At 62.4% G+C, this 57,671-nt stretch carries 50 protein-coding genes and 1 riboswitch (1 of these 51 running past the window's edge); of the genes, 20 read left to right on the top strand and 30 right to left on the bottom strand.

Annotated features, from left to right (window positions below):
- The 11 genes from VJR68_RS07230 to VJR68_RS07180 form a co-directional block, all read right to left on the bottom strand.
- A protein-coding gene (locus VJR68_RS07230; protein ID WP_324146983.1) for an aldo/keto reductase crosses the window boundary here: on the bottom strand, positions 1 to 142 show its beginning. Its footprint begins 827 nt before the window's first position; the window shows 142 of its 969 coding nt (coding positions 1-142); it begins with the start codon at positions 140 to 142; its stop codon lies beyond the left edge, outside the window.
- A gap of 34 nt (positions 143 to 176) precedes the next feature.
- On the bottom strand, positions 177 to 971 hold the full coding sequence (locus VJR68_RS07225; RefSeq protein ID WP_324146982.1) for a hypothetical protein: 795 nt from the start codon (positions 969 to 971) through the stop codon (positions 177 to 179).
- A 144-nt stretch (positions 972 to 1,115) separates the two neighbouring features.
- A complete protein-coding gene (locus tag VJR68_RS07220; RefSeq protein WP_324146981.1) occupies positions 1,116 to 1,613 on the bottom strand; it encodes a phosphatidylglycerophosphatase A in 498 nt (165 codons plus the stop codon).
- Complete coding sequence (gene thiL / locus VJR68_RS07215) at positions 1,610 to 2,572, bottom strand: thiamine-phosphate kinase (RefSeq protein ID WP_324146980.1); 963 nt, start codon at positions 2,570 to 2,572, stop codon at positions 1,610 to 1,612. The genes VJR68_RS07220 and thiL overlap by 4 nt, the downstream gene beginning before the upstream one ends.
- Before the next feature lie 119 nt (positions 2,573 to 2,691).
- A complete protein-coding gene (gene nusB, locus VJR68_RS07210) occupies positions 2,692 to 3,138 on the bottom strand; it encodes a transcription antitermination factor NusB (protein ID WP_324146979.1) in 447 nt (148 codons plus the stop codon).
- Positions 3,138 to 3,599 carry a 6,7-dimethyl-8-ribityllumazine synthase gene (ribE, locus tag VJR68_RS07205; RefSeq protein WP_324146978.1) on the bottom strand — a complete coding sequence of 154 codons (462 nt, stop codon included), beginning with the start codon at positions 3,597 to 3,599 and terminating at the stop codon, positions 3,138 to 3,140. Before ribE ends, nusB begins: the two co-directional genes overlap by 1 nt.
- A 147-nt stretch (positions 3,600 to 3,746) precedes the next feature.
- Positions 3,747 to 4,700, bottom strand: a complete 954-nt coding sequence (ldcA, locus tag VJR68_RS07200; protein ID WP_324146977.1) for a muramoyltetrapeptide carboxypeptidase — start codon at positions 4,698 to 4,700, stop codon at positions 3,747 to 3,749.
- Positions 4,701 to 4,918: 218 nt separating this feature from the next.
- Complete coding sequence (locus VJR68_RS07195; protein WP_324146976.1) at positions 4,919 to 7,141, bottom strand: beta-glucosidase family protein; 2,223 nt, start codon at positions 7,139 to 7,141, stop codon at positions 4,919 to 4,921.
- 198 nt (positions 7,142 to 7,339) lie between these two features.
- Positions 7,340 to 8,431 (bottom strand): bifunctional 3,4-dihydroxy-2-butanone-4-phosphate synthase/GTP cyclohydrolase II, encoded by a 1,092-nt coding sequence (gene ribBA / locus VJR68_RS07190; RefSeq protein ID WP_324146975.1) that lies wholly within the window; start codon positions 8,429 to 8,431, stop codon positions 7,340 to 7,342.
- A gap of 18 nt (positions 8,432 to 8,449) precedes the next feature.
- On the bottom strand, positions 8,450 to 9,091 hold the full coding sequence (locus VJR68_RS07185) for a riboflavin synthase (RefSeq protein WP_324146974.1): 642 nt from the start codon (positions 9,089 to 9,091) through the stop codon (positions 8,450 to 8,452).
- 128 nt (positions 9,092 to 9,219) lie between these two features.
- Positions 9,220 to 9,366, bottom strand: a riboswitch (FMN riboswitch).
- Positions 9,367 to 9,440: 74 nt separating this feature from the next.
- On the bottom strand, positions 9,441 to 10,355 hold the full coding sequence (locus tag VJR68_RS07180) for a LysR family transcriptional regulator (protein ID WP_324146973.1): 915 nt from the start codon (positions 10,353 to 10,355) through the stop codon (positions 9,441 to 9,443).
- 90 nt (positions 10,356 to 10,445) lie between these two features.
- Here VJR68_RS07180 and VJR68_RS07175 point away from each other — a divergent pair, with 90 nt between their 5' ends.
- A complete protein-coding gene (locus tag VJR68_RS07175; protein WP_324146972.1) occupies positions 10,446 to 11,456 on the top strand; it encodes an NAD(P)-dependent alcohol dehydrogenase in 1,011 nt (336 codons plus the stop codon).
- Positions 11,457 to 11,519: 63 nt separating this feature from the next.
- On the opposite strand, the gene VJR68_RS07170 is transcribed toward VJR68_RS07175, so the two are convergent.
- Positions 11,520 to 12,539, bottom strand: a complete 1,020-nt coding sequence (locus VJR68_RS07170) for a Gfo/Idh/MocA family oxidoreductase (RefSeq protein WP_324146971.1) — start codon at positions 12,537 to 12,539, stop codon at positions 11,520 to 11,522.
- Between the two features lie 31 nt (positions 12,540 to 12,570).
- The gene (gene ribD / locus VJR68_RS07165) at positions 12,571 to 13,647 is read right to left on the bottom strand and encodes a bifunctional diaminohydroxyphosphoribosylaminopyrimidine deaminase/5-amino-6-(5-phosphoribosylamino)uracil reductase RibD (RefSeq protein WP_324146992.1); all 1,077 of its coding nucleotides are present in this window, start codon (positions 13,645 to 13,647) and stop codon (positions 12,571 to 12,573) included.
- Positions 13,648 to 13,792: 145 nt separating this feature from the next.
- On the opposite strand from ribD, the gene cysK reads away from it, so the two are divergent.
- Positions 13,793 to 14,749 (top strand): cysteine synthase A, encoded by a 957-nt coding sequence (cysK, locus tag VJR68_RS07160; RefSeq protein WP_324146970.1) that lies wholly within the window; start codon positions 13,793 to 13,795, stop codon positions 14,747 to 14,749.
- An 86-nt stretch (positions 14,750 to 14,835) separates the two neighbouring features.
- Here the strand turns inward: cysK and nrdR are convergent, their stop codons facing one another.
- Genes nrdR through glyA form a run of 3 tightly spaced genes read right to left on the bottom strand, consistent with a single transcriptional unit; the run spans position 14,836 to position 17,341 of the window.
- Complete coding sequence (gene nrdR / locus VJR68_RS07155; RefSeq protein ID WP_324146969.1) at positions 14,836 to 15,369, bottom strand: transcriptional regulator NrdR; 534 nt, start codon at positions 15,367 to 15,369, stop codon at positions 14,836 to 14,838.
- On the bottom strand, positions 15,369 to 16,082 hold the full coding sequence (locus tag VJR68_RS07150) for a CTP synthase C-terminal region-related (seleno)protein (protein ID WP_324146968.1): 714 nt from the start codon (positions 16,080 to 16,082) through the stop codon (positions 15,369 to 15,371). Before VJR68_RS07150 ends, nrdR begins: the two co-directional genes overlap by 1 nt.
- Positions 16,083 to 16,087: 5 nt before the next feature.
- Positions 16,088 to 17,341, bottom strand: coding sequence for a serine hydroxymethyltransferase (gene glyA, locus VJR68_RS07145; RefSeq protein WP_324146967.1), 1,254 nt, complete (start codon positions 17,339 to 17,341; stop codon positions 16,088 to 16,090).
- A gap of 473 nt (positions 17,342 to 17,814) precedes the next feature.
- Here glyA and ettA point away from each other — a divergent pair, with 473 nt between their 5' ends.
- The 4 genes from ettA to VJR68_RS07125 all read left to right on the top strand — a co-directional run bounded on the left by ettA (position 17,815) and on the right by VJR68_RS07125 (position 23,887).
- Entirely contained in the window at positions 17,815 to 19,476 is a 1,662-nt protein-coding gene (ettA, locus tag VJR68_RS07140; protein ID WP_324146966.1) for an energy-dependent translational throttle protein EttA, read from the top strand.
- 145 nt (positions 19,477 to 19,621) lie between these two features.
- On the top strand, positions 19,622 to 20,440 hold the full coding sequence (pyrF, locus tag VJR68_RS07135; protein ID WP_324146965.1) for an orotidine-5'-phosphate decarboxylase: 819 nt from the start codon (positions 19,622 to 19,624) through the stop codon (positions 20,438 to 20,440).
- Between the two features lie 312 nt (positions 20,441 to 20,752).
- On the top strand, positions 20,753 to 22,714 hold the full coding sequence (locus tag VJR68_RS07130; RefSeq protein ID WP_324146964.1) for a S1 family peptidase: 1,962 nt from the start codon (positions 20,753 to 20,755) through the stop codon (positions 22,712 to 22,714).
- A 342-nt stretch (positions 22,715 to 23,056) separates the two neighbouring features.
- Positions 23,057 to 23,887 (top strand): undecaprenyl-diphosphate phosphatase, encoded by an 831-nt coding sequence (locus VJR68_RS07125; protein WP_324146963.1) that lies wholly within the window; start codon positions 23,057 to 23,059, stop codon positions 23,885 to 23,887.
- Positions 23,888 to 23,980: 93 nt separating this feature from the next.
- On the opposite strand, the gene def is transcribed toward VJR68_RS07125, so the two are convergent.
- The gene (def, locus tag VJR68_RS07120; protein WP_324146962.1) at positions 23,981 to 24,520 is read right to left on the bottom strand and encodes a peptide deformylase; all 540 of its coding nucleotides are present in this window, start codon (positions 24,518 to 24,520) and stop codon (positions 23,981 to 23,983) included.
- Positions 24,521 to 24,709: 189 nt separating this feature from the next.
- On the bottom strand, positions 24,710 to 27,967 hold the full coding sequence (locus VJR68_RS07115) for a YadA family autotransporter adhesin (protein WP_324146961.1): 3,258 nt from the start codon (positions 27,965 to 27,967) through the stop codon (positions 24,710 to 24,712).
- A 560-nt stretch (positions 27,968 to 28,527) separates the two neighbouring features.
- Here VJR68_RS07115 and VJR68_RS07110 point away from each other — a divergent pair.
- From VJR68_RS07110 to VJR68_RS07080, 7 genes are all read left to right on the top strand, one after another.
- Complete coding sequence (locus tag VJR68_RS07110) at positions 28,528 to 30,612, top strand: carbon starvation CstA family protein (protein WP_324146960.1); 2,085 nt, start codon at positions 28,528 to 28,530, stop codon at positions 30,610 to 30,612.
- Positions 30,613 to 30,615: 3 nt separating this feature from the next.
- Complete coding sequence (locus VJR68_RS07105; protein ID WP_324146959.1) at positions 30,616 to 30,804, top strand: YbdD/YjiX family protein; 189 nt, start codon at positions 30,616 to 30,618, stop codon at positions 30,802 to 30,804.
- A 111-nt stretch (positions 30,805 to 30,915) separates the two neighbouring features.
- Positions 30,916 to 31,401, top strand: coding sequence for a DUF2127 domain-containing protein (locus VJR68_RS07100; protein ID WP_324146958.1), 486 nt, complete (start codon positions 30,916 to 30,918; stop codon positions 31,399 to 31,401).
- Between the two features lie 133 nt (positions 31,402 to 31,534).
- Complete coding sequence (locus tag VJR68_RS07095) at positions 31,535 to 32,020, top strand: DUF2127 domain-containing protein (protein ID WP_324146957.1); 486 nt, start codon at positions 31,535 to 31,537, stop codon at positions 32,018 to 32,020.
- Positions 32,021 to 32,186: 166 nt separating this feature from the next.
- Positions 32,187 to 32,852 carry a hypothetical protein gene (locus VJR68_RS07090; protein ID WP_324146956.1) on the top strand — a complete coding sequence of 222 codons (666 nt, stop codon included), beginning with the start codon at positions 32,187 to 32,189 and terminating at the stop codon, positions 32,850 to 32,852.
- A 27-nt stretch (positions 32,853 to 32,879) separates the two neighbouring features.
- Positions 32,880 to 33,923, top strand: coding sequence for a lipase family protein (locus VJR68_RS07085; protein WP_324146955.1), 1,044 nt, complete (start codon positions 32,880 to 32,882; stop codon positions 33,921 to 33,923).
- Positions 33,924 to 33,949: 26 nt separating this feature from the next.
- A complete protein-coding gene (locus VJR68_RS07080; RefSeq protein WP_324146954.1) occupies positions 33,950 to 34,504 on the top strand; it encodes a hypothetical protein in 555 nt (184 codons plus the stop codon).
- A 13-nt stretch (positions 34,505 to 34,517) separates the two neighbouring features.
- Here the strand turns inward: VJR68_RS07080 and VJR68_RS07075 are convergent, their stop codons facing one another.
- The 7 genes from VJR68_RS07075 to xerD form a co-directional block, all read right to left on the bottom strand.
- Positions 34,518 to 35,414: a DMT family transporter gene (locus tag VJR68_RS07075; protein ID WP_324146953.1), complete on the bottom strand. Its 897-nt coding sequence runs from the start codon at positions 35,412 to 35,414 to the stop codon at positions 34,518 to 34,520.
- Positions 35,411 to 36,277: a glycosyltransferase family 2 protein gene (locus VJR68_RS07070; protein ID WP_324146951.1), complete on the bottom strand. Its 867-nt coding sequence runs from the start codon at positions 36,275 to 36,277 to the stop codon at positions 35,411 to 35,413. The genes VJR68_RS07075 and VJR68_RS07070 overlap by 4 nt, the downstream gene beginning before the upstream one ends.
- A gap of 292 nt (positions 36,278 to 36,569) precedes the next feature.
- Positions 36,570 to 37,358 carry a hypothetical protein gene (locus tag VJR68_RS07065; RefSeq protein WP_324146950.1) on the bottom strand — a complete coding sequence of 263 codons (789 nt, stop codon included), beginning with the start codon at positions 37,356 to 37,358 and terminating at the stop codon, positions 36,570 to 36,572.
- Complete coding sequence (gene purL / locus VJR68_RS07060; RefSeq protein WP_324146949.1) at positions 37,316 to 41,176, bottom strand: phosphoribosylformylglycinamidine synthase; 3,861 nt, start codon at positions 41,174 to 41,176, stop codon at positions 37,316 to 37,318. The genes VJR68_RS07065 and purL overlap by 43 nt, the downstream gene beginning before the upstream one ends.
- A gap of 161 nt (positions 41,177 to 41,337) precedes the next feature.
- Positions 41,338 to 42,204: a DNA ligase gene (locus VJR68_RS07055; protein ID WP_324146948.1), complete on the bottom strand. Its 867-nt coding sequence runs from the start codon at positions 42,202 to 42,204 to the stop codon at positions 41,338 to 41,340.
- 60 nt (positions 42,205 to 42,264) lie between these two features.
- Entirely contained in the window at positions 42,265 to 43,047 is a 783-nt protein-coding gene (locus VJR68_RS07050; RefSeq protein WP_324146947.1) for a disulfide isomerase DsbC N-terminal domain-containing protein, read from the bottom strand.
- A 167-nt stretch (positions 43,048 to 43,214) separates the two neighbouring features.
- Positions 43,215 to 44,138, bottom strand: a complete 924-nt coding sequence (gene xerD, locus VJR68_RS07045; protein WP_324146946.1) for a site-specific tyrosine recombinase XerD — start codon at positions 44,136 to 44,138, stop codon at positions 43,215 to 43,217.
- Positions 44,139 to 44,217: 79 nt separating this feature from the next.
- Between xerD and VJR68_RS07040 the strand changes: the two genes are divergently transcribed.
- Both VJR68_RS07040 and VJR68_RS07035 read left to right on the top strand, forming a co-directional pair.
- Positions 44,218 to 44,718: an RDD family protein gene (locus VJR68_RS07040; RefSeq protein WP_324146945.1), complete on the top strand. Its 501-nt coding sequence runs from the start codon at positions 44,218 to 44,220 to the stop codon at positions 44,716 to 44,718.
- 133 nt (positions 44,719 to 44,851) lie between these two features.
- Complete coding sequence (locus tag VJR68_RS07035; RefSeq protein WP_324146944.1) at positions 44,852 to 46,123, top strand: polyhydroxyalkanoate depolymerase; 1,272 nt, start codon at positions 44,852 to 44,854, stop codon at positions 46,121 to 46,123.
- A gap of 51 nt (positions 46,124 to 46,174) precedes the next feature.
- Here the strand turns inward: VJR68_RS07035 and ltaE are convergent, their stop codons facing one another.
- The 4 genes from ltaE to lptF all read right to left on the bottom strand — a co-directional run bounded on the left by ltaE (position 46,175) and on the right by lptF (position 49,976).
- On the bottom strand, positions 46,175 to 47,188 hold the full coding sequence (ltaE, locus tag VJR68_RS07030) for a low-specificity L-threonine aldolase (protein ID WP_324146943.1): 1,014 nt from the start codon (positions 47,186 to 47,188) through the stop codon (positions 46,175 to 46,177).
- Positions 47,189 to 47,324: 136 nt separating this feature from the next.
- Positions 47,325 to 47,777 carry a putative toxin-antitoxin system toxin component, PIN family gene (locus VJR68_RS07025; RefSeq protein ID WP_324146942.1) on the bottom strand — a complete coding sequence of 151 codons (453 nt, stop codon included), beginning with the start codon at positions 47,775 to 47,777 and terminating at the stop codon, positions 47,325 to 47,327.
- Positions 47,770 to 48,873: an LPS export ABC transporter permease LptG gene (gene lptG / locus VJR68_RS07020; RefSeq protein WP_324146941.1), complete on the bottom strand. Its 1,104-nt coding sequence runs from the start codon at positions 48,871 to 48,873 to the stop codon at positions 47,770 to 47,772. The genes VJR68_RS07025 and lptG overlap by 8 nt, the downstream gene beginning before the upstream one ends.
- On the bottom strand, positions 48,873 to 49,976 hold the full coding sequence (gene lptF / locus VJR68_RS07015; protein WP_324146940.1) for an LPS export ABC transporter permease LptF: 1,104 nt from the start codon (positions 49,974 to 49,976) through the stop codon (positions 48,873 to 48,875). Before lptF ends, lptG begins: the two co-directional genes overlap by 1 nt.
- A gap of 97 nt (positions 49,977 to 50,073) precedes the next feature.
- Between lptF and VJR68_RS07010 the strand changes: the two genes are divergently transcribed.
- A complete protein-coding gene (locus tag VJR68_RS07010) occupies positions 50,074 to 51,567 on the top strand; it encodes a leucyl aminopeptidase (RefSeq protein WP_324146939.1) in 1,494 nt (497 codons plus the stop codon).
- Positions 51,568 to 51,628: 61 nt separating this feature from the next.
- On the top strand, positions 51,629 to 52,051 hold the full coding sequence (locus VJR68_RS07005; RefSeq protein ID WP_324146938.1) for a DNA polymerase III subunit chi: 423 nt from the start codon (positions 51,629 to 51,631) through the stop codon (positions 52,049 to 52,051).
- Positions 52,052 to 52,270: 219 nt separating this feature from the next.
- Here VJR68_RS07005 and VJR68_RS07000 read toward each other — a convergent pair whose 3' ends face one another.
- The gene (locus tag VJR68_RS07000; RefSeq protein ID WP_324146937.1) at positions 52,271 to 55,912 is read right to left on the bottom strand and encodes an ATP-binding protein; all 3,642 of its coding nucleotides are present in this window, start codon (positions 55,910 to 55,912) and stop codon (positions 52,271 to 52,273) included.
- A 124-nt stretch (positions 55,913 to 56,036) separates the two neighbouring features.
- Here VJR68_RS07000 and VJR68_RS06995 point away from each other — a divergent pair, with 124 nt between their 5' ends.
- From VJR68_RS06995 to VJR68_RS06985, 3 genes are all read left to right on the top strand, one after another.
- Positions 56,037 to 56,651 carry a YceI family protein gene (locus VJR68_RS06995; RefSeq protein ID WP_324146935.1) on the top strand — a complete coding sequence of 205 codons (615 nt, stop codon included), beginning with the start codon at positions 56,037 to 56,039 and terminating at the stop codon, positions 56,649 to 56,651.
- On the top strand, positions 56,648 to 57,229 hold the full coding sequence (locus VJR68_RS06990) for a cytochrome b (RefSeq protein ID WP_324146934.1): 582 nt from the start codon (positions 56,648 to 56,650) through the stop codon (positions 57,227 to 57,229). The genes VJR68_RS06995 and VJR68_RS06990 overlap by 4 nt, the downstream gene beginning before the upstream one ends.
- The coding region (locus tag VJR68_RS06985) for a YceI family protein (protein WP_324146933.1) at positions 57,226 to 57,671 on the top strand (446 nt) is incomplete at its 3' end. The genes VJR68_RS06990 and VJR68_RS06985, both read left to right, overlap by 4 nt.

The raw sequence follows: 57,671 nt of genomic DNA, 5'->3' as shown, positions 1-57,671 counted from the left end.
AAAAGTTGACGCCATGATCCCAGGCCATGGCGAGCAAATCGCGCGCTTCCGCACGGCCTACCTGGCGGCCGAACGTAACCCATGCGCCGAACGACAGCGCGGACAGCTGCAAGCCGGTACGGCCAAGGCGACGGTATTGCATGGCATGACTCTCCGTTGCGCGTTATCGATGCATGTCAATGGACGTTGAAATCGACGACGGTGCTGTCCACCGTCCGTTGTGCATTATGCGAACGCAAGGTGACGGCAACGGCATATTTGTCGAGATAAGCGAGGGTGACCTTGTCCGTCTCGATGCCGTTGGTGTCGATCATGCGGCAGTTCAACTCGATGGCCTGCCCTTCGATGGATGGATTGAGCTGCGATGCGCTGTAGCTCTTGCCGCTGTCACACAGGAACTGTCCAGGATCCGGGAAGGTTTGTCCGCCCGTCATGCCATAGAGATAGACGAAGGCCAAGTGACCGTTGCTGCCGGTATCGAAACGCAGCACCTTGCGCACGGCCTGCACGGGCGGAATGGCGTTGGCTTGCGGCGGAATGCCCTGCGTCAGGAATGAGAAATAGCCGCGATAGGTCAGTTCCAACTGCGTCGCCACCGTATTGCCTTTGTCGTCCTGCACCGCTTCCACGCGACGCACCAAGCCATGGCCCGCATTTTCCAAGGTCATCGCCGTGCTGAACTTGGACGGTTGCGGATGATCGGGCGACGTGGCCGTATCACTGGTATGCAGGGTGATTTTGGTGAAAGGAACAGGTGCAAGATTCGCGCGCGCGATCGCGGCTTGCACGTCCGGCGCGAGTGCGTCGAAGCTGAAGTGCTGCGTGAGATAGGCCGATGCATCCGCAGCGGGCGCCTGAGGTTGTGCTGGTTGTGGCTGCGGCTGCGCATCTTGTGCGTGCGCGGCGCAGGCGGCTGCAAGCAGCGACACGATCGCCGCGACTGCCAGCCTTTTCGTCCATGCCATGCTCATGGCGACTCACCTTGGATACCTGGAAGAGGCGCCTACGATAACAAGGTCCGTGGAAGTAACCCAAGAACGTCGACGCGTAGGCTGGGATGACAATCCCAGCATCCGCAAACATGAAGCTGGGATTGTCATCCCAGCCTACGAGCTTCATGCGTAAGCGAGCACCAGCTTCAACACGATCGCGGCAAACACACCGGCGATGACATCATCCACCATCACGCCGAATCCACCTTTCAGGTGTTTGTCCAGGTAGCGGATCGGCCACGGCTTCCACACGTCGAACAGACGGAACAACGCAAAGCCGAGCACGACCGCCCACCACGGCGCCAGCAGCGCAGGCAACAAGGCGATCCATTGGCCGATGAATTCATCCCACACCAGGCTGCGGTGGTCATCCACGCCCAAGGCACGGCCGGCGACATCGCAAGCCCATACGCCGAGGGCAAAACCCACGACGATCACCAGCCCGTTAAGCGGCAACGAAAGCTGGCGCAACAACAGCCAGGGCAGGATCGCCGCGAGCGAACCGAAGGTGCCTTGCGCTACGGGTGCGAGTCCCGAACCGAAGCCGCATGCGAGCCAGCCGGCCGGCGTCGAGAGCAGCTCGCGGCGTTGGGCTGGCGTAAGAACTTTGCGTTCGCTCATGCGTTGAAGTGATCCCAGCCTTGCCGGCTCGATGCGAGTGGATGTCCGTCGCGATCGCGCACGATGATGCCCTCGCCTTCCACCACGCGGCCGATGCGCGTCGCGCCGCAACCGAGCTTGGCCAGATCGGCTTGCACGGCGGCAACCTGCTGTGCCGGCACGGTGAAGCACAATTCGTAATCGTCGCCGCCGCTGAGGGCGAAGTCGCGCGAGGTAGTTTCGTCGAACAGATCGAGCAGCGCCGATGAACGCGGCAACATCGCGGCATCGAGTTCGGCGCCAACATGGCTGGATGCGCAGATGTGGCCGAGATCGGCAAGCAGGCCATCGGAAACATCGATGCATGCGCTCGCGCGGTCGCGCAGGGCCAGGCCTGCGGCGACGCGTGGCGTGGGCCGGTTAAGGCGTTCGATCAGATAACGGGTTTGTGCATCATCGCTACGGCGATGCCGTTGTACGCACTGCAATCCGGCGGCGGCATCGCCTAACGTGCCGGTCACCAGCACGACGTCGCCCGCTTGCGCACCCGAGCGCGTGAGCGCCTTGCCGGGCGGCACGAAACCATGCACGGCCACGCTGATCGTCAATGCGCCACGCGTAGTATCGCCACCCACCAGCGCAAGCCGGTACGGTTGCGCGAGTTGCGCAAAACCCGCGGCAAAACCGTCGATAAAGGCGACATCGGCCTTCGGCAAGGTCAATGCCAACAACGCCCAGGCCGGCGTGGCACCCATCGCGGCAAGATCGGAAAGATTGACGGCCAGCGCTTTCCAGCCGATGTCGGCAGCCGCCGTGCCGACGGGGAAATGCACGCCTTCGACCATAGTGTCGATAGCGACTGCCAACTCCTGGCCGGGCGGCACGGCAAGCAGCGCCGCATCATCGCCGATGCCCAGGCGCACATCGTCACGAGCTTGTGCGGTGAGATCGCGGATGCGATCGATGAGGGAGAATTCCATGGAACTGCCTGCTCCCTTGCGTGATGCCTGATCTTGCGTTGACGCCGTAGGTTGGGGTGCGAACCCCAACGTCACGCTGCATGGAAAGGGCCATGTTGGGGTTCGCACCCCAACCTACGTCAGCCCCGTTTCTCCGCCCCGCGAACCTGCGCCGCCAACTTATCCAGCACGCCATTCACATAGCTGTGCCCGTGATCCGCCCCGAAGCGCTTGGTCACTTCGATCGCCTCGTTGATGATCACGCGATACGGCACGTCCAGCCGATGTGTCAGCTCGTACGCCGCCAATCGCAGCGCGGCGCGCTCGATCGGATCGATCTGCTCGACGTCACGATCGATGTACGGCTTGAGCGCTTCATCCAGCTCGGCAACGTGCTGCTCCACGCCACGCAGCAGATCTTCGAAGTACTCCAGGTCCGCCACTTCCATGTCCTGCTCGTGGCGGAACTGCTCGATCACCGATTTCATCGAGCTGCCGCTCATCTGCCAGGCGTACAGCGCCTGCAGGGCGCGGCGGCGGGCGCGCGAGCGCGCGGCGAGATCGATGCCTTCGGGACGCGGGTGCATTACAGCTTTCCGTACAGGTTGACCATCTCGAGCGCGGCGATCGCGGCATCGGCGCCCTTGTTGCCGGCCTTGGTGCCGGAGCGTTCGATGGCCTGCTCGATGGTGTCGGTGGTGAGCACGCCGAAGGACACCGGCACGCCCGAACCCAAAGCGGCCTGGGTCAGCGCCTTGGCGCATTCACCGGCGACGAAATCGAAATGCGGAGTGGAACCGCGGATCACCGCACCCAGCGCGATCACTGCGGCGTATTTGCCCGAGTGCGCCAGCTTGTGCGCGGCCAGGCCGATTTCCCATGCGCCCGGCACGCGGATCACATCGATGGCATCGTCACTCACGCCGTGGCGCACCAGTGCGTCGCGTGCACCTGCAACCAGCGGTTCGACGACAAAGCCGTTGAAGCGGCCGGCGACAATGGCAAAACGACCCTTGGGCGTGGCGAAATCGCCTTCGATGACTTTCATGCTGCGTGGATTCCTGTGATGGGCGGCCTGCCCATGGCGAGCGGGCTATTTTACGGGTTTTGGCGAGTACCACGTAGGCTGGGATGAAATCCCAGCTTTATTGCGGTTTCCGATGCTGGGATTTCATCCCAGCCTACTGAGTGCCCGTCAGGCCATGGAAGGTTCGTGAGACCGGCGCAGATGCGGGTAGCCATGGAAATCCAGGCTGGCCCGCCGCCCCACCACACGCAGCCGCGCCGGCACGCCGAACGGCAGCGTGAACTTGTCCGCCTCGTGGCCGAACGGCATGCCCGACAGCACCGGAATGCCGGCGATGCGCCGGATCTGGTCGAAACCGTCGGCCAGGTCGTAACCGTTGTCGTAAGGAGCCGGGCGGCAATGCGTGAAGTGGCCCAGGATCAGCGCTCGCTGCTGTTTCAGCACGCCGGACAAGTGCAGCTGATAAAGCAACCGCTCGATGCGGAACGGTGGCTCGCCGATGTCTTCCACGAACAGGATGCCACCCTCGATGCGCGGGAAGTACGGCGTCTGCAGCAGGCTGCACAGCATGGCCAGATTGCCGCCCCACAGCGGTCCCTCCACCGCCAGCTCCGTTTGCTCTCCGCAATCCCAGCTGGCATTGCCGTGGGGCGAACTGAGCGTGCGCCAGAAATGCCGCCAGGTCAGCGGGCTGAGCCGCTGCGCGCCGAAATCCGGGCCAAGCATGGGGCCACCGAACGTGATCAGGCCGCTCTTGGCGTACAGCGCCATTTGCAGTGCCGTGAAATCGCTGTGGCCGACCAAGGCGAAGGATTGTCCGGCGAGACGTTCGCGCAAGGCGTCGTAATGCAGATGTTCGAGCAAACGCGTGGCACCGTAGCCGCCGCGAATCGACATGGCGATATCCGGCAAGGCATCCAGCGCGGCGAGTTTGTTGATGTCAGCCGCACGTTGCACGTCGCTGCCGGCATAGCGCAGCTCGGTGCGATCGATCACGTCCACGCCTTCCACCAGGCAGCCGGCATCGCTCAGGCGCGTGATGCCGCGTGTCATGGCATCGCGGTCGTGCGGGTAGCCGGAGGGGGCGATCAGGCGGACATGGCAAGCGACGGGGGCCGACATGGAGAAGACTTGCCTCGACATTCCGTTGGGAAAAAGCACTCTATACCATCCCATGGTCAGACTAAGCCCGAACCATGGCGTGATTGAGCTGGATCACGGCCTATTGTCGGGACAGTTCAACACCAGCGCGTAGCACGTAGGCTGGGATGAAATCCCAGCTTTCTCGAACTCCCTGATGCTGGGATTTCATCCCAGCCTAAAAATCGCATTGCGAGATATCAGGGTGCCATCGTCGATGCGGCCACCGCCGCCGCGCCATTGAGCACGAAATCGCGCGACGAATGCCCGACCTGGATCGGATAACTACCTGCCGCAATCTTCCACTGATGCCCCGGCACATCGAACGTTGCCAGCAAGCGCGGGTCGATGGTGACGGACACGGTACGGCTCTGTCCCGGCTGCAGTGACACCTTCTCGAACCCTGCCAGCCGATGCGGCGCTTCGCCAAGACCGTCCGGCAAGCTCACGTAAACCTGCGGCACATCCTTGCCTTCGCGCTGACCGACATTGCTGACCTTGAAGCTCACCGTCACATGATCGCCTTGCGTGCTGACGTGCAGGTCGCTGTAGTCGAAGCGGCTGTACGAAAGACCGAAACCGAACGGGAACAGCGGCTGCAGGTTTTTCTTGTCGAACCACTTGTAGCCGACGGCGGCGCCTTCGATGTTGTAATTGACTTCCTGCTCTTGAGTGATCAGCACACGCGGCAGTTGCTGTTCGCCCTGCGGGAAGGTGACGGGCAAGTGGCCGGACGGATTGACCTTGCCGGTGAGCACGCCGGCAATCGCTTCACCACCGCGTGCGCCGGGGAACCAGGCTTCGACCACGGCATCGACCTTCGATAACCACGGCATCTTCACCGGACCGCCGTTTTCCAGCACCACCACGCTATGCGTGTTGGCGGCGGCAACGGCTTCGATCAAGGCATCCTGGTTGTCCGGCAATGCCAGATTCGGTTGGTCGATACCTTCGCAGGTCCACTGCGTGGCAAAGACGATGGCGACGTCGGAAGATTTCGCCAAGGCTGCTGCTTTTGCCGGATCACTGCCGTCGTCGTAGGCGATCTTCGCGTTCGGCAGCAGCTTCTGCAGCGATTTCATCGGCGATGAGGGGTCATAGACCTTCCACTGCCAATCCGGGCCTTTCACCGCCGGAATCGCCGGGCCACCAATCGGCCACACTTCCGCCGAGCCGCCACCGGAGAGCACGCCGGCATCGGCATGGCCGCCGATGATGGCGATGGTCTTGATGTCCTTGTGCAGCGGCAATTGATCGTGATCGTTCTTCAGCAGCACGATCCCTTCTTCCGCGGCGTGCTGTGACACGAGCGCATCGGCTTCGACATCCAACGGCTTTTTCTCCGGCGGATGCTCGAACAAACCCACTGCATACATGGAGCGCAGGATGCGATGCGTCATGTCTTCCAGGCGGCTTTTCGGAATATCGCCCTTCTGGATGGCCTGCAGCAGCGGTGCGCCGAAGCTGCTGTACGTCTGCCCCAGGCTGAAGCCGGTGGTGTGATCGATACCGGAGACCTGGTCGGTGCCGGCCATCGCATCCTGCACGCCGTGATCGGCACCCCAATCGGTCATCACCCAGCCCGGGTATTTCCAGTCGCCTTTGAGAATGTCGGTCAACAGATGCGTGTTGGAGCAATCCCACACGCCGTTGACCTTGTTGTAGCCGCACATCACCGAGCCGGGATGGCCGTCTTCGATCGCCAATTCGAACGCGAGCAGATCCGATTCGCGCATCGCGGCTTCGTCGATGTTGGCACTGACGGTCAGGCGGTTGGTTTCCTGATCGTTCAAGGCGTAATGCTTGATGGTGGAAATGACGTGCTGCGACTGGATGCCGCGGATTTCGCCACCGTCGATGCGCGATGCGAGCAACGGATCTTCGCCGAGATATTCAAAGGTGCGGCCATCGCGCGGCTCGCGCGTAAGGTTGATGCCGCCGGCCAGCAATACATTGATGCCTTGCCGGTGCGCCTCGCCACCGATCATGCGGCCGCCGGCGTAAGCCACCTGCGGATTCCAACTGGCGGCGATGCCCAGGGTGGAAGGCAGCGGCGTGGTGTTGCCCTCTTCGCCACGCACATGCTTGGGTTGCTTGCCCGGCCCCTGGTCGATGGGATAGTTATGCACGCCGATGCCGGCGTCGTTCTGCTGCATGGCGGGAATGCCGAGCTTCGGCAACGCTGGCACGTAGCCCGCCGCACCCATGCTGCCCGGCGGTTGCTGCAGGGTCATCATGTCGTTGTAGCTTTGCACCATGTGGTGCATGTCTTCGAGCGACATGCGCTTGAGCAGCTTGTCGGCGCGCTGGTCCGGAGAGGCACCCTGGTCGGCCAAGGCTGGTGTCAGGCAGGCCAGCGAAAGTGCGGTGAACAGGGCGGTACGGGCAAAAGCGGCGGTACGCGACAGGCGGGCGAGCTTCATCCTGATTCCTTCGGGCTGGTGTCAACCGGTCGAAGGATGCCACGAAGCGAGCTGGGCGGCAGTGATGAATATGGTCAGCCACGCTTACGATCCTTGAAGGCGAAGCTGGCAACGCAGGAAGAGCAAAGACACTGGGCCCCGGCGTTCGCCGGGGCGACGGGGAAGCCAGTGGCCTCCCACTGCGTTGCAGCCCTGCCCCTATTCGGCGTATTCGACAAACTCCAACCCATATCCGCCCAGCCCCACCAGCTTGCGCGGCGTACCCAGCACGCGCAGGCGATGCACACCCAGGTCGGTGAGGATCTGCGCACCGAGGCCAAGCTGCCGCCATTCCTGGTGCTGGTCGCTGGGCTCCTGCAACGCGGGCTGCCGGTTGAGTCGGCGCAACAGCGCTTCTGCCGTGTCCTCGCCGGACAGCACCAGCAACACGCCGCGATTTTCGTCGGCGATGCGGCGCAGGGCAGCGGTGACGGTGAGGCCGAGATCTTCGCGCTGCAGATGCAACACGTCGGACAAGGTGTTGCGCACGTGCACGCGGCTCAATACCGGCTGGCCGTCATCCACGGTACCGCGCACCAGGGCGAAGTGCAGGCCATGGCGGATTGCGTCGCGATACGCCAACAGGCGGAACGAGCCGAACTCGGTCTGCACGTCTTCCTCGTACACGCGCTGCACGGTTTTTTCCGTTTCCAGGCGATAGCGGATCAGGTCGGCGATGGAGCCGATCTTGAGCCCGTGCTTCTTCGCGAAAATTTCCAGTTCGGGGCGGCGTGCCATCGAGCCGTCTTCGTGCAGTACCTCGATCAATACGGATGACGGCTCCAGGCCAGCGAGCGCAGCAAGGTCACAACCGGCTTCGGTGTGGCCGGCACGCGTCAGTACGCCGCCGGGCTGTGCGGTCAGCGGAAACACGTGACCAGGCTGCGCGAGGTCCTGAGGTTTTGCATCCGACTTCACTGCCACCTGGATAGTGCGTGCGCGGTCATGCGCGGAGATGCCGGTGGTGACGCCTTCGGCCGCCTCGATCGAGACGGTGAAGTTGGTGTGATACGGCGAGGTGTTGTCGCTCACCATCGGGCGCAGGCCAAGCTGGCGCGTGCGCTGCTCAGTCAGCGTCAGGCACAACAGGCCGCGTGCTTCGCGCACCATGAAGTTGATGTCTTCGGGCCGCACCATTTGCGCGGCCATGATCAGATCGCCCTCGTTCTCGCGGTCTTCGTCGTCGACGATCACGACCATGCGGCCGGCGCGGATGTCTTCGAGGATTTCGGGGATGGTGTTGAATGCCATGGTTTGTTCCTCGGGGACTTATGCAAAACCGTGCTGCTTGAGAAACGTCTCGTCGATGCGCGACGCTTCTCCGCCACCGATCAAGCGCTCCACGTAACGCGCCACCACATCTACTTCGATATTTACCGCATCGCCCGCCTTCCGTGCATGGAAGACCGTGTGTTCCACCGTATGCGGAATAAGATTGACGCCGAAGCGATGGCCATTGACTTCGTTGACCGTGAGGCTGGTGCCATCGATGCACACGGAGCCTTTCGAGGCGATGTAGCGCGAAAGCGGTGCAGGCACTTCGAACGTCCAGCGCTGCGAACGGCCGTCCGGCGCAATCGAAACCACGTTGCCCAGGCCATCGACATGGCCGGACACCAGATGGCCGCCCAAACGGTCGGCAAGCCTGAGTGCCTTTTCCAGGTTTACCGGATCGCCAGGCTTGTGTTTGCCCAGCGTGGTGAGCGACAACGTCTCGTTGGACACGTCGGCAGCAAAGCCGCGCGACGCCAGCGCGATCACCGTCAGGCACGCCCCGGATACGGCAATGCTGTCGCCCAGTTGAACATCGGAAAGATCAAGATCGGCGGTATCGACATGCAACCGCACGTCACCGCCACGCGGCTCCAACCGCACAATGCGGCCGACGCTTTGAATGATGCCGGTAAACATCAGCGCACCTCCCTTAGGGAGATGGCTGGAACTTGGTTGTAATGCTTAGACATGAACGTTCTCCACGAAATACCTGTTGTGGGAACGCCCCAAGGCAAATGGCACACGCATCGCCATGCGATGCATGATGCCGTCTTCTTTCATCCGGACTGTGACCGTCGGCTCCGGCTTCTGACCGGATCTGCTGACCTTCCGGTAGACCGGAAGCGCTCGCGGGCTCGGGCGTTGCCGCCCCTACCGCCGGTGGGGAATTTCGCCCCGCCCTGAAGACGTTTGTGGTGTGAGTGCCGAAATCGGCCGGCGAAGTTTAGCACCGGACGATTTTCCAAAGTCGCCGGTGCGGCACGGCTTACTCCGCCCCCGCCAACGCATCCACCAGAAAGTCGATCAGGCTGCGCACCGCCGGTGCGCGATCCGCGCCGGGCAGCCAGAGCAGATGAATCGGCGAACTCGGCAGCGGCCAATCCGGCAGTACTTCCACCAGCCGGCCATCGGCCACCAGCGCGTCGGCCATGTAATCGCCCTGGATGCCCAGGCCCACGCCGGCCAGGATGGCATCGCGCACGGCCAGCGAATCGTTGCAGGTCAGCACCGGATCGATCCGTACCGAGCGCCGCCGCCGCTGCTGCGCGAAGTGCCACAAGGTGCCGGTACGCAAGCCGGTGAAAGCAATGCAGCGGTGCTGCCTGAGATCGGCGGGATCTTTCACCGGCGGGGCCGATGACAGGTAATCCGGCGCGGCGCAAAGGTAGCGGCGCATGCTGCCCACTCGCCGCGCCACCGCACGTGCATCGGCGAGTTTGCCGACGCGCAAGGCCAGATCCACCTTGGCCTCGACCAGATCGACGTACGCATCATCGTAGGTGGCTTCGATCCGCACTTGCGGATGACTGCGCATGAATTGGCCAAGCAGCGGCGCAACGCGAAACCTTCCGTAGGCGGCCGGCAAATGCACGCACAAGCGACCGGCCAGCTCGCCGCCGCTTGGCCGCAGGTTGACCGCGAGTTCAGCCATCACCGCTTCCAGCCGCTCGCAATAGGCAAGCAGTTGCTCGCCGCGCCGGGTGAGCGTCATGCGCCGGGTAGTGCGTAAAAACAGCGCATCGCCGACGGCTTTTTCCAGCGAGGCGATGCGCCGGCTGAGCACGGAAGGCGTGCAGCCGGCCACGCGTGCTGCCTGGGAAAAATTGAGCAGCCTGGCCGCCGCGGCAAAGCCGCGCAACTCGCGCAGGCGGCCGGGCGTCAACTCGAATGATTTGTTCATGCCATGAACAAAAGATATGTATTGGCTGGAGATTATCATCTTTGCCGGAAAGGCAGACGATGGCGCCCTCTCCCCGCAAGGAACACCGTCATGCGCAGCATCCAGCTCACCGCCTTCGGCCTCGATCACCTGAAACTCGCCGACCTTCCCACCCCTCGCCCCAAGCCGACCGAAGTGCTGGTGCGCATGGAAGCGGCTTCGCTCAATTACCGCGATTACCTGTTGATCAGCGGCAATCTGTATCGCGGCGTGAATCTGCCGATCGCTCCCATCTCCGACGGTGCCGGCACGGTAGTGGAAGTCGGTGAGGCGGTAACGCGCTTCAAACCCGGCGACCGCGTCACCACGTTCTACAAGTCGCGCTGGCTCGGCGGCGCCATGCGCCCGGAATGGGAGGGCGCTGACATCGGCGGCCCGGCCGAAGGCGTGATGCGCGAGTTCGCCAACTTCGACGCCTACTCGCTAGCACCTGCGCCATCGCACATGACAGCACTGCAGGCCGCGACGTTGCCGATTGCCGCGCTCACTGCGTGGCAAGTGCTGGAACAGGCGCGCGTCACAACGGGCCAAACCGTGCTGGTGCTGGGCACCGGCGGCGTATCGATCTTTGCGTTGCAACTGGCCAAGTTGCGCGGCGCGAAGGTGATCCTGCTTTCATCAAGCGATGAAAAAATCGCGCAAGGCAAGGCGCTTGGTGCGGATATCGGCATCAACTATCGCACCACGCCGCAATGGAGCCGTGCCGTGCGCGAAGCGACCGGTGGCGGGGGCGTAAACGCCGTGATCGAAACCGTCGGTGCTTCCACGTTTGCGCAATCGCTGGAAGCCGTAAGCATGCATGGTTTCGTCGGCGTGGTGGGTTTTCTGGGTGGTGGCGACCTGCAGGCCTCGCTGCTTCCGATCATTCTCAAGCGCGTGCACGTGCAAGGCATTTCGGTGGCCTCGCTGGAACAGCACGAACGCATGGTGGCAGCGCTGGAAGCGACGCGACTGCAGCCGGTGCTTGATAGCGTCTATGGGTTCGAGCAATTGCAGGCCGCAATGGGTCACCTGACGAGCGGCAAGCATTTTGGAAAAATCGGCATCGATTTTTCGCGATGACATCAAGCACGCAAGGATGCTGACGAAGCCACGTAGGCTGGGAATCCATCCCAACCTACGGTTTCATTCCAGCCCGCGTGACTGTCCCGTCCGCTGCCGGTAATCGCGCAACACCTGGTCCATCACCCAGCTGGTGCGGGCCGCTGATGCTGCCGTGGAGGGGCAAGCGCCTTTTTGCCCGCGCAGTTCCGCGACGATGGTTTCGATCAAGGGCTGCTGAATGTGCGCAGGGTTCGCGATGGTGTATTCCTGCATGCCTTGCGCATTCTCCACACGGATCGGGCCGTCGCCGAACGTGGCGAACACGATGCGCCCCGCATCGCCGATCACTTCCACCCGGTCTTCGTGTTTATAGCTGCCGAAATTCCACATGCCGGTGCCCAGCATGCCGGTGCCGAACGCAAAGGACATGGCGACATTATCTTCGGCGGGATAAGCGCCAAGCTGATTGCTGGCTTGTCCGCCGGCCGAGACGACAGGCCCGAACAGCCAATCGAGCAGATCCAAGGTATGGCACGCGAGGTCCATAAAGATACCGCCGCCTGAAAGCGCCGGTTGCACGCGCCAGGGCAAATGGGCCGGATCGTGATAGCGCGGATGGTGCGGCTCGTGCAGCACGACATTGACTATGCGCGGCGCACCGATCGCCGGTTGGTCGAACAGCAGTTCGCGCACTTTGCGGAAGCGCGGCAGGCAGCGACGGTAGTACGCGACGAATACCGGCACGCCCGCGCTTTGGCCGGCTAGAAGCATCGCCTGGCATTCGGCATGATCGCGCGCCATCGGCTTTTCCACGTAGACCGGCTTGCCGGCTGCAATCGCCATCAATGCATATGATTGGTGCGTGGAAGGCGGCGTGGCGACATAGACCGCGTCGACGTCGGGATCAGCGATCAAGGCTGCGGCATCGTCATACCAGCGCGGTACGCCATGTCGTTGCGCATAGTCGCGCGCCTTGCCGCTGTCGCGACGCATAACGGCCATCAGCATTGAACCTTCGACGCGATTGAAGGCCGGACCGCTTTTGATTTCGGTGACGTCACCGCAACCGATGATGCCCCAGCGAATGGTTGCCGTGGTCATGTCGTCATCACTCCGATGCGTTGCCATGGTTTCAAGCAGCAGGCCGTAAGCGCAGGCGCAAATCCTGGCCGATAGCGCGGGTATCCAATATGTTGAGCTTCCAGCGCGCAGCCATATCGGCCAGCGGTGGCAAGGTCAACAAAGGTTTTGCCGTATCGCCCAGCAACAGCGGCGCCATGTAGATCAGCAGTTCGTCGGCCAGGCCCGCAGCAAACAAGGCGCCGCACAAGGTGGGCCCGGCTTCGACATGCAATTCGCTGCAGCCGCGGCCAGCCAGCAGGGCCAGTACGGCATGCAGGTCGAGCGCCTGGTTTTGTTCGGCGAGGGCGATGCGCTCCACTCGCGCGAAACGGTCGTCCGTCATGCTTGCCGATGTTGAGTGCAGAACCAGCGTGGGCGTTTGGCCGTCCAAAACGTGGCTGCCTGCGGGCGTGCGCAGATGGCGGTCAAGGACGACTCGCCAGGGCGAATAGCTGGGATTGGATGATTCGCCTTCTGCGGGCAACCGCACGGTGAGCTGCGGATTGTCGGCAAGCACCGTCCCGACGCCGGTAAGGATCGCCGAACTGCGCGCACGCCAACGGTGCACATCCTCGCGTGCGGCCTCGCCGGTAATCCATTTCGATTCGCCGTTCGCCAACGCGGTACGGCCATCCAGGCTCATCGCCAATTTCACGCGCACCCAGGGACGATGGCGTTCGATCCGGCTGAAGAAACCGATGTTGATCTCGCGCGCAGCTTCCCGCATCAAGCCGCTTTCCACAGTGATGCCCGCGGCGCGCAGCTTGGCGATGCCCTGCCCGGCCACCTGCGGAAACGGGTCTTCGGCGGCGATGACCACCCGGCCGACACCGGCGGTGATCAAGGCATCGGCGCAGGGGGGCGTGCGGCCATGATGCGCACAGGGTTCCAGCGTGACATACGCGGTGGCCCCGCGAGCTTCCGCGCCCGCCTCGCGCAAGGCATATACCTCGGCATGCGGTTCGCCAGCGCGTACGTGCCAGCCCTGCCCCACTACCCGTTCGCCGTGGGCAATCACGCAGCCCACGCGCGGATTGGGCTGCGTGGTGTAGAGACCGCGTTCGGCCAGGCGCAGCGCCTGGGCCATGTGCATAGCATCGACCACGGAAACTGTCATGGAAGCGTCTGAATATGGATATGCAAGATCGTCAGTGTGAGTGATCGCCAGGCATTTGTCGCGCTGGCGAGATCGGGAGTAGCCTAGAAATCTTACTTGTGAAAGGGCCAGGGTCATGATCTACGAGAACATCCTCGACACCATCGGCAACACGCCTATCGTTCGCCTGCACCGCGTGGCGCCTTCGCACGTGACGTTGTACACGAAGGTGGAAGCCTTCAATCCTGGTGGCTCGGTCAAAGACCGCCTGGCTATCGCGATCATTCTCGATGCGGAAAAACAGGGCCTGCTCAAGCCCGGCGATACGGTGGTGGAAGCTACCTCCGGCAATACCGGTGTTGCCTTGGCGATGGTGTGCGCCTCTCGCGGCTACAAATTCGTGGCGGTCATGACGGAGACCTTCTCGATCGAGCGGCGCAAGTTGATGCGCGCTTACGGCGCGAGGGTCATCCTGACACCCGCCGCCGAACGCGGTACCGGGATGGTGCGGCGGGCGGAGGAACTGGCGAAAAAGCATGGCTGGTTCCTGGCGCGGCAATTCCAGAACCAGGCCAACCCGGCTTACCACCGCAACACGACCGCCGCGGAAATCCTGCGCGATTTTGCCGGCAAGCGGCTGGATGCGTTCGTCACCGGTTGGGGCACCGGCGGCACGCTCACCGGTGTGGGCGAGGTGCTGAAGGTTGCCCGGCCGGAGGTGAAGATCGTGGTCTCCGAACCGGCCGGCGCATCGATGCTGCAGGAGAAGCCATGGCAACCGCACAAGATCCAGGGCTGGACACCCGACTTCGTGCCCGAGGTGCTCAATCGCAAGGTGTTCGATATCGACCTGCCGGTCGACGAGGTCGTCGCTCGCGATACGTCGCGTCGACTGGCGAAGGAAGAAGGGATTTTCGTCGGCATTTCTGCCGGCGCCACCGTGGCCGCGGCGCTGCAATATGCAGAGAAGGCCGAGAAAGGCAGCGTGATTCTGGCAATGCTGCCGGATACGGGGGAGCGGTATTTGTCGACCTTCTTGTTTGAGGGTGTCGCCGAAGGATCGGATGACGAATGGCTGGAAAGCCTTGGCTAACGCTAACGGGTAGGTTGGGGTGCGAACCCCAACATCGCCATGCGTGCATGAATCGGAATGTTGGGGTTCGCACCCCAACCTACGGCTCAGCCTTTTCGGTGGCCGCGCTTTGCGGCGGCGGCACCGGCCTCTCCAAGCAGGGAAAGCTGCAGGCTTTCAAGCCCTGGAAGATCGCGCTCCAGCTTCTCGATTTCTTCGCGGAACGCATGCACGTCTTCGAACTTGCGATAGACCGACGCAAAGCGCACGTACGCGACTTGATCGAGTTTCTTCAACTCGCGCATCACCAACTCACCCACGTAACGCGACGGCACTTCGCGCTCGCCGCTTTTGCGCAGATCATCGATCACCGCACGCACGGCGGCATCCACGTCATGGCTGGCAACTGGGCGCTTCTGCAAAGCGCGTTCAAAACTGGTGCGCAGTTTGCGTTCGTCAAAGCTCTCGCGCCGCTCGCCGCTTTTCACGATCGCCGGCAGTTTCAGCTCCGCCGTTTCGAAAGTATTGAAGCGTTCACCGCACTGCGGGCATTCGCGGCGGCGACGCACCGTGGCACCATCGTCGGCGAGGCGTGAGTCGATCACGCGGGTGTCTTCGTGCTGGCAGAAGGGGCAATGCATCAGGCCGCTTTCCCGATACGTTGCTCGCTTGCTGCCCTGACGAACGCCTTCACCAGTGGCGGGCAAACGCCCTGCAGGGCGGCACGTTCGTGCTGGAACAGTGTGGCGATGAAGAACGGATGGCCGTCCAATTCCAAGGCACGCACGTCGTTCTGTTCGTCGACAGCGGCGACGCGTAGCGGCCGGCCGGCAATCGCTTCGCGGAAACCACTGCCCAACCCGTAGCGACAGTGATAGCCCTCTTCGATCTCGTCAGCTTGATAAATGGCTGCGATGTGCGAGCCTGGTAGCAGCTTCACCGTGTCGCGCACTTCGACCAGTCCGCAGCTCAGTGGCACGATCACCGGGCGTGCGGCATCCGGTGCGGTTTCCGCATGTTCGGCATCGGCCCAGCCAAGCACATGGCGTGCATATTCCACCACGGCGTGCTGAAAGCCGCCGCAGGTTCCCAGGAACGGCACCTGCGCTTCACGTGCATGGCGGATGGCCGTCAGGGCGCCATCCATGCTGCGGTACGGACTGGCCGGCACGCACCACAGCGCATCGAATGCTTCGAGCGCACGGCCATCGCCCACCGTCCCGGTGCCGATCCATTGCACTTGCACCGACACACCGGTCGCATCGGCCGCCATCGCCAGCGCGACGGGGATCGCGCGATGCGCTGTCACGCCATCGTCGCGATCGCCGATCAAACCGATGTGCACGGTGTCCATCATGCTTATCCGTAAACGGGAAATTTCTTGCACTGTGCCGAGACTTTCTCGCGCACGGCTTTAATCACGCTTTCGTCGGCCGGTGCATCCAGCACGTCGCAGATCCATTGCGTGAGTTCGACCACGTCCGCTTCCTTGTAGCCACGCGTGGTGATGGCGGGCGTGCCGACGCGCAGGCCGGAGGTGACGAACGGCGAGCGCGGATCGTTCGGCACGGCGTTCTTGTTGACGGTGATGTGCGCCTTGCCGAGCGCCGCTTCTGCATCCTTGCCGGTGACGTCGCGGCCGATCAGGTCGATCAGCATCAGGTGGTTTTCGGTACCGCCGGAGACGACCTTGTAGCCGCGCTCGATCAGGGTCTTGGCCATCGCTTTGGCGTTCTTCACCACCTGCGCCTGGTAATCCTTGAAGGCCGGTTCCAGCGCTTCTTTGAACGCAACCGCCTTGGCAGCGATCACGTGCATCAACGGACCGCCCTGGATACCCGGGAACACGATGGACTGCAGCTTCTTTTCCAGTTCTTCGCTCGCGTCCTTGGCGATCACGAAACCGCCGCGCGGGCCGCGCAGGGTCTTGTGCGTGGTGGACGTCACCACGTGCGCATGCGGCAGCGGGCTGGGGTAGACGCCGGCGGCAATCAGGCCGGCGACGTGTGCCATGTCGACGAACAGGTAAGCACCGACCTTGTCGGCAATGGCGCGGAAGCGCGCCCAGTCCATCACCTGCGAGTACGCGCTGAAGCCGGCCACGATCATTTTCGGCTTATGCTCGAGCGCGAGGCGTTCGACTTCGTCGTAATCGACCAGGCCTTGCTCGTTCACGCCGTACTGCACCGCGTTGAGCAGCTTGCCGGAGATGTTGACCTTGGCGCCATGGGTCAGGTGGCCGCCGTGCGCCAGGCTCATGCCGAGAATGGTGTCGCCCGGGTTGAGCAGCGCGAAGTACACCGCCTGGTTGGCCTGCGAACCGGAATGCGGCTGCACATTGGCGTAGGTGGCGCCGAACAGCTGCTTCAGGCGTTCGATGGCCAGGCGCTCGGCCACGTCCACGTATTCGCAGCCGCCGTAGTAGCGCTTGCCCGGGTAGCCTTCGGCATACTTGTTGGTGAGTACGGAGCCCTGGGCTTCCAGCACGCGCGGGCTGGCATAGTTCTCCGAAGCGATCAGCTCGACGTGGTCCTCCTGGCGGCGGGCTTCGTCGGCAATGGCCTTGGCCAGCTCGTCGTCATAGCCGGCAATGGTTTGCTGCTTCGGGAACATTCGGGCCTCGTGGGGTGGCATGGCGGGGTGAGACTTAAAAGTGTAATGGGCGGGGGGAATGCCGGCCACCTCCGGACTTATGGCATTCGCTTGATAGGGCTTGCCGCACTCGATGCCCTGCGCATGGTGGGCCAAAGATTGGCCGCAAATCAAAAAGATGTGGACGTAGGCTGGGGTGCGAACCCCAACATTTGAGTCGTCCAGGCATGGCGATGTTGGGGTTCGCACCCCAACCTACGTGGCAGCCCGCGGTTTTGCGACGGCACTCACCGTCACGTCGCGATAAACGTGCCGATGTTTTCCGGTCATGAAACGTGGCGAACGCGTGGCCATCGGCTCGCAATCGGCCGGCGCTGCTGTCACCAGGCCTTGCACATAAGCCGCTATACTAGCCGGCTCAACATCTACGCCTACCACGCCTTGCGCGTCGCCTGTCCCAGCGGGCAGGTCTCGCGCATGCCCACGGAGCCAGCATGCAATACATCTACACCATGAACGGGGTCAGCAAGATCGTTCCCCCGAAGCGCCAGATCATCAAGGACATTTCGCTGAGCTTCTTCCCGGGCGCCAAGATCGGCCTGCTCGGCTTGAACGGCGCGGGCAAGTCCACGGTGCTGCGCATCATGGCCGGCGTCGACAAGGACTTCCAGGGCGAAGCCCGTCCGCAGCCGGGCATCAAGGTCGGCTACCTGGCGCAGGAGCCGGAGCTGGATCCGGAAAAGACCGTCCGCCAGGCCGTGGAAGAAGGCGTGTCGGTGATCTTCGACGCGCAGAAGCGCCTGGAAGAGGTCTATGCTGCCTATGGCGAAGAAGGCGCGGATTTCGACAAGCTCGCCGCCGAACAGCAGCAGCTGGAAAACATCCTTGCGGTGAACGACGCGCATGCGCTGGAACGCCAGCTCGAAGTGGCCGCCGACGCGCTGCGCCTGCCGCCGTGGGATGCCAAGATCGGCCCGCTCTCCGGTGGTGAAAAGCGCCGCGTGGCACTGTGCCGCCTGCTGCTGTCCAAGCCGGACATGCTGTTGCTGGACGAACCCACCAACCACTTGGACGCCGAGTCGGTGGACTGGCTGGAGCAGTTCCTGCAGAACTACCCGGGTACCGTCGTGGCGGTGACCCATGATCGCTACTTCCTCGACAACGCCGCCGAGTGGATTCTGGAACTTGACCGCGGCCGCGGCATTCCGTGGAAGGGCAACTACACCGAGTGGCTGGAACAGAAAGACCAGCGCCTGAAGCAGGAAGCGCAGCAGGAAAAGTCGCGCCAGAAGGCGATCGAAAAGGAACTGGAGTGGGTGCGTTCTGCGGCCAAGGGTCGCCAGTCCAAGGGCAAGGCGCGCTTGAACCGCTTCGAAGAACTGAATGCAGTCGAATACCAGCGCCGCAACGAAACCAACGAAATCTTCATTCCGCCGGGCGAGCGCCTGGGCCAGGAAGTGATCGAGTTCAAGAACGTCAGCAAGTCGTTCGGCGATCGCCTGTTGATCGACGATTTGTCGTTCAAGGTGCCGCCGGGTGCCATCGTCGGCGTGATCGGTCCGAACGGCGCGGGCAAGTCCACGCTGATGAAACTGATCACCGGCGTCGAGAAGCCGGACAACGGCGAAGTGAAGATCGGCCATACCGTCAAGCTCGCCTACGTCGACCAGTCGCGCGGCGCGCTCGATCCGAAGAACAACGTATGGCAGGAAGTCTCCGGTGGTGCGGACATCCTCACCATCGGCAACTTCGAGATCCAGTCGCGCGCCTATATCGGCCGCTTCAACTTCAAGGGCACCGATCAGCAGAAAATCGTCGGCAATCTGTCCGGCGGTGAACGCGGCCGCCTGCACATGGCCAAGACGCTGCTACAGGGCGGCAACGTGCTGCTGCTGGACGAACCGTCGAACGACCTGGATATCGAAACCTTGCGCGCATTGGAAGACGCGCTGCTGGAATTCCCGGGCTGTGCGATGGTGATCTCGCATGACCGCTGGTTCCTCGACCGCATCGCCACGCACATCATCGCGTTCGAAGGCGACTCGCACGTGGAATTCTTCCCGGGCAACTACAACGAGTATGAGGCGGACAAGAAGCGTCGCCTGGGTGACGAAGCGGCGAAGCCGCATCGCGTGAAGTACAAGAAGCTGGCGTAATACGCCGCTTTGTTCGCGTAGGCTGGGATGCCAATCCCAGCATCCGTGAAGTTACGAAAAAGTGCCATGAGCCGTCATTCCCGCTTTCGCGGGAATGACGGCGGTAAGGCACATCGGATAGCCCAAGCGATAAGAAGGTATCCCCATGCATTTCATGCAGAGCCTGCAATCGGCATGGACCCGCAACAACTCCCTTGTCTGCGTCGGCCTCGACCCCGAACCCGCCAAATTCCCCGCGCATCTCAAAGATCGCCCCGACGCCGTATTCGACTTCTGCGCCGCCATCGTCGATGCCACCGCCGACCTGGCCTGCAGCTACAAGCCGCAAATCGCGCACTTCGCAGCATTGCGCGCGGAAGACACGCTGGAACGCCTGATCGCGCACATCCACGCTGAGCACCCTGGCGTGCCGGTGATCCTCGATGCCAAGCGCGGCGATATCGGCAGTACTGCGCAGCACTACGTCACCGAAGCGTTTGAACGTTTCAAGGCCGATGCGGTGACGCTTAATCCCTATCTAGGTCGGGACTCTGCACAACCGTTCCTCGATCGCGCCGATAAAGGCGTGATCCTGCTTTGCCACACCTCCAACCCCGGCGCGGCCGATCTGCAGGATCTGGACGTCGGCGGCAAGCCGCTGTACCAGCACGTCGCCCGCCTGATCGCGCAGGAATGGAACACCAACGGCAACTGCGCCCTGGTGACCGGCGCCACCTATCCGCAACAGCTTGCCGAAGTACGCGCGCTGATCGGCGACGTTCCGCTGCTGGTGCCGGGCATCGGCGCACAGGGCGGCGACGTGCAAGCGGTCGTCCGCAACGGCCGCACGGCAGCCGGCACCGGCCTGATGATCAACTCCTCCCGCGCGATTCTTTACGCCGGCCATGGCGAAGATTTCGCCGACGCGGCACGCAAGGCAACGCTCGACCTGCGCGACAGCATCAATCACTACCGGCAAGGTTGATTCTGCCGAGGCTTCTCCTTTTGAGGAGCGCGCATGACCTCAAAGCGCTGGCTGCAGGCCATACGTAGGCGGGGACGGAATCCCAGCATGAAGGACCAGCAAGCTGGGATTTCATCCCAGCCTACGCGGCAGTCCCAGCCGCTTCGCTGCACGAGCTTCCCGCCCTCCCCCGCCCATCGGCACTGTGTCAGTATCACGCGCGGACATCGGCGATGTGCCGATCGGGGAATCCTCAAGAGGGAACGTATGCGGACGTTGAATGGGCGGGTTCGGGAAGCGGTCTCAAATTCTTGCGTTTTTTTGAGTCGGGCGATGTTGACGGTAGGGTTGGCCGTGCTTGCATTGGGTTCGGTGGAGCGCGCTTACGCCGCCAGTCCTGATCCCTCGCTGGTAGCGAAAATCAATGCAGCCACCTTCGAGGTCGTGATCCCGCGCGCGGTGGACGATCCACTCACCTACGAAAAACCGCTGCCGCTCGATCTGCTGCCGTATGAAGAGCGCACCGACAAATATTTCTCGGTCGGCACGGCGTTCGCCATCGGGCACAACCATTACGTTACCGCCGGCCACGTGCTGATGGCCGCCATCGGCGATCTCACCGGCGCGCCCGCGCTGCGCGATGCCAGTGGCCATGTCTATGCCATCGACAAGATCGAGAAATTTTCCCTGCAGCAGGACTTTGTCATGTTCTCGCTGAAGGAGCAGCCCAAAGGCAACGCGTCATTGGCCACCAACACCAAGGCAGGGTTGAACAGCGTGGTCTATGCGGTAGGCAACGCGCTGGGCACAGGCGTGGTGATTCGCGACGGCCTGTACACCTCCGACACGCCGGAAGACGAAAACGGCCGCTGGAAATGGATGCGCTTTTCCGCAGCGGCATCGCCCGGCAACAGCGGCGGTCCGCTGCTCGATCAGAACGGCAAAGTCATCGGCGTGGTGCTGATGAAATCACCCAACGAGAACCTCAACTATGCGCTGCCGATCGGCGAGGTGCTCAACGCTTCGGACAGCCAGGCGGTAATGGACAAGCGCATGACCTACCAGCTCGACGTGGTGGAAGACACGTTGACCGGTACGTTCAAGGCGCAATTCCCCTTGCCGGTGAGCTACGAGGACTTCAGCGCCACGTATCTCAAGCTCTTCTACGCCCAGGGCGACAAGGAGCTGAAAGAGCTGCTGCAACAACAGGGCAACGATCTGTTCCCGCACGGCGCCGGCTCCAACCATATCCTGCACGAGACACCGGAACTGAGCGTGTTTCCCGAGCTGATCGTGCGCAACCGCAGCGGTCAATGGACCTACACCGGGCACGAACTCAACCGTGTACCGCTGAGCGGTAACGGCTACGTCGCCGGCGGTTACGTGGGCCACAACTTCCTGATCCATCTGCGCCGCCCTGACGACATGAAGGCGGCCACGTTCTACAACGATCCCAAGCAGATGATGGATCTCATCCTCAAGACCGGCTTCTGGACGCGCGAAGTCGGCCCGGAAAAGATCAAGGTCACCTCGCTCGGCAATCCAGCCAGCAACACGACCTACACGGACAACTGGCAACGCCATTGGAAAGTGCTGGTATGGTCGCTGCCATATATCAACGCGCAAATGGCGGTGTTCGCTCTGCCGGTGCCAGATGGCTACGCCATCATGATGCGCATGACGCCATCCATGAGCACGCATGACAGCCTGGCCGACATGACTGCGCTCACTGACTTCTTCAATGTAGATTACGGCGCCACCCTGGCGCAGTGGAAGGAATTCCTGGCCGATCCGTCGCTGCTGCCGGACGTGCTGAAAGACGCACACATCAGCTTCGACTACGGCAAGCAGTTCAGCTACGACTCCAGCAGCATCAGCTTCAGTTATCCATCCACGCTGCAGCCGATTGCAGCGGACAACGTGCTTTCGGTGGGTGTCGGCTATTACCAGGATCACGGCAAGTTTGCGCTGCAGACGGGCGTGATCCAGATTCGCAAGAACATCACTGATCCCGATCGCATCAGCATCAAGCGGCACATCGCGCCCAGCTCGGATCTGGACGACAACTTCAAGGAAGCGTGGGGCAAGCTGCAGCACAAGCAGCATCCGTTCGATGGCGTGCCGTACACCGACGGCGATGAGATGGATGTCGCAGCGGTGATTCCTGCGCCCGATGGCGATGCGGCATCCGAGTTGTACACCGCGTTCTACGCCACGCAGGGAACGCACAAGCCCGAAGCGATGAAGGCGAAGCTGAAACTGCTGACGCAGCAGTTCAAGGTGAAATCGCACTGATACCGATCCGTCGCTTGGACACTGCAAAAAACCGGGAATCGTCGTCCCGGCGAAAGCCGGGATCCAGCGACTTTTGGGACCCGCAAAGTCACTAGGCCCCGGCTTCCGCCGGCGCGACGATATGTGGTGAGCCGCACAGTTTGGGTTTGCGCAGCGTAGCCAACATTTCCGCGCGACTTGTTGGGTTACGCTGCGCTGACCCAACTACGATCCCGAATTAGAACAGACGCTGTCGTCAGCCTTTCGTCGCTGGCTGCGTTCGCACTTCTATCATCTTCGTCGCCGATAATGACGAGCCGGTTCGCTTGGCCGGCGTTTCCATGTCCCCATAAGGATCGACGCGTGAGTTTGTGGTTTCTGATTTTCCTGAGCGTGCTGCAGGGCGTTACCGAACTTTTTCCGGTCAGCAGTCTTGGGCACACCTTGTTGGTGCCGGCGCTGTTCGGCATGCACATCGACAAACACGCGCCACAGTTGATTCCCTTTCTGGTGGCCTTGCATCTCGGTACGGCGTTGGCCTTGCTGGGGTATTTCCGCCATCGCTGGGTCGCGTTGATCCGCGGCTTCTTCGCATCGTTGGCCGGGCGTCACAACGATGAAGGGCACATGATGCGGGCACTGATCATCGGCACGATTCCCGCGTGCGTGGTCGGATTGCTGCTGGAAAAACGCCTGGAACTCGTGTTCAAGGATTTGCGCATCGTGGCGGTCGCGTTGATCGTCAACGGCGTGCTGCTGTGGCTGGGTGATCGCCTCGAGCGCACGCGCCCGCACAAGGCGCCGGAGAAGCTTAAGTTCAGACAAGCATTCCTGGTTGGCTTGGCGCAGGTCGGTGCCTTGATCCCGGGCTTCTCGCGCAGCGGCCTCACCATGATTGCCGGTTCCGCCACGGGCCTGGACAAGGAAAAGGCTGCCGAATTTTCCTTCCTGCTCGGCACGCCGATCATCCTCGCCGCCGGCGTGCTGGAGATCCCGAAACTGTTCAAGGCACCGGAGCAACTAGGCAGCGCCTTGCTCGGCGGTGTGCTGACGGCGATCGCAGCGTGGCTGAGCTTGCGCTTTCTGATGAGCTATTTCGAAGGCCGCGGGCGCCTGACATCGTTCGGTACGTATTGCGTGATCGCAGGCGCGGTATGTCTCGGCTGGTTCTTGCTGCACCCACAGCCTTTGTAGGTGGGGGTGAGGCAAAGCCGAACCCCAACACCGCATGCGGGTACAGAGCGTTGGGGTTTGCGTTCCGCTCACCCCAACCTGCGCGGCGCTCCGTTAATCGTCCGCTGCCGGATCTATCCCAGGAAACAGCACTTCGGTAAACCCGAACTTAGTGAAGTCTGTAATGCGCGAGGGATACAAGCGACCGATCAAGTGATCACACTCGTGCTGCACCACGCGCGCATGAAAACCTTCTGCCGTGCGATCGATACGCTCGCCTTTCGGATCGATGCCTTCATAGCGAATCAGCGAATAGCGATTCACGGCGCCGCGCAAGCCTGGCACGGAAAGACAGCCTTCCCAGCCTTCTTCCATGTCTTGCGACAGCGGCGTGATGACAGGGTTGAGCAGAATAGTCTGCGGTACCGGCGGCGCGTCGGGATAACGCTCGGAGCTGTCGAAACCGAAAATCACCAGTTGCAGATCCACGCCGATCTGCGGCGCGGCCAGTCCAACGCCACCGGCCGCATGCATGGTTTCGAACATGTCGTCGATCAATGCATCGAGCTCGGCGCTGCCGATCATGCTTTCAGGAACCGGCGGCGCAACGCGCAGCAAGCGCGGATCGCCCATCTTGAGAATCTCACGGATCATGCCAACCTCACGCCACCAAGCTTAGGGATGCGGTGATTAATTCTACGTAGGCACCCAGTGTGAGGCATGAGCGCGGCATGAATCCATCGCGATAAGGCATGGCATGCCAGGATTGTGACGCCGCAAAAAAAAACCGGGCGCTTGCGCCCGGTATCTGATGACAGCCATCAGGAAAAAGAAGACGCGGCGTTACCACACCATCGCGGCGCCCGCGCCGACACCCATATCGCCTTGGGAAGTACTGCTGAGGCTCGCTTTCAGCACCCAGCGGCCGCCGGGCGTCACTGTCGACATGCCCACGGCGATGGCCGCCTGGCCGCGGAAACTGCCCACGCCGGCACCCAGTGAACTTTGATCGGGCGCATACGCCTGCGGAATATGGGTCATCGCTATGGCGGCTGCCGCGCCCGCGTCCGCGCGCCGCCCCAGTCGGCTTATGCGCTCGTTCAAGGCCTGGGTCTGCTGGTCCACATAGCCTTGTGCCCAGCTTTGCGCGGCCTGCAATTGGGAAACGTTGACGGCGTCCGTTGCGTCCACGCCCGGCGCTACGTTCGTAATGGTGCGCTCGTTGCCTGCCGAACCTACCGACACGGAATTCGCCTGTGTGGCGACCGAGCCCGCACCGATCGCCACGGCGTTGCTGGCGGCCGCCGTGACCGTGGCGCCCTCGCCCACCGCCGTACCTGCGATTGCAGCGACGTTGGCATGGGCACCCACGGCCACGCCTCCGTCGCTCGCCGCCACGGCGTTACCACCCAAAGCGGTGCCGTGATAGCTCGCCGCGTACGCATCGCTTCCGATCGCCGTACCGTGCACGCCTGCGGCCTGCGCGTTGTTGCCGATCGCCGCTGCACTGCCATCGCCCGTCGCGGTGTTGCTACCCACGGTCACGCCGCCGGAATAATCGGGATTCGTGCCGGGATTTTCCGCAGCCGGTAACGGTGAAACGCTGCCGCCACTTTCGAGCGTCGATACACGCTGGTCGAGTGCGCCGATCTGCGTACCGACGTTGGCGATCTGGCCTTGCAGCGCGCGCTGCAAGCCGGCCAGCTGACCATAATTGACGGCGTCGTAAGCACTCACGCCATCCGCCACGTTGTGCACGGCCACCGGCGCGCTGGCTGATTTGCCGCCGAACGTCACCGACAGCTGGTTAGCATCGTCGTACGTCACGTCGAGCGCGGCCACATCGCCCAGCTGGTTTTGCAAGGATTTCAGCTGGCCGACGTTGGCTGCGTCATTGTTCTGCGTGCCGTCGGCGATACCGGTTATCCGGCGATCGCCATCCGTGCCCGACACATCCACCACGCTACCGCCCGACGTCGCAGCCACGGTGATCGGCGCGGATATCCCCGCCTGCTGCACCAATCCGCTCGTGCCGCCCAATAATCCGTTGATGGCGTTTTCGTTGGCGCTGACGCGTACGCCCAGGCCGCCGATATCGGCGGCGTTGGTCGTCACGCCATCGTCCAGCACCTTCAACGCGGATCCGACGTCTTGCACGGAAAGGTTTTGCACGCTGTACGCAGGCGCGCTCAGTGTGCCGTCCGCATTCACCGTGGCATGGCCGCCAAGTGCGCCGGCCGTGCTTTGCGCAGTGCCGATCAGTTGCCCAAAGTTCGCCGCATCGTTGGCTTGTTGACCATTGGCCACGTTATGCAACATCACCGCCGCTCCAGCACCCACGCCACCCAAGGTGATGGCACTTTTGCCGGCATCGTCGTATTGCACGGCCAGGGCGCCGACGTCGCCGATCTGGCTCTGCAGCGCCTGCAGTTGCTGCAGGTTGACGGCATCGTTGGATTGCATCGCATCGGCCACGCCCGTGACGCGTCGATCGCCTGCTGTACCGGACACATCCACCACGCCGCCCCCTGAGCTTGCGGCGACGGTAATCGGCGCAGACGTGCCGGCTTGCTGCACCAGCCCGCTGGTGCCACCCACCAAACCGCTGATGGCGCTTTCGTTGGCGCCGATGCGGACGCCCAAACCACTGACGCTCGCCGCGTTGGCGGTCACGCCATCGTCCAGTACTTTCAATGCCGATGCGACGTCTGGCACCGGCGTGCTCTGCACCGTATAGGTCGGCGCACTGACACTGCCATCGACATGCAACGTTGCACCGAGTGCATCGAGGGCCGGCGTGAGCTGACTGACGTTCACGGCATCTGTGCGTTGTGTACCCGCAGCAACATAGGTGAGCTGGCGTTGCGAGGAAGCGCTGCCAATGGACACCACGTTGGCACGATCCGCCACGGCATTCACACCCAGGGCGATTGCGTCGTTCTGCTGGGCATTGGCACCATTGCCGATGGCCAATGCGTTGGTCGCGTTGGTGGTTGCTGCGTAGCCAATGGCGGTGGCGCCCACACCCATTGCGTGGGCGTTGCGGCCGATGGCCACCGCGTTGTTGCCGTCGGTTGCAGCCAGGTAGCCGACCGCCGTTGCACCCGTTCCTATGGCGTTGGCGCTGGCACCGAGGGCAAAGCTCTCGGTGTTGCGAGCTGCCGCGTTTTGCCCGAGCGCCATGGAAGCATTGCCATAGGCAGAGGAAGAGTCGCCGATCGCCATGGCACCTGTGGTCGTGGTGGAGCCCAGCGCGGTAGTTACCTGGGCATGGTTGCCGATCACCACGGCGTTACCGGTCGCCGCCGACGCCGTGCCGTCTTTGGCGCCGTTACCGATCACGACCGATCCGACGCCCTGCGCATTGGCGTGCGGACCGATGGCCGTGGCATTCACGCCAATGGCGCGTGCGCTATCGGTGCCGTTGCCGATGCCGTTGCTGGCGAAATAATCGCCGACGGCTTGCACCTTCGTGCCGAGTCGGTCGATCGCGTTGGTGTTCGCATGGATGCCTGTATCGAGCGCGGACAACGCCGTTCCCACGTCGTGCGCGGTCACGCTTTGCACTGCATAAGCCGGTGCGCTGATGGTGCCGTCCACGCTGACGGCGGCGCCGCCGCCAAGAATGGTCGCGCTCGCCCTGGCACTGGCGCTGAGCTGTCCCAGGTTGACGGCATCGGTCGTACTGACGCCCGCGGCAAGATTGTTGAGCGTGTGATTGTTGAGATCGAGCGCGCCATTCACATGCAGATTGCCGATCAGGAATGCGCCGTTCGTGTTGAGTGCCAGCGTGCCGTTGGCCGCGCCTGCCGAGATCAAGCTGGAAAGGCTGCTCGTGTTGCATGCCGCGTTGGTGATGATGGTGATCGGAATCTGGATGCCGAATAATCCCGAACCCAGCATCTGCGAGCAGTTGCCGCTGTTGCCGTCGTTGACGTAGAGGCTGGCCGACACGGTTTCCACCGGCGCAAACAGCAACGCCAGCAACGCCCACAGCGATTTGGACCCGGTTGTTTTCCTGCTGGTTTCGAGCGTGCTGTCCGACACCGCCGAATACGCGCTCGCCAATGTCTGTTTGTTCGTGGAGTAAGGCTTGGTCACGCAGATTCCCTTTTTGTCGCTGTGATAGTCGCGCGCATGCCGACAACCCGGCCGCTCATGGTGCGAGCCGGGTTTTCAGATGCGGGGCGTGGCGTGCACGGCCATTCGTACACGTGCGAGACGATGCTAGGTAACGATGATCGCGCGCCGTATCAGTTAATTCCCACGCGATGGCTAGGAAATTACCTAATTCATGTCATCCGATTTGCTGACACGACAAGGCGATCAACACGTCATGATGGGTGCGCTGACATCCATCCATCGCATGCGCGCATCGGCATGCATTCGCCTTCGATCGAAGCACGGCTGCGTGCCATCCTGTTCTGACGGCCAGATATGACTGGTTTCACAGAGACTGTGGCGCTCGCCTTGCTGCTCGCCATGACTCAACGTCAGCGACAAGATCCTCGGCGCATCAGCTATTGACCCACAGCGCTGACAGGACGAACCTAAGCGGCAACTGAGCGCCCGCGCGGGTCGGACAGTACTGTTTGCCGCAGCCATGTTGCGCTGCCGGAACCCTCTGCGTGGTGGCATGAAGTCCTAACGGGAGAACGTTCATGGCAACCCTCGCAGTGAGGCCCACCGGTATCGTCGGCAAGATCATCTGGGCGCTGGTCGCCGCCATCGGTGCCGCCTGCCTGGCCGTAATTGCCTTGCGCCGCGGCGAACCGGTCAACGCCATCTGGCTGGTCGCCGCCGCGGTGGCGATCTTCCTGATCGGCTACCGCTTCTACGGCAAATTCATCGAGCATCGCGTGCTGCAGATGGATCCCAGCCGTGCGCCACCCTCGGTGCTGCACAACGACGGACTGGACTACGTGCCGACCGACAAGTGGGTGGTGTTCGGCCATCACTTCGCCGCGATTGCCGGCGCCGGTCCGCTGGTGGGGCCGGTACTGGCAGCGCAGATGGGCTACCTGCCGGGCACTTTGTGGATTCTGTTCGGCGTGGTGCTGGGTGGTGCGGTGCAAGATTTCATGGTGCTGGGCCTGTCGGTGCGGCGCGACGCCCGCTCGCTCGGTCACATGCTGCGCGAAGAACTGGGCGCACTGGCCGGCGTGGTGGCCATGTTCGGCCTGCTGGCATTGATGATGATCGTGCTGGCGGTGCTGGCGCTGGTGGTGGTGAAGGCGCTCACGCATAGCCCTTGGGGTACGTTCTCGGTGGCCTGCACGATCCCCATTGCGCTGCTGATGGGTGTGTACCTGCGCTGGTTGCGGCCCGGACGCATCCTTGAGGTGTCGCTGATCGGCCTGGTGCTGCTGGTGTCGTCCATCGCTTATGGCGCGCACATCGCGGCAACGCCGGAGCTGGCGCACTGGTTCGACTTCGACGCCAAATCGCTGGCGTGGCTGCTGATCATCTACGGCTTCGTCGCGTCGGTATTGCCGGTGTGGCTGCTGCTGGCGCCGCGCGATTATCTGTCCACCTTCCTCAAGATCGGCACGATTCTGCTGTTGGCGATTGCGATCATCTTTGCCGCACCGCAGTTGCAGTTGCCGGCGGTGTCGCGCTTCATCGACGGCACCGGCCCGGTATTTCAGGGTCAACTATTTCCGTTCCTGTTCATCACCATCGCGTGCGGCTCAGTATCGGGCTGGCATTCGATCATCGCCTCGGGCACGACGCCGAAGCTGCTGTCGAATGAAGGCGAGGCGCGCATGGTCGGTTACGGCGGCATGCTGATGGAAGCGTTCGTGGCGATCATGGCGTTGATCGCCGCGGCATCGCTGCATCCGGGCGTGTATTTCGCCATGAACTCGCCATCGGCGGTGATCGGCACCACGGTGGATCACGCTGCCAGCGTGATCAGCCAATGGGGTTTCGTCGTCACACCCGACGAGCTGACGCGCACGGCGAAAGACATCGGCGAAACCAGCATTCTCAGCCGCGCCGGCGGCGCGCCCACGCTGGCGGTGGGCATGGCGCAACTGCTGCACAACATTCTTCCCGGCGACGGCATGGTGGCGTTCTGGTACCACTACGCGATCCTGTTCGAAGCACTGTTTATTCTCACCACGGTGGATGCCGGCACGCGCGTGGGCCGCTTCATGATTCAGGAGATCGCCGGCCTCGTGCACGAGCCGCTGAAGAGCACCGAATCGTGGATCGGCAATGTGCTGGCCACCACCATCTGCGTCGGTTTGTGGGGTTATTTCCTGTATCAGGGCGCGGTCGATCCGCTGGGCGGCATCAATACCTTGTGGCCATTGTTTGGTATCGCCAACCAGATGCTTGCTGCGATCGCGCTGATGTTGGCCACCGTGGTCACGGTGAAACTCAAGCGCGAGCGCTACGCGTGGGTGCCGGGCATTCCCGCGGCGTGGCTGGTGATCTGCACGCTCACGGCCGGCTTCGAGAAACTGACCGGTCCGATCAGCTTCACCGCCGCCGCGCAGAAATACCAGGACGCGATGGATGCCGGGAAGTTGCTGGCGCCCGCCAAATCCTTGAACGAAATGCAGCGCATCATCACCAACAACAGCGTGGACGCCACGTTGACGGCCGTGTTCGTGCTGCTGGTGCTGACCATGCTCGGCTTCAGCCTCCACGCCATCATGAAGGCCGTGCGCAGCAACGTACCGACGGCGCACGAGGCACCGCGCGTCGCGCTGGCCAGCGTGGCAAGCCGGAGCAGCTGAGCCATGACACTCCACAAACTTTGGCAGCGCCTGGTACAAACCGCCCGCTTGAGTTGCGGCGTGCCGGATTACGACGTGTATGTCGCGCATCTGCGCGCTCATCATCCGGAGCGCAAGATTCCCACCTATGCCGAGTTTTTCCGCGATCGGCAAACGGCGCGCTACAAGGGTACCGGCGGGCGTTGCTGCTGACCCTGCCTTTGGTCACGCTGGAAATACAAGGTCATGTCCATATGAAGACATGGCCTTGTTTTATATCCACCATCAAACTGCTGCCCGAGTCGTGACCATGGGTGCCCTTACATGACCAAACCCATTTCCGACGTCGAAGCCCGGCACGTTTTTGGGCTGCGCGTCATCGCCGCGTACAAGGCGATCAAGGTGGTGTGCCTGATCTTCGTGGCGTTCGTCGCGTTCGGCCTGCACAAACCCGAAAACTTCGATCATCTGATGCACACGCTGGAACACCTGTCGCTGCAGGACAGCAGTGGCATGCGCTGGCGGCTGGTCGAATTGCTGCAGAAATGGGGGCCTAGCAAGTTCATCGCCGTCGGCATCGCGGCGCTGGCCTATGCGGCGGTCTTCGCGACGGAAGGCATAGGCCTGTGGCTGCGCAAACACTGGGCGGAATGGTTCACCGTGATCGCCACCGGTTCGCTGATTCCGGTGGAAGCCTATGAGATGTTCCACAAGTTCAGCTGGCTGAAGCTGGGGGCGTTGATCGGCAACATCGTGATCGTGATCTACTTGGTGCGCATTGCGATGCAACCCCACGGGCGCAAGCTCTAAGTCTGCCCATTCGCCGCCAGGTACCATGCGGCAGCGTACGCAGAACCGCGCCCATACCCCGCATCGCCTTGCCGTAACCACCTGCGGTTAGACTTCTCCCTTTCACCCGAGCTACCGCCCTGGGCGTCCCCACATGACCAAGCCCGTTTCCGAGATCGAAGCCAGCCACAGCTTCGGCCTGCGCGTGATCGCCGTCTACGAAGTGATCAAGACGCTGTGCCTGCTCTGCGTGGCTTTCGTCGCGTTCGGCCTGCACCAGGAACAGAACTTCGAGCGTCTGGTACACACACTGGAACACCTCTCGCTGCAGGACAGCAGCGGCATGCGCTGGCGCCTGGTGCAATTGCTGCAGGAAATGGGGCCCAGCAAGTTCATGGCCATCGGCATCGTAGCGCTGGTCTATGCCGCGATCTTCGCGACCGAAGGCATCGGATTGTGGTTGCGCAAGCACTGGGCGGAATGGTTCACCGTGGTCGCCACCGGCTCGTTGATTCCGGTGGAAGTGTATGAAGTGTTCCACAAGTTCAACTGGCTGAAAGTCGGCGCGCTGATCGGCAATGTGGTGATTGTGATTTATCTGATTCGCATTGCGATGCAGCCGCATCATAAGAAAGCTTAGGTCACTTACTTGATGCACCATTTGCGGTGCATCGAAGCATCTCCCCGCCGTGGGACTACAGGGCATCAGCAATCACTGACTTCCCCCGCGCAAGACTCTGCGTTAGAAACCAGGTCAACACAACGACAGTGACCTCATTGGGATGGTCCGGACAAAGAACCAGAAAGTGAAGCGGAGTCTGGCCTGCTGGCCTCTCATGCTCGGATTGTGCTTGGCTGGATGCGGGGAGAAGAAGAAAGACCTCAGCCCTCCTCCGCTCAACCCGCATCCGAAAGAAGCCGTGCATGTCCGGGTGGAATTCGACAATCCGGATGATGCCAAGAATTTTACGATAACGATGACGGCGCACTATCAGAATCAGCAGCGCGAATGTGGATACATCGCCAATTGGTGGGTGGGTAATTTCGTCTATCCAGAGGGGGAGTTCGACATTCCTAATGAAAGCTCAGACCCAAGATACGGCGACTTCACCGTTTATCAGGACCGCTACAACCGCGAGACATGTAACTGGGAGTTTGGACTGTTTGCCGCCCATATTCACAATGGGAGCACGAAATGGGAGGCGGCAACCTCAGTTGGATGGAACGAGATTGTTCCGGGTATGGAGTTCAAAACAACGTGCAACTTTGTCAGTGCCTCTCCCAATATTTGCTGGCATGAACCTCCACCTGACTTCCCATGGACCGTAAAGGTACCTATCACCATTCGTGTATTGGAGAATTCGGCGCCGATGCGTCCACACCAGCCGGGATTCTTTAGTCGCGACAACTTCTTGCCACCTATGAACCCCGAAGACGTGGCGCGCGATAGTTCAAAAAATCCCAATCATTAGATCCGGCATACCTCCCAGGATCCGTAAATGCCCTTACCCTCCGAGCAGAACGCTTTTTTTTCGAGCAGAGTGTACGAACCCCTTGTTGTCGGCACCTATGTTGAGAGTGACATCGGCCGGTACAGAGTTGTTTACGTATCGCCGCCTTCTTCTACCAATTATCGCGGCGCGGTTTTTCTGGACGAAAGTGCCCAACAGTTGATCACCGCCAACAAGGGCACCGACCCATCCAATATCCACGATTACCTGGCCGATCAGAGCATGGGCATGATGGGCGTCTCCACGCAATGGCCGGAGGCGGCGGCGACCATGCGCGCGACCCTGGATTACGCGCATGACAATAACATCCCGTTGTCCCATATCAGTGCCACCGGCCATTCGCTAGGCGGGGCTCACGCCCAACTGCAGGCGGCGATGTTCGGCGTCCAGGCCGAAACCTTCAACGCCTACGGCGCCGCGACCATGGCCCGGCACCTGGGCATGGATGTACGCGTGGCAGAGGAGCACGTCATCAATCACCGCATGTATCACGACCCGGTGTCGTGGATGGCCGAGCCTATCGGCAAAACGGTGGACCATATGGATTACGCCGATTACCAGCGTCACCGGCACGCCGGCTTGGGTCTCGCGGGCGAGGTGGGGGCCGTATTGTCTGCACACGGCATCTCCAATTTCTGGGAGAAGGAACACAATCGCCCCGCAGCGATTTTCGACCACAACTACATGCCCGAGTACATGCGCGACGTTCAGCACCGTGGCGTGGAAAACATGCCGCCCGGTGTGTCTCCGAATATGTCGTTGGACCGGCTCGCACCGCTGGCCGCGAATGCCAATGCGAACGATATCGTCGATCACCTTTACAAGGCGATGGAGATGGGCGATGACAGAACCTTCCGGAACGCGCTCGATCAGATCGCCCACACCGATTTCAGCAGGGAATTCTGGGCGCACGCGGCGGAGCGGGTGGAGATGCAGGATCGCCAGTTGGCGCTGGAGAAGCAATTGGAACAGACGCAACAGCAATTGGCCCAGCAACAGACCCATAGCCATGCCAAGGTATTGAGCCTTTGAGCTTACGGTTTCATTGAGGAGCAGATATGTATACGGACGACTCCAAACAAACGGCCCATACCGGCGTGGTGATGCAGCGTTTGCTGAAGTTCTGCGAGGAGCTGAGGCAGAGCAATCAGCAGGCCACACATGCTTTGCAGCAGACGACACAAGCCGCACCTGACCTCTTGCGCCAAGCCGCGCAACAAACGCTGAGCAGCCTTGCAGCTGATGCTTCTCAAGCGGTATGCAAGGGCTTGCACGAGCCACTGAATGGCTTCAATCGGGAAATCATCGACAACATCAACCGTGTCAATGCTGTCACGCATGCACTTATGCAATCGCAGGAACGCATGACAACAGTCGTCGCCAAGCTGCGCTGGCTGGTGGCGGGGGTACTGGCGACCATGTTGCTGGTGGTCGTCGCCGGCGGCAGTTTGCTATGGCATTACCGCGACGTGATGGCGCAAAACCAAATCGAAGCCAACTTGATGCGCGCCTATAATCAGGCGGATGTAAATCTGTGCGATGGCCGGCTTTGTGCGCGAGTGGATCGTGCTGATAAACGCTACGGAGATTATTTACCTGTCAAGCCGCGATAGACGACCATCCATTTCACACCTCGTGATGAATCGCCTCTGCCGGCGGCTCGCGTCGCGGCATGAGTTCCACCAGATACATGGCTGCAAGCACCAGCCCGCCGCCGCAAAGCATACGCCACGTCAGCACGTCACTGCCGAACGCCACGGCAAAGCCTGCGGCGAAAACCGGTTCGGTGGTCATCACGATGGCCGCACGCGTCGCAGGCAAATGGGCTTGCGCCCAGGTCTGCATCAACATCGCGCCGGCACCGGCAATCAGCGCCATGTACAGCACGGCGATCCACGCGCTGCGATCCGGTGGCAAGACCGGACCGCCGTGACCCGCCGTAGCAAGCAGGCAAACCAGCGCGATCATGGCCATCTGCACGGCAGACAGACCGAACGCTTCGTCCGCGCGCGACCAATGCCCCAGCGCCACGATATGCAAGCCATACAGCAACGCGGAAGCGAGCGTCAGCCACACGCCGAGATCCACCGAAAGGCCGTTGAGCGAGAGCAGCGCCAGGCCGAACGTAGCCAGCGCAACCGCCAGCCATACCGTAACCGGCATGCGCTGGCGCAACAGCACGGTGGCGAGTATCGGCGTGAACACGACATACATGCCGGTGACGAAGCCGCTGACGCTCGGCGAAATCAGTGACAGGCCCCAGGTCTGCAGCAACTGTCCGCAGCCATAAAGCACGCCCAGCACCATGCCGCGCAACAACTGCCGACGCTCCAGCCGCGCGACGTGGCGATGGAACAACGCGAACATGGCGATGGCCGCAACGATAAAGCGCACGGCCAGGAAATCCGCCACCGGCATGCGATCGACCACACCCTTGATCAGCACGAAGGTGGAGCCCCACACGGCTGTCATGACCAGCAGACCCACGGTCGCCAGCAAGCTGATACGCGATGTATTGCTCATCGACGAGCAGCCCGCAACCACTGCCCCGGGACTTTCAGCAGAAACCGGCTCCAGATGCCCAGCCACACCACCGCGGCAGTGAGCGGATTGCGTGATGCCGGATCGAACTTGCGGAACCATCGCCACATGCCGCGATGCTTGTGATAGCTCACGAACACCGGACGATGCCGGCTCGAGCCACCCTTGCCGTGCAAGACGCGCACGTCGCCGGCAAGCAGCACGCGCCAACCTGCATCGCGCACGCGGCGGCACAGGTCGAGATCTTCGCAATGCAGAAAATAGTTTTCGTCGAAACCGTGCAGCAGTTCGAACACACGCAATGGCATCAGCATCACCGCGCCGGAAACGGCTTCGGCTTCGACGACTTGATCCGGCACGTTCTGCGCATTCACGCCGCCCTTGCGCCCAAGCAGCGTGGCAAGTGCGCGACCAAGCACGGGATCACGCCGGAATGACGCTGGATCGGGCACGCCTTGCGCATCGCAGACCACGGCACCCACCAGGCCGGCTTTCTTTTCGCTCGTCAGCACGTCAAGCAGGCGCTGCAAGGCATCCTGCGTGATCAGGCAATCCGGGTTGAGAATCAGCAAGGCTTCGCCATGCGCTTGCGCGGCAGCGCGATTGATGGCCGGACCGAAGCCGAGGTTGGCGTGGTTGTAGATCACCTTGAAGCGCGGATCGCTTTCGCGCGCACGGGCGATCGCTTGCGGAATGCTGTCCGTCGAGGCGTTGTCGATCAGCAGCACTTCGAGCGGCGTCGTACATGCCAGCACGCTTTTTACGCAGTCACGCAGGCTCGGGCCGCTATCGGCCGAGACGATGATGACGCTGACTTGCGGTTTGGCGGGATCGAGGGCGGACATGATCGGGCGGTAGATTCCGGATTTGCGATCTTACGAAATCAAACGGCTCTGCGGGGGGGTAGGCTGGGTTGGCGCAGCGTAACCCGATATTTTTTGAAAACATCGCTGGGTACGCTGCGCTAACCCCAACGGCACTGATTTAGGCCGCACTTGCTCGAATACTGCGAAAAATCTTGAATCGTCGTCCCGCGAAAGCCGGAGCCCAGTGACTTTTTAGATCCTCAACCTCGCTGGGTCCCGGCTTTCGCCGGGGCGACGACGCTTGAGTTAGTGCCAAGCTGCGATGGTTTTGCTACGACCTGTCGACTACATCCTGCCCCAGCACATGCGACAGCGCCAACGGCGGCTGATCCTCATCGCGGTTCAGCCACGCCTCGCCGGCATGCCATCCATACAGTTGCCAACCGCGCAACCGATACGACCTGTCGTGGGCGCGATCGTACAGCACCACGCCGCGCCACGCCGTCATCGGCCACGCGAGCCAGCATTCGTCCGGGGCAATGGAAACCTGTGGTTCGACCGGGCCGATGTGCGTATGTGCGCCGATGCGGCAGTTATGTTTATCCAACAGGCTTACATCAGCGGGAAGCGCCGGCGACGTACCATCCAGCGCGATCCAGCATGGCGCCCGCAATTCGATCAGCGTGTCGGCGGGACCGATCGGCGCCAGCGCCAGTTCGCTCCATGCCGGTGAGGCAGCCGCGGCAGCAGTGCTGCGCCGAGGTTTGTGATCCTGCCAGGATTCGAGCAGCACCAGCAGCGAAAAACCGGCCAACGCGGCCAGCGCAGTCAAGGTGAGGCCGAGGCCATGGTTATCGAAAGCGCGATAGCTTGCGGCCAGCAAGCCGGCGAAGCCCCAACGCAAGGCGCGCTGCAGCAGGTGGTGATAGCGCTGCAAGCGTGGCAATCCAATGACCTGGATGGTGGCCAACCCCAGCAACAACGGCAGGCCTGCCCACCACGGCATCACCCCAAGCAACACGGCCCATGCGATGGCCAGCAACCAGGCCGGCCACCGGCGTCCCGATGCGGCAAAACTCAGCCGCACCACACCCTGGCGTTGCGGAACATGCGCATCCACGGCGAATCCTCGCCCCAGTTATCCGGATGCCAGCTCATCTGCACGCTGCGGAACACGCGCTCCGGATGCGGCATCAGGATCGTCACGCGCCCATCCGCCGCGGTGAAGCCGGCGAGGCCGCCCGGCGAGCCATTGGGATTGAGCGGATAGTGTTCGGTAGGCTTGCCGCGGTTGTCGACAAAACGCACCGCGCCGCCTGCCTTGGATGGGCTGCAGGAGGCCGGGAACGCCACGCGGCCTTCGCCGTGCGCCACCACCACCGGAATGCGCGAACCGTGCATGCCCTTGAAGAAGATGCTGGGCGAATCCAGCACTTCGAGCGTGGCCAGGCGCGCTTCGTATTGCTCGGAGGCATTGCGCAGGAACTTCGGCCAGTGCTGCGCATCGGGAATGATGTCTTTCAGCTGGCTCAGCATCTGGCAGCCGTTGCACACGCCCAGCGCGAACTTGCTGGTGTCGGCAAAGAATGCGCTGAATTCCGCGCGCAGCATGTCGTTGTAGAGAATCGATGCTGCCCAGCCGCGGCCTGCGCCAAGCACGTCGCCGAAGGAGAACCCGCCGCACGCGGCAAAGCCGCGGAAATCGCCGAGCTTGATGCGGCCGCTGGCGAGATCGGACATGTGCACGTCGACGGCATCGAAACCGGCACGCGTAAATGCCGCGGCCATTTCGACCTGACCATTGACGCCCTGCTCGCGCAGCACCGCCACGCGCGGACGCGCTCCCTTGCCGATGTACGGCGCGGCGATGTCCTGGGTCGGATCAAAGGTGAGCTTTGGGCTGATGCCGGCATCGGCATCGTCGATGCGCCATTCCAGTTCGGCATCCGCACTTGCCGGGTTGTCGCGCAGGCGCTGCATCGCATGGCTGGTTTCGTTCCACGCCTTGAACAGCTGCGTCCAGTTCCACTTGAACAGCGTGTCCTTGTTGAGGAACAGCTTGATGCCGAGCTTTTCTTTGGGACGGCCGATGCGATTGCTCATGCCTGCCAGGCCATGCTTGATCAGCAGCGACTCGAACGCTTCGCGGTTGGCCGCGGCTACTTGCATCACCGCGCCGAGCTCTTCGTTGAACAGCGAACGCAGCGTGGCTTCGGCCCAGCCATCCAAAGTGATTTCCAGACCGCAACGACCGGCAAAGGCCATTTCCAGCAGCGTCACGATCACGCCGCCGTCGGAACGGTCGTGATAGGCCAGCAGCATGCCGGCGCGATTGGCTTCCTGCACCAAATCGAACAACGCCTTCAGGCGCTTGGCGTCATCCAGATCCGGCGGCACGCCGCCGCCGCGGTTGAACACCTGGGTGAGTGCGGAACCGCCAAGACGATCGCGGCCGGCGCCCAGATCGATCAGCCACAGATCCGATTCGCCGCGATCCATCCGCAGTTGCGGCGTGAGGGTGCGGCGAACATCGCTGACGCGTGCAAAACCGGTGATCACCAACGACACCGGCGCGACCGTGCGTTGCGGCGTATCGCCGTCCTTCCACACGGTCTGCATCGACAGCGAATCCTTGCCGACAGGAATGGAGATATCCAGTTCGGGGCACAACTCCATGCCCACCGCTTTCACCGCATCGAACAAGGCCGCGTCTTCGCCGGGATGATTCACGGCCGCCATCCAGTTGGCGGAAAGACGCACTTCGTTCAACTGATCAATCGGTGCCGCGGCAAGATTGGTGATCGCCTCGCCCACTGCCAGGCGTGCCGCGCCCGCGCTGTTGAGCAGTGCCACCGGTGCGCGCTCGGCCATCGCCATCGCTTCGCCCCGGTAGCCTTCGAAATCCACCAGCGTCACCGCGCAGTCGGCCACTGGCACTTGCCACGGGCCGACCATCGGGTCGCGCGAGCACAAGCCGCCCACGGTGCGATCGCCGATGGTGACAAGGAAGCTCTTGCTGCCCACCGTCGGCAGGCGCAGCACGCGCATCAGCGCTTCGTCCATGCCGATGCCGCTGAGATCCGGAACCAGATCGATGCGCGGCTTGATGTGCCTGGTCTCGCGATGCATGCGCGGCGCCTTGCCGAACAGCACGTCCATCGGCAGATCGATCACTTTCAGCTGGCGGCGCGGATCGGTCACGCGCAGCACGCGTTCTTCAGTGGCCGTGCCGACCACCGCATACGGGCAACGCTCGCGTGCGCAGAACGCTTCGAACTGCGGCAAGTGTTCCTGCGCGATCGCCAGCACATAGCGCTCTTGCGATTCGTTGCTCCACACCTGCATCGGCGAGAGCGAAGGATCGTCGCAGGGCACTTTCGACAGGTCGATGTCACCGCCCACGCCCGCATCGTTGAGCAATTCGGGAATGGCATTGGACAAACCGCCTGCGCCGACATCGTGGATGCTCACGATGGGATTGTGTTCGCCGAGCGACCAGCAGCTGTCGATCACTTGCTGGCAGCGGCGTTCCATCTCGGCGTTGTCGCGCTGCACGGAAGCGAAGTCGAGTTCCGCACTGGATGCACCGGACGCCATCGACGACGCCGCGCCACCGCCGAGGCCAATCAGCATGGCCGGACCGCCCAGCACGATCACCGCGTGACCCGGCTGCAGCTCGCGCTTCTGCACGTGGTCGTTGCGGATATTGGCGATGCCGCCGGCGATCATGATCGGCTTGTCGTAGCCGCGCCGCACGCCGGCTTCACCGGTTTCGTGCTCGTAGGTGCGGAAATAGCCGCCGAGGCAAGGACGGCCGAATTCGTTGTTGAACGCCGCGGCACCGAGCGGGCCGTCGCGCATGATTTCGAACGCGCTGGCCATGCGCGGCGGCAGCGGGCGTTCGAGCTCCCACGGCATGGGAGACCCGGGAATGCGCAGATCAGAAACGGAGAAACCGGTAAGGCCCGCTTTCGGCTTGGCGCCGCGGCCGGTGGCGCCTTCGTCGCGGATCTCTCCGCCAGCGCCGGTGGCCGCGCCCGGCCAGGGTGCAATCGCGGTGGGGTGGTTATGCGTTTCCACCTTGATCGCGTATTCGATGCGCTCTTCGCTGGCGCGCCACACGCCATCCTCGCCGCACACGAAACGCTTGCCGGCGTGGCCTTCGACCACGGCTGCGTTGTCCTTGTAGGCGGAAAGCGTGTACGCGGGAGCATGCTGGTGCGTGTTCTTGATCATCCCGAACAGGCTTTTCTCCTGCGCTTCACCGTCCAGCGTCCAACTGGCGTTGAACACTTTGTGGCGGCAATGCTCGGAGTTGGCCTGCGCGAACATGAAGAGTTCGGCGTCGGTGGGATCGCGGCCGAGTTCGGCGTAGCGGGCGGCGAGATAATCGATCTCGTCATCGGCCAGTGCGAGGCCCAGGTCGGTATTGGCGCGCGCCAATGCTGCGCGCGGATCGGTACCCAGCTTGATGTGCAGCAGATCGCCCGGCTGGCCGGCCAGGAACAGGCCCTGCGCCTGATCGAGACGAGTGAGCACCGATTGCGTCATCGCATCGTGCAGTACTGCCAGGAGCTCGCGGTAGCTCGCATCCTCGGTCGCCGGCAGACCGCTGACCTGGTAGGCAATGCCGCGCTCGACGCGGCGTACGTCGAAGCCGCAGTCATGCAGGATGTCAGTAGCCTTGCTCGACCACGGGGAAATGGTGCCCAGCCGCGGCACGATCCACAGCGAAGCCAGCTCGGGCTTGCTGTCCTTGGCTTCCAGCGCCTCCAGCAGGCGCTTGCGCTGCTCGCCATCGGGCTCGGCAGCAGCATCGATGAAGTAGACGAACCAGCAGGCCTGCACGCGGGTGCCACGATGCAGGGCATCCAGGCGGGCGTTGAGACGGTCCAGACGAAACGGCGAGAGGGCGCTCTGCCCGTCGAGTGCGATCATTGCGGGGAAAAGGCGCTAGGCGGTGGAAGCCGCGTATTGTACCTGAGCGGGGGCTCTCCCTGGGCGGAGGCGTGACTGACGCGGGTAGGCTGGGATGAAATCCCCGCTTTTTTGAGCGCCCTTATGCTGGGATTTCATCCCAGCCTGCGTGCCGCATCAGGTCAGGGCTCTTCCCGTACCCGCATGAAGCGCGCAAACCGTGGCTTACCCGCGGCCGTCATGCCCTGGTAGCGGAACGTAACCATGGTGCCCACCGCCGGCGGGTTCTGGCGCTGCTCGTCGGTAAAGCCGGTACCGATGCGAAAACGCGTGCCATCCGACAGTTCCATCAGCAGCGAACCCATCATGCCGGCGTACTTGCCCTTGCCGGGCACGATGCCGACCACGCGGGCTTCGGCATCATCGAACGGTTTGAGTTTCAGCAGATCATCGCTGCGGCCGGCACGGTAGAGCGAGGCGCCACGGTGCAATACCAGGCCTTCACCGCCACCCTGCACCACCTCGTCGAGCTTGTGTTGCAGCTCCGCCGCATTGGCAACCTTGAACTGCGTGACGGCTTGCACCCATGGCTGGTCCATCTGCGCGACGAGCTTCTGCAGCGCAGGAATACGCTGATCGAACGTGCCTGCATGCGCAGGCAAGTCGAACACCATGTAGCGCATCTGACGCCACGCATCGTCAGCGGCAGGCTGTTGGCGGATGGTGGACGAAGCTTGCTCGAAGCGGCCGCGTCCTGCCCATAACTCGCCATCCATCGGAGTCTTCGGCCAGCGCTCGGTAAACCATGCCGGCGCGGGAATGATGGCGCCGCTGCGCGTGCGCAGCGTTTGGCCGTCCCAATAACCGCGCACGCCGTCGTACTTCTCGCTGATCCAGTAATCGCCGAGCGTGATGCCGGCGTGATAGACATTGGCCAGCATCACCGGCGACGACGCGAGCGCTATGGCGTAGGCAGGCGCAACCAGACTCAGCCCTACCAACAACAGCAGCCCGCATAACCGGCCCGCTAGACGCTTCGCTTTGCGCATGACACTTCCCTGTGAGCGACGCCGCCGTTGCTACGGCGTGCGTCGATGAATCAACTTCGATCAGCCGCCTTTGGCGGAATGCTCCTGCACCGCTTTCAGCATGTCCTGCGGCGACAGATAACCGCCGATCAAGGTGCCGTCCTCGGCATAGACGGCCGGCGTACCGGTGACGCCCAGGCGCAGGCCAAGATCGAACTGGTCCTTGACCGGATTCTTGCAATCGGCGGGTTTCGGATCCTGCCCTTTCTTGGCTTGCGTGAAGGCATCGTTGCGATCGGCCGCGCACCAGATGGAGACCATTTCCTTGTACGTCTTGGTGGGCTTGCCGTCGTCGCCGGTCACACCCGAGCGCGGCCATGCCAGGTATTGCACGGCGATGCCTTCCTTGTTGAAGTCCTTGATCTGCTCGTGCAGCACGCGGCAGTACGGGCACGTCACATCCGTAAACACCGTCACGGTGTATTTGGGATTCGGCGGCGCAAACACGATGCGATCAGACACCGGCACCTTGGCCAACTGCGTCTTGCGATACGCAGCCCAGGCATCGTCGGTGAGGCTGCTGCCCTTGCTGGCGTCGATCACGTCGCCGTTGATCAGGTACTTGCCGTCACTGCTGACGTATACCAGATGCCCAGAGGCGATCACCTGATAGAAACCCGGCAACGGCGACGGTGCGACCTGATCGATCTGCGCCTTGGGCACCAGCTTGAGCAATGCCTGCCGCACCACCGCTTCCGGCGTGTTCGCCGCCGGTGGCGTGGAAACCGTGGCACCCGCCAATGCCGTGCCTGCCTGCATCGCCAGCACGCTCGCGCAGAGCATCAGCCAGAACTTCTTGGACATATAACCTCTTACCGAGCGGCTACGTGAGAAAGACGTCGAGTATCGCATATCGATTGCGATGGCCCGTTGTAGGGAAGCGCCGATATGGCTGTCCCATGGCCGCCATGCTACGCCGCTTGGCCAGTGTTGATTTTGAAGCTTCAACACATTCTGTTACCGCGCTCGTATCAACCGCGTGGATGGTGCTGCGCGTGCAGGCGCTTCAAACCTTCCTTCGCCACCAGCGTATAAATTTGCGTCGTGCTCAGCGCGCTATGGCCCAGCAGCATTTGCAAGGCGCGCAGGTCCGCGCCGTGATTGAGCAAATGCGTCGCGAACGAATGTCTCAACACATGCGGAGAAATACGCTTGCTGTTGATGCCAACAGCGATGGCATGTCGCTTGACCAAGGTCCAGAACATTTGCCGCGTCATGCCTTCGCCGCGCTTGCTCAGGAACAATGCCGCCGGCTGCCGCCCTTTCGCCAACACCGGCCGCGCCTGCGTGAGATAGGACTGGATAAATTCCAATGCCACCTCGCCCACCGGTACCAGCCGGTCCTTGCCGCCCTTGCCGGTCACGCGCAAGACGCCCTGGCGCGTATTCAGCGCTGCCAGTGGCAATTCCACCAGTTCTGAAACGCGCAGGCCTGAGGCGTACATCAACTCCAACATGGCGCGATCGCGCAGGCCCAGCGTGGTCGCCACGTCGGGCGCATGCAGCAGGCCCTCCACTTCGCGTTCGGCCAAGGCCTTGGGCAGGCTGCGTGGCATCTTGGGCCGTTCGATCAGCAGCGTGGGATCTTCAAAGCCGGGCTCGTTGCGCGCCATCGACGCATAGAACCTGCGAAACGCCGATTGGCGCCGCGCCATCGAACGCACCGCCACCGGTTGCGAGCCGTGAAACGCCGAGAGGTCTTCGCGCCGCGCCGTGCGCAAGATGCGTCCACGCGCCGACAACCAGCGCGACAGTGCTTCCAGGTCCTGGCGATAGGCCTGCAGCGTGCGTTCGGCAAGGCCATCTTCGGACCACACGCGCTCAAGGAAGGCGGCAATTTCCAGCTCGTCCGCCTCGGCCACGGCAGCGGGCTCTTTACTAGCGTTCTGTTTCATGCGCACGATGCTGGGCGTTACGCCCACGTAGTGCAAGCGTGACGCTGCGCAATCACATGTCAGAGTGGATGGCGATCCGATGACACAAGCAAGCACGACCGATCCGTATTGCCCATTGTGGCGGCGCCTGTTCGCGCTGTTCTACGACTTGTTCGCGGTACTCGCCATCGTGGCGACGGTCGGCCTGGTCTGCCAGTTCGCCACGCATGGGCAGCTGATCACCACTGGCGCTCAGGTGCATATCGCTTGGTGGTATCAGCCGCTGCAAGGGTTGATGGTGGCGGCGTATTTCCTGGTGTCGTGGTTGCGTGGCGGGCAGACGCTGGGCATGCGGCCATGGCGCATCCGGATCGCGGCGAGCGATGGTGCACGGCTGACATTGCGGCAGGCACTGGTTCGGCTGCTCATCGCCGCGCTGCCCTTGCTGCTGCTTTGGTTCGCGCCTGCATGGGGACTGCGGGCGGCGCTTTGGGCCGTAGCGGCGGCATGGGGGGTGTGGTTTGCCGCGGCTTTGCTCGATCGCCGCCATCGAGCGGTGCATGACTTGGTGGCTGGCTGTGAGCTGCGGCGAGTTGCCTGACCTCGCCGTCGCCGGCCACTTGAGACACGGCCACACATAACCCGTTGATACGCAAGGCGACGCCATCCTGTCGCAATGCAACATTGCCGCGCGTAAACGGCTATCATGTGACTTTACCCGCCGGTTCCCGCCCATGCTTTACCAGCTCCACGAATGGCAACGCGCCTTCCTCGGCCCTTTGAGCCACTACGCTGAAGCCAGCGCCCGCATGCTTACCGATCCCAGCAGTCCCCTCGCGCAGATGCCGGGTGCGCAGCGCATGGCGGCGGGTTACGAGCTGGTCCACCGTCTGGGCAAGGATTACGAAAAGCCGTCCTTCGACATCCACAGCATCACCAACCCGCAGGGCAACCAGATTGCGATCATCGAACGCATCGATCTGGAAACAGCGTTCTGCCAGCTGCGCCGCTTCAAGCGCTTCAGCGACGATCCGGACACCATCGAGAAGATGAAGAACGAACCGGTCGTGCTGGTGGTGGCGCCGCTCTCCGGCCACCACGCCACGCTGTTGCGCGACACCGTGCGTACGCTGCTGCAAGACCACAAGGTATACATCACCGACTGGATCGATGCGCGCATGATTCCCGCCTCGGCCGGTGCGTTTCATCTCGACGATTACGTCGCGACGATCGAGAACTTCATCCGCCACATCGGCGCCGAATCGCTGCACGTCATCTCCGTATGCCAGCCGACCGTGCCGGTGCTGGCGGCGATTTCGCTGATGGCCGCGCGCGGCGAAGCCACGCCGCGCAGCATGACGATGATGGGCGGCCCGATCGATCCGCGCCGCAGCCCCACCAGCGTCAACAACCTGGCCATGCAGCAGCCGCTCAGCTGGTTCCGTGGCAATGTGATCCACACCGTGCCGATCAACTATCCGGGCCATGGCCGTGAGGTTTATCCGGGCTTCCTGCAGCATGCCGGCTTTGTGGCGATGAATCCGGGCCGCCACCTGAGTTCGCACTGGGATTTCTATCTCAATCTGTTGCGCGGCGATCTGGACGACGCCCAGGCACACCGCAAGTTCTACGACGAATACAACGCCGTGCTCGACATGCCGGCGGAGTACTACCTGGACACCATCAGCACGGTGTTCCAGCAATTCCTGCTGCCGCGCGGCTTGTGGGAAGTGAATGGCGAACGCGTCGACCCGAGTGCCATCAAGCGCACCAGCCTGCTCACCATCGAGGGCGAGCTGGACGATATTTCCGGCATCGGCCAGACCGAAGCAGCGCATGACTTGTGCACCGGCATTCCCGCGTCGCGCCGCGCGCATCGCGTGGTCGAGGGCGCCGGGCATTACGGCATCTTCAGCGGGCGTCGCTGGCGCGAGATGGTTTATCCGCAGATTCGCGACTTTATTCGCCGCTCGGAATTGGCGCTGGTATCCACCAAGCGCGCCTGACGTAACCCCATGGTCGTCATTCCCGTTTTCGCGGAATGACGACCATGGGCGTTACGCGAAGAATGTCTTGAACGCATCGATAGTACGTTCCACACCGGCGTCGTCGATATCCAGATGCGTCACCAGGCGCAGCGTCGGCAAGTAACCGATGCTGATGCGTATCGACGCAGCACGCAGATGCGTATCCAGCTCGCGCAGGCGCTCGGCGGGAACGTCGACAAACACCATGTTGGTGTGCTGGCCAAGCAGCTTGATGCCGGCGATGCTCTGCAGGCCATTCGCCAGGCGCACGGCACACGCATGATCGTCTGCCAGACGCGCAACGTGGTGATCCAGTGCATACGAGCATGCCGCGGCCAGCAAGCCGGCCTGGCGCCAACCGCCACCGGCGACCTTGCGCCAGCGCCGCGCCTTCTCGATCAATGCGGCAGAGCCGACCAGCACCGACCCGACCGGCGCTCCCAATCCTTTCGACAAACACACCGACACGCTGTCGAAGTGTTGCGCAATCTCGCGTGCCGGCACACCACCCGCCACCGCCGCGTTGTAGAGCCGCGCGCCATCTAGATGCAGGGCGAGCCCACGCTCGCGTGTGAATTCACGCGCGGCGCGCAGGTAATCCAGCGGCAACACGCGGCCGTGCCAGGTGTTCTCCAGTGCGAGCAGGCGAGTGCGTGCGAAGTGCGGATCGATCGGCTTGATTGAAGTCTTCACCTTGTCCAACGACAGCGTGCCGTCGACATCATGCGGAATCGGCTGCGGCTGGATCGAACCCAGCACCGCCGCACCGCCACCTTCGAATTTGTACGTGTGCGCATCGGCGCCGACGATGTATTCATCGCCGCGCTCGCAGTGCGACATCAGCGCCAGCAGATTGGATTGCGTGCCGGAGGGCACGAACAATCCCGCTTCGAAACCGAGATCGCTTGCAAGACGCTGCTGCAAGGCATTGACGGTGGGATCTTCGCCATAGACGTCATCGCCGACGTCGGCATCGAGCATCGCTTCGCGCATCGCGCGTGTCGGCTTGGTGACGGTATCGCTGCGCAGATCGATCCAGTCCATGGTGTCCTCATTGATGGATGCGGGGCCTATGACTTTGCCGGGTAGCGTGACGCGCGGCAAGTCAGTGTAGGTTGGGGTGCGAACCCCAACATCGCCATGTCGATCAGGATCATGATGTTGGGGTTCGCACCCCAACCTACCGGTTTGTCGCCACTCGCCATGACGCGGGTGGCAAGATGGCAAACAGGCCATCCCGCCTGGCACGCCGGGCAAGACGCAACAACTCATCATCACGCGTGAGCAATGCCACGGCACTCGCCTGATGGGCCAGCTCCAGGAATTTCTGATCATCACGATCACGGCAGCGTGGCAGCGCCACATCGCTACGGCTGGCGGTGTCATCGACGCAGCGCACGTATCGATCGAAAGCCTCCATCGCCTGCGCGCGTTTGCGCTCATCCAGCTTCAACTGCGGATACGCCAGCACGGCCTGCCATTCGGCGCGGCAATCCTCGCGTGTCACCAGTTCGACGTCGCCCGCGTGCACGGCGGCAAGCAACTCGGCGCTTTGCGGATCGCCGAACACAAACAGATCAAGGCAGACATTGGTGTCGGGCACGAAACGCAGCGCGCCGGACACCTCACGCATTTTTGCGGAAATAGAACCAGGCGATGAACACCATCAGCGCCGCTGGCAATATATTTGCGGCAAGTGGCGGAATGCCATACACCGTACCGAAACTCACGATGGCCTTCTGCACGAAGTACCAGCTGATGGCGATGATCATGCCCATGAAAATGCGCTTGCCCAGGCCGCCCGAGCGCAGCGCGCCGAAGGCGAACGGCATGGTGCACAACACCAGCACCAAGACATTGATCGGGTACATCACGCGGCCCCAGAACGGCGTTTCGTAGGGCCTGGTGTTCTCCCCGTTCTTGCGCTTGTAGGTGATGATGTGCTGCAGATCGCGCATCGCCAGGTACTGCGGCTGCACCAGCGATTGCTGCAGCACTTCCGGATCGAGCCTTGAATCCCAGCGTTCGTTGGCGGAGGTGCTGCTGTGCACGCCTTTGTCGTCCACCGTGGTGGTGCGCACGTGGTCGAGCACCCATTCCTTGCCAACCTGCTCGGCGGTGCTCGCCTCATCGAAACGGCTCAGTTGCCGGCCATCCGGCGTCAGCGTGAACACGCGCACGTCGCTGAGCTGCACGTAGGAGTGATCGCCTGCGTTACGCAATCCGCTGCTCTTGGCGTTGATGATGCGGTCGCCATCGCGCGCCCATAAACCGCTGCTGGTAAGCCCGAGGTTGCCGCCGGAACGCAGACGCAACTGCAAGGCCTGCGCCTGCTGGTCGCCCCACGGCCCGACGGTTTCACCCATGATGACCACGCCAGCCACCAGCACCGCGACCACGCCCACCGCCGACACAGCGATACGCAAGCGCGACATGCCTGCAGCACGCAAAGCCGTCAATTCGCCGGTGGAAGCCAGGCCGCCAAGCCCCATCAAACCACCGATCAGCGCAGCAAAGCCGAACATCTCGTACATGCGGCGCGGAATCGTCACCACGATGTAGAAAATGGCATTGCTGAGCGTGTAGCCATTGCGGCCGATGAAGCCGAGCTGGCGCACGAACTGGATCATCGCATCCAGGCCCACCAGGATCAGCCACACCATCAGCAGCGAACCGAAGACGGTGATGCCGATCAGCCAGTCGACACGCTTGACGCGCAAGCTAGCCATCAGGACCCCGCTTTGCGCGGCGCGCGCGCGGTGTATTGGTTGCGAAAACTCCAGGCAGCAATCGCAAACAATCCAAGGCTGAGCAGCCACATCGGCGTGGCGTGATGCCAGTGTCCCTTGGCCAGCTGACCGCGGCACAAGGCAAGCAGGTTGTAGTAAAGAAAGAAGCCAAGCACGGCGATCAGCATGCGCCCGTAGCGCGGCTCACGCGGCGTCTGTTTCGACAGCGGCATCGCCAGCATCAGCAACGCCAGCGTCATCAGCGGCACCACCGTGCGCCACGCGAATTCGGCGCGCGCATCCGGCGTGACGTTGCGCATCAGGTCGACCATGTCGAGGTTGTGGATGGGATCGGCTTCGTCATCCGATTGAATGCTGGAGAGCGCATTGTCGTTGCGCTCGTATTTCATGCGGCGCCAGTTGTCCTCGCCCAGCGGAATTTCGTATTGCCAGCCGTCATTCAACGCCAGATAGCGGTTGCTGCTGTCGCTGTTGGAATAGAGGTTGCCGTGCTGGCCGGTGGCCATTTTCATCACCAGGCTGCCGTCCTTGTTGGTGCGCTCGGCAGCGATGAACGTGCGGCCAAGCTTCTGGCCATCGCGGCTCAGCGTATCGACCAGGATGATGCCGCCCTTGCCCGGCAGCTCGGTAAAACGGCCGGCATCGAGGCCCGCGGCGATGATGGAACGGTTGGCTGCGGCAACCAGGTTGTCGGAGGTGCGCGCCGACCACGGCCCCAGCCACATCGACACCGCGCATACCAGCGTGAGCATGGTCGCCGCCACGATCGCCATCGGCCGCAGCAAGCCGCCCATGCCCATGCCCGAGGAGGCAAGCACGTGCATCTCGCTTTCGCGATACATGCGCCCGAACGTTTGCAGCACACCCAGGAAGCCTGCCAGCGGCAGCATGCTCGACAAGGTGTCGATCATGTTCAGGCCCAGTACCTGGAACATCACGCTGGCCGGAAAGCTGCCCTTGGCCACCTGCTCAAGCACGTGCGCAAACGTGGTGCCGGCCATGATCACCAGCAGCACGATGACTGTGGCGCCGATGGTCGTGCCCAGCTCGCGCAGGAAATACCGGTCTAGGATGCTCAGCATGCGATAGAATTATGAGTTCCGTGCCTAGCCGGTCCTGGCAGGCAAACCCGTAGTCTAGCCGGTTCGGTGCGTGCCGGTCTTCCCGCAGGAAATGACGATGACGCTTCAATTCAGCCTGGTCTCCGCCGCCCCCGAAACCGTCGACACCCCGTGCGTGGTGGTCGGCGTCTATGAAAACGGATTGCTGACCAGCGCCGCAGCGCGCGTGGATAGCGCAGCCGACGGTGCGATCAAGCGCCAGGTGGAAAGCGGCGACATCAACGGCAAGGCCGGCAGCAGCACCCTGCTGTTTGCGCCCCAAGGCGTGCAGGCCAAGCGCGTACTGGTGATCGGCCTGGGCGGACAGAAGGGCTTCGACGCCGCGCGCTTCCAGAAGGTGAACCTGGAAGCCTCCCGCGCGCTCACGCGCCTGCCGATCGACGGCGCCGTGTCCTTCCTCGCCGAAGCGGACGTGCCGGGTCATGACGCCGCATGGCGCGTTCGTACCGCCGCATTGGCCGCCGATTACGCCGCCTACCGCTACACCGCCACCTTCAAGCCGCGCGAGAAGAGCGGCCAGCCGGAACTGCGCAGCCTCGGCTTCGTCGCCGACGCGCACGCACAAGTCGGCCTCGATCAGGCTGTCGCCATGGCCGAAGGCGTGCGTTTCGCACGCGAGCTTGCCAACCTGCCGCCGAACATCTGCAACCCGGCCTACATCGCCGAACAAGCGGCGAAATTCGCCGAGGCGCATGTCGCCAACCAGGTCAGCTGCAAAGTGCTCGATCACGAAGAAATGCAGCGCCTAGGCTTCGGCTCGCTGCTGGCCGTCGGCCGCGGCTCGGCCAACAAGCCGAAGCTGGTAGTGCTCGAATACAAAGGCGGCGCGGCGGACGAGAAACCCTACGCGCTGGTCGGCAAAGGCATCACCTTCGATACCGGCGGCATCAGCTTGAAGCCCGGTCCGGGCATGGAAGAAATGAAGTTCGACATGGGCGGCGCCGCGGGTGTGCTCGGCGCGTTCGTCTCGGCCGTGAAGCTGGGCCTGAAAATCAACCTCGTCTGCGTCGTGCCGGCCGTGGAAAACATGCCCGACGGCGACAGCTATCGCCCCAGCGACGTGCTCACCAGCCTGTCCGGCCTCACCATCGAAGTGCTCAACACCGATGCCGAAGGCCGCCTGATTCTTTGCGACGCGCTCACCTACACCGCGCAAACGTTCCAACCCAAGGTGCTGATCGACGCCGCCACACTGACCGGCGCGTGCGTGATCGCACTGGGCAAGCACGCCAGCGGACTGATGAGCAAGCACGACGATCTCGCCGAAGAACTGCTGCGTGCCGGCGAGCTGTCGCTCGATCGCGCGTGGCGTTTGCCGCTGTGGGACGACTACCAGGTACAGCTCGATTCCGGCTTCGCCGACGTGGCCAACATCGGCGGCAAGAATGCTGGCGCCATTACTGCCGGATGCTTCCTGTCGCGCTTCACCGAAGGGCAGCGCTGGGCGCATCTGGATATTGCCGGCACTGCGTGGGACGAAGGTCGCAAGGGCCTCGCCACCGGTCGCCCGGTATCGTTGCTGGCGCAGTGGCTGATCGATCGCGCCGGCTGATCCCATTCGGGAACAGACGCGCGAACGCTTCTGCTCCCTCCCCTCTTCGCCACTGACGACGATGCCCCGCGCCGACTTCTACCTCATCGCCAAGCCGCGCTTCAGCGAACAACCGCTGTTGCTTGTGTGCGAACTGGCACGCAAAGCGTTCGCCGCGCAACAGCCAACGCTCATCCTCACGCGTGACTTCGAGCAGGCAGAAGCCTTGGACGAACTGCTGTGGTCGTTCGACGACGACACCTACATCCCGCATCAACTCGCCGGCGATGACGACGACGGCGACACCGCCGTACTGATCGCGCCGCCCGGCGTCGACACGCCGGCGCGTCCGCTTACCATCAACCTGCGCGAGCAATGCCCGCAGAGCTATGGCGAACGCGTGCTGGAAGTGGTGGCGGCCAATCCGGAAGAACGCGAAGGTTCGCGCTTACGCTGGCGCGAATATCAGCGGCTGGGTTTCGACGTGAACAAGCACGACATGTGATCCGCCCGCAGGTTGGGGCGAGGCGCAGCCAAACCCCAACCTACATCGCTATCAGCTCGTCATTCGAGCGAAAGCTGGAATCCAGTGACTTGCAAATGCGCAAAGGCAATGGATTCCAGCTTTCGCTGGAGTGACGTTGTTTTAGCTTTTCTGCTGGAGCAGCGGAAAATTTCCCGGACAGCAGCAGGCTTCGCCGGGATGACGATAAGCAGCAACGGCCTACGCCATCTTTATATCTTTCGACGCCGCCGCCCGCGCCATCATGGCCTCCTGCAACGCCGACGCCAGCAGCGTGCCGTTCAACGGCTTGTGCAAAAACGCATCGATGCCCACTTGTCGCCCGCGTGTGATCTCTTCCTTATCGCCACGCACCAACAACGCGACGATCGGCACCTGTTCACCACCGACATCGCCACGGCGAATCAACTGCGCCACCTGAAAACCGTCGATGCCGGGCAAATCCAGCTCCAACAGCATTACGTCGCAGGATTCCACCGCCAATTCCGCCAGCGCATTCAAACCATGGTTGGCGTGCCGTACGCGATGCCCCTGATGTTCGAGCATGGCGCGAATGGTGTCGGCAATGGTGGCGTCGCCTTCCACCAGCAGTACATTCAACACGCGCCGGTGGCTGCGCTCCGATTCGTCGTGCGCGGTTGCCGGCGCCACTTCCAAAGGCAGGTGTACATGGAACGTACTGCCTTCGCCGAGGGTGGAATCCAGCGTCATGCGGCCGCCCATCAGACCGACCAGTTCGTTGCAGATGGCCAGGCCCAAGCCGCTGCCGATACTGCGTTGCGGACCTTCGTCCTGTTCGAAGCGGCTGAACAGGCGGACCTTGCTAGTTTCGGAAATGCCGGGGCCGGTATCGCTCACGTCCAATGACAACGAGCCATCCGCCCAACGGACATCGATGCGGATGCCGCCGCGCTCGGTGAATTTCACTGCGTTGTTGACCAGATTGAACAGCACCTGGCGAATGCGCAGCGCATCGCCAATCAGCAAGGCGGGTACGTCTTCATCGACGTGCAACTCAAGTGTCAGGCGCTTGGCATGTGCAGCGCCTTTTTGCAGGCGCACGACATCCTGCAAGACGGGGCGCAGTTCAAACGGCGTTGGATCCAGCACCAGCTTGCCAGCTTCGATGCGCGCCAAGTCCAGCGCATCGTTCAGCAGTTTCAGCAGCAAGTTGCTCGCGCGCTGCATGGATTCGGCGTATTCGCGCTGCGTATCGTTGAGCGGTGTCGCCAACAACAACTCGGCCATGCCCATCATGCCCGTCATCGGCGTGCGGATTTCATGGCTGAGCGTAGCGAGAAAGCGACTCTTCGCCGCACTCGCCTGCTCGGCAATCTGATGCCGCTGTTCGGCAAACAGAATGCGGCGGCGATGCGCCAACCGACGACGCCAGGCGAGCATCACCAGCAATCCCAGGCCCACCGTCACGCACACGTAAAGCAGCCACGCCCACCAGCGCAGCCACGGCGGTGCCTGCACGATGATGTGCAACGGTGCGGACAGCTGCACCCATTCGCCTTCTGAACTGCGCGCCATGATGTCGAGGATGTAATCGCCGCTGCCAAGGCCGGTGAATTCACGTTCGCCATGATTGCCGCGATCCACCCAGTCGCTGTCGAAACCGTTGAGACGGAAGCGGTACTGATTGGCAGACGGGTTGATGTAGGAGAACAGCGTGGCCTGGATGTGCAATTGGCTGTCACGCCAACTCACGCGGATCGGCTGCGCGCTCAAGGGCAAATGACGGATCGCACCCTTGTGATCCACGGTGATCTCGGTCACCGACAAAGTGGGCGGTACCAGCGGCGGATCCACTTTGTCGGGATCGAAGCCGACCACGCCGCCGTTCGTTGCGGCATAGAGATAGCCATTGGGTAACAGCGCGTAACCGCGATCGAATTCGCCGTTCGCCAGGCCGTTTTGCAGACCCACATGGTAGAAAGTGCCCCGTGCGGGATCGTAGCGCCACAAGCCTTCGATGCTGAAAATCCACTCCCGCCCCAGGCAGTCGACGTCCATGTCCACGGCGCGCAACGATGGCCAGCCGTGTTCGGCATCCACGCTCTTGTCCAGCACCATGCGCTGTCCAGCGAGGTGGTAATGCGATAGACCATCCTCGGTGGCCACCCATACACCGGTGCGATCGAAATCGAACGCATCGATGGCCTTGCCGGCCGGTATGCCAGGCACCATCACGAAACGGTCGCGTGCACGATCAAACCACATCAACCCGCCATCGCTGGCGTACCAGAAGGTGCCCTTGTAGAGCGTCATCTGGCTGCCCCACATCACTTTCTCGTTCGGCTTGTCCATCGCTACCGGAGACACCGCCAGCGTCTCCGGGTCGATGCGGAAAATGCCGTGGCCGAACGTGCGCGCGTACATCAGCCCGTCGAGACCGGGCTCGACTTCGAGCGGGTGATCGAGCATCGCGCCCTGCACATCGACCTGGTCGAGCCGGTCGTGCACGTAGTCGTAGCGATACAGGGCGCCCTGCGCAACGATCCACAAGCGCTGACGAAAGTCCTCTGTCATGCCGACCACGTCGCCGCCAAGACCGTCAAGAATGTGCTCGACCTTGCCGGTAACGGGATCCAGCCGATCCACACGGCCATCGCGTTCACCCACCCATACATGGCGGCCATCGCGACCGCGCGCCATGCTGGTGGCCATCGAATCGCGCAGGCTGTCGGGATCGTCGGGAATGTGCGTGAAGCGGCTGAAGCGGTTCCAGTCGGGCGCGAGATAAGCAACGCCGCCCTCGAAGGTCGTCACCCACAGGCCACCTTCACGGTCGACGCGTGTTTGCCATATCCAGGTGCCGGGCAGATCGCCGTGCAGCAACGGTTGATCGACCAATTGAATGACGGGCGCGTCCGGACGCATCTGCAGGTACATGCCGCGCTGGGTGCCGATCCACAGATGACCGGCCTTGTCGCGCGTGCTGGTCATCACGTTGGTCCGGTGCGGAATCGTCGACTCGCCGAACAAGTGCGCCACGTCGTCCGGACCGACCATCAGCAGGCCGCGCCCGGTAGCGATCCGCACTTCATTGCCGCTGCCGTTGATGCGCCAAGCGTCCATCGACTGGCTGGGATCTGCGGGCTTGATGCGCACGAAGCCACCATCGGCTTCGCGGCGGAACACCCCACGATCGGATCCCACCCACAGGCGCCCCTTAGGGTCCACATACAACGTCGCCACCGTCCCGAAATCGCTGGGGTACAGGCCGAGCAAGGGATTCGTGATGTGCTCGAAACCCTGGCCATCGGGGAGCATGCGGTCCAGGCCGTCGGCGGTGCCCACCCAGATCGTGCCGTCCGGCGTTTGCGCGATCGACCACACCTGATCGCTGGCTAGGCTTTGCGGATTGCCCGGATCGTGCCCCCAGTGCGTGAACTTGCCCGTGGCGGCGTCATACCGATTCAGGCTGGCATCCAGGCTGCCAGCCCAGAGCCTGCCTTGCTGGTCGACCAGCAGGGTCGAAATCTCGTTGTTGTAAAGCGAGTCCGGATCGTTCTCCATGTGCCGGAACACCTGAAAGCGCACGCCGTCGAAACGGGCGAGGCCGCCCTTGGTGCCGAACCACATGGCGCCGTCGTGATCCTGCACCACGGTATAGACGACACTGCTCGGGAGCCCGTCCTGCGTGCCGTAGCGGCGGAACTGGGGCGTGGGCAGCGGGGCGACGTCGGGCGCGTGCACGGCGGTCGGCGGCGGCGATGCGGATCCCGCTGCAGCACTGCTGGGCGCAGACGCACCCAACAGAAAAGCCAGCCCCAACAGAAATACCGCCACTAACAAGCCCTCAAGCATGCCAGGCGAAGCAATCACCCTACCCATGCGCTTCGCGAGGGGAAATCATGCCAGTTCCGTCTGACTGCCGCACGCGTTGTTCATGGCAACGCAACAATCCGTTTCTGGCCGCGCGCTGGCGGAGCCAAAACGTTTCCGCCAGACTTCCAGCATGAACCGCTTACGGCTCGCCATTCTGTTGCTCGCATCATGTTTCGGCTTTGTGTCGGTGCCGCCTGCCCACGCGGCCTCCGACAGCTACCGCTACGACACGGTGCACAGCCAGATCGTCTTCAGCATCGACCACGATGGCTTCTCACGCCCGCTGGGACGACTGCATATCGCCCAAGGCTCGCTGCGTTTCGATCCGGACGATTGGTCCAAATCGAGTACCGAACTGGATATCGATATGCACAGCCTGGACATGGGTGACACCGCCTGGAATGAAGCGGTATGCAAAGGCTCGCTGCTTGATTGCAAGACGTATCCGACCGCGCATTTCGTCAGCACCTCAGTGGAACGCAAGGACGATACGCACGGCGTGCTGCATGGCACGCTCACCCTGCACGGCGTGAGCCAGCCAGTCGACCTTCCGTTTCGCGTCAACCGCATCGGCAAAACGATCTATGGCTTGCACACGGTGGCCGGCTTTTCCGCCACCGCCACGCTCGATCGCACGGCATTCGGCATCAACGGCTTTCCCAATGCCATCGGCCACAGCGTCGCCATCTGGCTGGAACTCGAAGGCATACGCAACAGTTCAAGCAACGATAAGGAGCATCCATGAGTTTGCGCAGTAATGGTCACCAATGGGGTTCGGTGGCCAAGTTTTTCCATTGGATGGTCGCCCTGGGCATCCTCGGCAACGGCGTGTGGGGCTTGCTGATGACCGGCATGGCGCCGTCGATAAGCAAGATCAACATCTTTGCCCTGCATAAATCGATCGGCCTGACGGTGCTGGCACTGTTCGCGCTGCGCCTGGCCTGGCGCTTGTATGACGGTGCGCCACCGGACGAACCGATGCCGCGCTGGCAGCGTGTCATGGCGCATGCCACGCATGTCGTGCTGTACGGATTCATCCTCGCCATGCCGTTGAGCGGGTGGCTGTTCAATTCGCTGCACGGTTATCCGCTGCAATGGTTCAAGCTGTTCAATCTGCCGGCACTGGCGGCGAAAAATGACGAACTTTCGCCTCTCGCCGGCGAAGTGCACGAGTGGCTGTTCTACCTGTTGCTGCTGGTGCTGGTGGGACACATCGGCGCCGCCTTGAAACATCATTTCTTTGAACAGGACAACGTATTGCGGCGCATGCTGCCGTTCGCACGCGTGCGTCAAAGCAAGACCACTTCAGGAGAACTCACATGAATGTCCGCACGCCTTCCCTTGCTTTGCTGCTCGCCCTGGCCGTGCCATGCCTCGCCAACGCTGCCGATTACAACGTGCAGCCCGGCAGCACGCTGGGTTTCACCAGCAACTTCCAGGGCAGCAATTTCGATGGCCATTTCAACAAATGGACGGCCGTCATCAGCTATGACGCAGCGAAACTGGCCTCATCGAAATTCGACGTGACGGTCGACCTGGCCACCGCCAAGACCGGCGACAACGACCGTGACAGCGCCTTGCCCGGCGCGGATTTCTTCAACGTCGCGACATATCCGCAGGCGCATTTCGTTACCACGGCGTTTCATCAGCAAGGCAGCCACGTGGTTGCCGATGGCATGTTGACGCTGCGCGGCGTAACCAAGCCGGTGAGCTTGAACGTGGTGTTCAAGCCGCAAGGCAACGGCGCCACGCTGGATGTTACCGG

This window comes from Dyella sp., assembly GCF_035277725.1.
GTDB lineage: Bacteria > Pseudomonadota > Gammaproteobacteria > Xanthomonadales > Rhodanobacteraceae > Dyella_B.
This window is presented reverse-complemented; position numbering and strand designations above follow the sequence as displayed.

Bases quoted from the DNA above. Each gene is read 5' to 3' on its own strand.
- VJR68_RS07000 (WP_324146937.1), bottom strand. From the start codon at position 55,912: ATGGGTAGGGTGATTGCTTCGCCTGGCATGCTTGAGGGCTTGTTAGTG.
- lptG (WP_324146941.1), bottom strand. From the start codon at position 48,873: ATGGCTAGCTTGCGCGTCAAGCGTGTCGACTGGCTGATCGGCATCACC.
- VJR68_RS07110 (WP_324146960.1), top strand. From the start codon at position 28,528: ATGGCAACCCTCGCAGTGAGGCCCACCGGTATCGTCGGCAAGATCATC.
- VJR68_RS07195 (WP_324146976.1), bottom strand. From the start codon at position 7,141: ATGAAGCTCGCCCGCCTGTCGCGTACCGCCGCTTTTGCCCGTACCGCC.
- VJR68_RS06995 (WP_324146935.1), top strand. From the start codon at position 56,037: ATGAACCGCTTACGGCTCGCCATTCTGTTGCTCGCATCATGTTTCGGC.
- VJR68_RS07105 (WP_324146959.1), top strand. From the start codon at position 30,616: ATGACACTCCACAAACTTTGGCAGCGCCTGGTACAAACCGCCCGCTTG.
- VJR68_RS06990 (WP_324146934.1), top strand. From the start codon at position 56,648: ATGAGTTTGCGCAGTAATGGTCACCAATGGGGTTCGGTGGCCAAGTTT.
- VJR68_RS07130 (WP_324146964.1), top strand. From the start codon at position 20,753: ATGTTGACGGTAGGGTTGGCCGTGCTTGCATTGGGTTCGGTGGAGCGC.
- ettA (WP_324146966.1), top strand. From the start codon at position 17,815: ATGCAATACATCTACACCATGAACGGGGTCAGCAAGATCGTTCCCCCG.
- ribD (WP_324146992.1), bottom strand. From the start codon at position 13,647: ATGGCCCAGGCGCTGCGCCTGGCCGAACGCGGTCTCTACACCACGCAG.
- VJR68_RS07080 (WP_324146954.1), top strand. From the start codon at position 33,950: ATGTATACGGACGACTCCAAACAAACGGCCCATACCGGCGTGGTGATG.
- VJR68_RS07085 (WP_324146955.1), top strand. From the start codon at position 32,880: ATGCCCTTACCCTCCGAGCAGAACGCTTTTTTTTCGAGCAGAGTGTAC.
- VJR68_RS07070 (WP_324146951.1), bottom strand. From the start codon at position 36,277: ATGTCCGCCCTCGATCCCGCCAAACCGCAAGTCAGCGTCATCATCGTC.
- VJR68_RS07185 (WP_324146974.1), bottom strand. From the start codon at position 9,091: ATGTTTACCGGCATCATTCAAAGCGTCGGCCGCATTGTGCGGTTGGAG.
- ribE (WP_324146978.1), bottom strand. From the start codon at position 3,599: ATGAAAGTCATCGAAGGCGATTTCGCCACGCCCAAGGGTCGTTTTGCC.
- thiL (WP_324146980.1), bottom strand. From the start codon at position 2,572: ATGGAATTCTCCCTCATCGATCGCATCCGCGATCTCACCGCACAAGCT.
- VJR68_RS07035 (WP_324146944.1), top strand. From the start codon at position 44,852: ATGCTTTACCAGCTCCACGAATGGCAACGCGCCTTCCTCGGCCCTTTG.
- nrdR (WP_324146969.1), bottom strand. From the start codon at position 15,369: ATGCATTGCCCCTTCTGCCAGCACGAAGACACCCGCGTGATCGACTCA.
- VJR68_RS07180 (WP_324146973.1), bottom strand. From the start codon at position 10,355: ATGAACAAATCATTCGAGTTGACGCCCGGCCGCCTGCGCGAGTTGCGC.
- VJR68_RS07010 (WP_324146939.1), top strand. From the start codon at position 50,074: ATGACGCTTCAATTCAGCCTGGTCTCCGCCGCCCCCGAAACCGTCGAC.
- VJR68_RS07175 (WP_324146972.1), top strand. From the start codon at position 10,446: ATGCGCAGCATCCAGCTCACCGCCTTCGGCCTCGATCACCTGAAACTC.
- def (WP_324146962.1), bottom strand. From the start codon at position 24,520: ATGATCCGTGAGATTCTCAAGATGGGCGATCCGCGCTTGCTGCGCGTT.
- VJR68_RS07040 (WP_324146945.1), top strand. From the start codon at position 44,218: ATGACACAAGCAAGCACGACCGATCCGTATTGCCCATTGTGGCGGCGC.
- ribBA (WP_324146975.1), bottom strand. From the start codon at position 8,431: ATGGCATTCAACACCATCCCCGAAATCCTCGAAGACATCCGCGCCGGC.
- ldcA (WP_324146977.1), bottom strand. From the start codon at position 4,700: ATGTCGGCCCCCGTCGCTTGCCATGTCCGCCTGATCGCCCCCTCCGGC.
- VJR68_RS07150 (WP_324146968.1), bottom strand. From the start codon at position 16,082: ATGGACACCGTGCACATCGGTTTGATCGGCGATCGCGACGATGGCGTG.
- ltaE (WP_324146943.1), bottom strand. From the start codon at position 47,188: ATGGACTGGATCGATCTGCGCAGCGATACCGTCACCAAGCCGACACGC.
- pyrF (WP_324146965.1), top strand. From the start codon at position 19,622: ATGCATTTCATGCAGAGCCTGCAATCGGCATGGACCCGCAACAACTCC.
- xerD (WP_324146946.1), bottom strand. From the start codon at position 44,138: ATGAAACAGAACGCTAGTAAAGAGCCCGCTGCCGTGGCCGAGGCGGAC.
- VJR68_RS07100 (WP_324146958.1), top strand. From the start codon at position 30,916: ATGACCAAACCCATTTCCGACGTCGAAGCCCGGCACGTTTTTGGGCTG.
- cysK (WP_324146970.1), top strand. From the start codon at position 13,793: ATGATCTACGAGAACATCCTCGACACCATCGGCAACACGCCTATCGTT.
- VJR68_RS07055 (WP_324146948.1), bottom strand. From the start codon at position 42,204: ATGCGCAAAGCGAAGCGTCTAGCGGGCCGGTTATGCGGGCTGCTGTTG.
- VJR68_RS07025 (WP_324146942.1), bottom strand. From the start codon at position 47,777: ATGCGTGAGGTGTCCGGCGCGCTGCGTTTCGTGCCCGACACCAATGTC.
- VJR68_RS07225 (WP_324146982.1), bottom strand. From the start codon at position 971: ATGAGCATGGCATGGACGAAAAGGCTGGCAGTCGCGGCGATCGTGTCG.
- lptF (WP_324146940.1), bottom strand. From the start codon at position 49,976: ATGCTGAGCATCCTAGACCGGTATTTCCTGCGCGAGCTGGGCACGACC.
- VJR68_RS07095 (WP_324146957.1), top strand. From the start codon at position 31,535: ATGACCAAGCCCGTTTCCGAGATCGAAGCCAGCCACAGCTTCGGCCTG.
- nusB (WP_324146979.1), bottom strand. From the start codon at position 3,138: ATGCACCCGCGTCCCGAAGGCATCGATCTCGCCGCGCGCTCGCGCGCC.
- VJR68_RS07220 (WP_324146981.1), bottom strand. From the start codon at position 1,613: ATGAGCGAACGCAAAGTTCTTACGCCAGCCCAACGCCGCGAGCTGCTC.
- VJR68_RS07005 (WP_324146938.1), top strand. From the start codon at position 51,629: ATGCCCCGCGCCGACTTCTACCTCATCGCCAAGCCGCGCTTCAGCGAA.
- VJR68_RS07075 (WP_324146953.1), bottom strand. From the start codon at position 35,414: ATGAGCAATACATCGCGTATCAGCTTGCTGGCGACCGTGGGTCTGCTG.
- VJR68_RS07170 (WP_324146971.1), bottom strand. From the start codon at position 12,539: ATGACCACGGCAACCATTCGCTGGGGCATCATCGGTTGCGGTGACGTC.
- glyA (WP_324146967.1), bottom strand. From the start codon at position 17,341: ATGTTCCCGAAGCAGCAAACCATTGCCGGCTATGACGACGAGCTGGCC.
- purL (WP_324146949.1), bottom strand. From the start codon at position 41,176: ATGATCGCACTCGACGGGCAGAGCGCCCTCTCGCCGTTTCGTCTGGAC.
- VJR68_RS07050 (WP_324146947.1), bottom strand. From the start codon at position 43,047: ATGTCCAAGAAGTTCTGGCTGATGCTCTGCGCGAGCGTGCTGGCGATG.